This window comes from Ectothiorhodospira shaposhnikovii (assembly GCF_016584105.1).
GTDB lineage: Bacteria > Pseudomonadota > Gammaproteobacteria > Ectothiorhodospirales > Ectothiorhodospiraceae > Ectothiorhodospira > Ectothiorhodospira shaposhnikovii.
Map to the genome: position 1 here is coordinate 1 of NZ_NRSM01000014.1, position 56536 is coordinate 56536.

The window sequence follows — 56536 nt, forward strand, 5'->3', positions numbered from 1 at the left end:
CGCCTACGCGCGCGCCGCAAAGCGCCTCAACGCTGGATAAAAGACCCCGATTCCCCGTCTGATGACCCCATCGGCGGACCCACATAATCCTATTACGGAGGCAGTATGGCTGGTAAATCTCAACGCCCCAGCGCTCGGCGTAGAGGGATTTGAACAGATGGGCTGGATAGGTCTTTGTGTCAAGCAGGCTGGTCGCCAAGATCTCGATGTGTCCCTTGCCCAGGTCGATGCGGATCAGGCGCAGCGTCAGGGGTTGGTCACAGACCTCCAGGGCGGCGCAGTCACTGCGCATCGTGGCGCTGGGTGTCCACAGAATCACGGTCTCCGTCTCGCCGGAGGCAACGAATTGGGTGACCTGGGTAGTGAAATTCAGGGTCAGTCGGGCACAAAAAGCCACTTGGGCATGGCGATGGGCAGCGAACAGAGCAAATGAGGGGAAACCACGGTCATAGATGGCCAGATCGTCAGTTCGCAAACCACTGAGCAGGCGTTCGGCCAGGAAACGTTCTCCCATGTACACCGGTGAAAGCTCACAACTCAGCGGCACGCGGGTCAGGACATCCTGGTGGCTGACCAACAGGGCCATCGGTCGCCGGGTTTTGGTCTGGTTGCCCTGGGTGCCAAACTCATCGGCCAGGTCGTCGTTGAGTGGCAGTCGTATCTTGGTGCCATCCACGGCGACAAGCCGATAGCCCATCCAGCGGCGGGGTGCCTGCACCGCATGGAAGGTGTTCACGGCCTGCTGCTGCAGGCTGACCAGGGCTTCATAGGGAAACTTTTGGCAGGCTTTGGACACCGCTTGCTTGGTGACACTGGCCTCCTCTCCCAAGCCGCGAAACAGCTTGTCAATGCCGAACTGGAGAGAAGGGACCGCGCCGGAGAGGAAGAACAGCACCATGCGCTTGAAGGTCAGCGAGCGTTGCCGGGAGAAATCCCGGGGGTGGTAACAGTGCTCCCGGATGAACGTGGGATCACTCACCGAGGAGTCGATACGGTTAAGAATTATTCTCATAAAGGCAAGCGGGTTTCTGAAGTGCCGTCAACAAGTTCTTCATGATTTGAATGTCTCCAGCTTTGCCGTGAATTGATTTTATTTTAACAAAATCATACGGTTATTGTTGTTGTTTAAGTTGACGGCATTGGCCCTCCGGCACCTGCTCCACCACCTTGAACTAGAACAGGCAGATGTGGCCATTGAAATCCACCGTGATGTCCACCCGGCCGGCATTGCTAGCAGCTGCCACCATTGCTGGCACTCTCCTTAGTGCTGTCTTTGCTGGCTAAAAAGCTCTTTATGCGTTATTTGATTCTTTTTTGATATTATTTGGACACCCACTTTATTGATTACTTCTTCGTTAAACGCTACCATGCATCCATGGCTCAACCTCGACATGAACAGATCTCGCTCTCCGAGACCCCTTGGTACCACGTCGTAAGTCGCTGCGTGCGAAGGGCCTTTCTGTGCGGTATCGATCAATTCACCGGGATGAACTACGAGCATCGGCGAGGCTGGATCGAGGAGCGTATTCTTGCACTGTCCGGTATTTTCGCCATCGATATTGCGGCCTACGCGGTCATGTCCAACCACTACCATATCGTGCTGCGTGTCGATGCAGGACGAGGCATGGACTGGGGGGTGGATGAAGTACTCAAACGCTGGACACAGCTGTTCAATGGCCCGCCTTCCGTCCAGCGGTATCTTGCTCGTGCGGACGATCAGGAACAGATGTCAGCAGCGGAAATTGCCCAAGTGGAAGATTATGCAGAGCTTTATCGTGCCCGGCTGCACGATCTTTCCTGGTTTATGCGAGTTCTCAACGAGTCCATTGCCCGTCAGGCCAACCAGGAAGATGGCGTGAAAGGACGTTTCTGGGAAGGTCGCTTCCGAAGTCAGGCACTCCTGGATGAGCAGGCACTCCTGGCTGCCATGGCTTATGTGGACCTGAATCCTGTTCGCGCCGGGATCGCCCATGACCTTCAGGACTGCGAGTTCACCGGCATAGCCCGCAGGATCCGCAATGTTGCCAGCGATCAGCCTCCCCGAATAACCGCTGAAAGCACCCGATCTCAAGCCAAAGCCCGCCCCTCCCCTGTCTTGCAAAACAGCAGCAGTTCTGACCACGCAGCCGAAACAGGAAAACTGCGTTCGGAGCGGCATCTCAAGTCACTACAACCAGCGCCTTTGATGCCTTTTGATACTACGGCACGCTTTGAAACCTCCATTCCTTTTGCCTTCGAGGATTATCTGGAACTGGTTGATACCCTGGGACGCTGCGTTCACCCCAGAAATCCCGGTCATATTCCGAAAAGGACCCCCAGGTTACTGGTGCGGATGGGTATGAAAACGGAGAGCTTCGCTCAGCAGTCAAGCAACATGCTCAAGGCCTTTGGGCCTGTGATCGGGGTACCGAGTTCTCTCTACGAGCTGGCATCCAAGAAAAGGAAGCAGAGAATACGCGGCATCCGCATTGCCAGAGCCGTCTTTGGCCAGAGGGCGGCCTGAACCCCTTCGGGCCAGAAAGATATCCCGGCTTCCACCTTGGGAAGGAAACCAAGAAAAAACATAAGTGGTGTTTCACGTGACACTACACACTTGAAAAGTATTTTTCAGCTGCATGCCGTTGTTTCTAAAAGACTTTCCAAAAGCTTACAAAACACTTGAGAAAAAACCATTAACCCTATGTTTTTTTGTAGATAAACATCAAAAATAAATCATAAAACCGTGGCAACCATCTATTTATAAAAGAATTTCATCCTCGACATACTCAAAAATCCATCTGCCGGACACACCAACCCACGAACCGTCGCGGGACCGGGTCAGAAACCATCGCCGAGGCGGCTTTATCGAGGAGGTCTGTTACCCACGGTTCCTCCGGACAAGGCACGGAGCAGGATGGCGATGGTGCTGCCATTGTGGAGCAAAGAGGCGGCAACAGGGCTAAGCCAGCCGAAGGCTGCCGCGGAGAGAATGGCAGTGTTGAGTCCCACCGTCAGGCGGAAGTTACTGTCGATGAGGCCATGGGTCGACAGGGCCAAGGCACGGGCATCAGCGACTCGAGCGATGTCGTCTTCCAGCAGGGTGATGTCCGCCGCCAGCCGGGCAATCTCCGCCCCCTGGTGCATGGCAACCCCTACATGGGCACCGGACAGTGCCGGGGCATCATTGATGCCGTCTCCCACAAAGGCGATGCGTGCCCCTTGGGCAGAGAGTTCCTGCAGAATACGTGCCTTGTCCTCCGGAAGCAGATCGGCATGAAAGCCGTCCAGGCCCAGCAAGTCGGCCATCTCCCGGGCGCGGTCTTCGTGATCCCCGGTGAGCATGTAGATGCGCTCAATGCCCAGGGCGCGCAGGCGGGCCACGGTATCGGCGCTGTTGTGACGCAGGCGGTCCTTGAGACCCAACACCCCGAGCAGTTCGCCACCGAAACCGATGTAGAGCAGCGTCTTGCCCTGGCGCTTGAGCGCTTCGATCACATCGGCCTGGGGGGTAATATCGATATCCTCATGCTCCTCCAGAAAATGACGGGATCCCACGACAATACGCTTGTCATCAATGACGCTGGCCACCCCATGGGCAACGATGAACTCCACCTCCTTGTGATTGAAGTGCTGCTGATGGGGCAGGCGTTCCGCCGCTTCCACCACGGCGATGGCCAGGGGATGAAAGTAATGCTCCTCCACCGAGGCCGCAAGATTGATGAGATCCTCGGAGGTGAAGGCAGCATCGAAGGCGATGGAGTCGGTGACTTCCAGTTCCCCGCAGGTCAGGGTGCCGGTCTTGTCGAAGACCACCGTATCAGCCTCGGCCAACCGTTCCAGTGCCCCTGCCCCCTTCACCAACATGCCGGTCTTGCCAGCGCGGTACATGGATGACTTGAAGGCCACGGGGGTGGCCAGTTTCAGGGCACAGGAATAATCCGCCTGCAGCACGGCGGCAACCCGGTTCCAGTCCCGGGACACGGCCCAGGTGCCGGCGGACAGACCCAGCACCATGGGCACCAGCCGGTCGGCCAGTCGGGATGCCTCCAGCTGGGTATGGCTCTTCACGTTCAGGGACTGCTCCACGAAGTCCGCAATCCGGGCAGCCGCGGCATGATGACCCACCTTTTCCGCGTAAATGCGAATGCGCCCCTCCTCCACCATGGTGCCGGAGAGGGCCGAATCACCCCGACGACGAACCACCGGCACGCTTTCGCCGGTCATGGTGGCCTCGTTCACCAGCGCCTCTCCCCCCAGTACGGTCCCGTCCACCGGGATGACCGTGCCGGTGGCGGCAATCACCGTATCGCCCATCTGCACCTCGCGGGCGCTGATCAGGACCTCCACCCCGCCCCGCTCCACCCAGACCTCCGCATCTGCCGGATGCAGCAGATGCTTGAGCAGCTCATCGGAGCGACGTTCGATGGTGTGTTCCAGATACTCACCCAGGGCCAGCAGCAGGATGGTGGTATTGGCGGCAAAATAATCCCGACGGCCGATGGAGATGATGACAGCCAAGGCCTCCAGCACATGGGAGCTGATGCCCTTGCGGAACAGATCCTGGAAGGCCTCCCCCATTACCGGCAGGGCGGTCAGGATGGTGAGCGGCAATCGCAGCCACAGAGGCAGCCAGCGGGACAGCGCCATCACCGCACCGCTCAGACCTACCGCCGCCAGTCCGCTGCCGTGGCGTTCGGGCAGAGGCGTGGCCGGAGACACGGCCGGCGCCGTCAATGCCAGCAGGGCGCTCTCCAGACGCACGGCATCGGTGAGGCTGTCTTCATAATGGATCACCAGGCACTGAACACGGCGGTTGACCCTGACCTGGCAGACCCCCTGAAGGGATTCCACCGCCCGCTCAATGCGATGGGGTTCCAGGGGCATGCCCGGCCGACACCAGTATCGCAGGCGGATTCTGCCGACGACGGCGTGAACCGGCTCCAGCCGGGCAAACCAGGGTTCATCCATCAGCGATCTCCGTGCCTTTCCGCTTCCATCTCGGCCTTGATGTCCGCCATCTGCTCCTTGATCTCCTCCACGCCCCCGGCCACTCCCGCGTAAAGGTCCAGGCCCGCCTTCATGATCTTGCGACGCATCTCCTCATCGCTCAGAACCCAGGCGGCGCCAGCCCCCACCATCAGACCCAGCAGGAACTTGTCCCGATGGGGGGCATCCAGCATGTGAGTCAGGCGATGCAGCCAGCCTTCATCCTCGCCCCGGTAGCGCTGCCCGCCGCGGCGGTCCTGATAGTAGGGTTCGCCTTCCGGACCAGCATGGCGCGCTGCCCCGGGATCCCCTTCGGGCATATTTTCATCCGGATACCAGGGACAGGGTCCTCCGTAGCCCCGCCCCCGTCCCGCCCAGGGACCATGGCCATAGCCTGGCCCATAACCGTAACCCTGAAAGCCCTCCCATGGGTCCCTGGCCTTGTTCTTCTTGCGTTTCTTACCCATGTTCTTTCTCCTTCTCCTCCCGCGCCTGGGATGGGCGCAAGAGCCTTTCAATGATCATGACACCGGCAGCACCGGCGGCGGCCGCCGTCACTGCCGACAGATAATCCCCCCGTCTGACCGCATTGGCGGCTCGGGTACCGGCCATCAGGGCGGTCCCACCCTGCAGGCCATGCCGCACGACACGGCGCAGGGCGGGTCGGCTGGCCGGGGGTCCCACATCCTGAAAAGCCGAGATGCAGGCGGCCGTCACGAATCCCCGGGTGAAACAACCGTCATAGCAGTCCAGGGGGCTGGAACGGGCCGGGGGTACGAAACCATACCCCGGGTAGCCCCGGTACTTGCTCTTCTTCACTGTGAGGTCCCGTCATCGGTATCGTCCTTGACCGTCCGGGACTCGCTCTCCAACCGCTTGCGCGCCCGGGCCGAGGCATGTTCGATGCTGCTCAAGCTGGAGACGGTCGCCTCGCGCAGGGAGTCCTGGGCCTTTTCAAGACCCTGCCGGGTCTTGTCGGTACGCAGCAGTCTGACAGCCAGCGCACCCACCACGGCGCCGGCGGCAAAGGGAATCAGGTGATACATGGTGTGCTCCTTGAGATCCCATGGGATCTGGTCGGGATCATCCCGGCATAACGCCCCGGGATAGGGTTGAATGCGCACGCGGGGATCAGCCGGACAGCGCACCCGTCAATTCATGGCGAGCCTGTTGCAGGATACCGCGCAGGATCTCCGCGGGCCTGGTGTCATGTCCCTGAAGGAAGTCTTCCCAGGCCGACATGGGGATCACATCGGCATCGTATTCCACCACGCAGGAGCGGGCCAGAAGGTTGAGACGCACGCTGGAAACCCCGGGCAACTGGTCCAGCATCCTCTCGATCTCCGGGATATCCGCCTTACCCACCAAATCCTTGAGGTCGGCATCCAGTTTCAGTCGGATACGGCCACACAGATGGTGGGCAACACGCACTCGGGTCAGGAGTTGAATCAATACATCGGCATGAGTCATTACTGACCCTCACCAACAAGCACGCGGAATGGCGGGATGCAGGAAAGTTGTGTCACAGGCAGGCACGGCAGACTCCTGGCTTGGGGCACCTGGCTGGCGTTAAGGCTGGCTAACGTGACCGCGGGATCCAATGGTTTCATGGCAACGGGCAAAATCAGTATGGGCCGGTCCCCCCCGACGGGCATTGACTCGCATCAACCGCACCTCGGTATTGACTCTCCATACAGCTGCAGGTTCGAGCATACTGAAGTTGCACGCATTCGAACAGCATGCTGTATTGGCGACATACGTCACCGTAATGATACCTGCCGAGGAGTTCAGTGCCATGGGCACCCCCGTATCCATTGTTTCTTCCGTTCCTGGCCGGCTGCGACTGAAGGGCGAACTGCTGAGGCAGGAGACGCCCAGAACACGACTGGAACGGGATCTGCTCACCCTGGACGGCGTGACGGACCTGCGACCCAACCCCCGGGCCGGTAGCCTGATCGTGCACTATGACCGGGCCGGCTGCACGGTGCCCGAGATGGAAGCCCGGATCAGGCACCTCATCGGTTCGGCGGTCCCCTCCCCTGCCCGTTCAAGCAAAAAACCCGCACCAGACTCCGGCAACCGGCGCCGACCGGGACAACGATCCCTGCGCATGCGGGTGAATCGGGTCTCCAAGATCGGCATGCTCACCAGCCTGGCGGCATCTCTGGCGGTGACGCAAGTGCGTCCCCGGGGCTGGAAATACTGGCATGCCAGCACCGGCTGGATGTTCGTGGCCTGCCTGGGGATTCATCTGCTGGTCTATCGTCGCCATCTGCTGCGATAGGCCCTACAATCCCGTCCATGTTCGGATTCCTGCAAGGTTTTGCTTACGGGCTGTTTCTGTCCTGCCTGCCCTGGTTGATTGTCGGCATGATCAACCCCAGGCTGGTACTGCCCACCGATCCGCCCACCCGCTGGCAGGTGGCGCTGCGCTATTGGCTGATCTTCCCCTTTGTCGCCTTCATCCTCTGGGTCACTTCCCTCTGGGGCGGCTTTTCTCCCTCCCTGTGGGGCTGGCTGGCCGGTCTTGCGGCCATTCCCGTGGCCATCCCCGTGGAACGAGGCTGGCGGCGCTGGCAACAGGCCCGAGCCAAGCGGCGCCGCCAGGCCCGGCTCGCCGCAGAGGCGGCGCGAGAGCGGGCCGAACTGGAACGCAAGGCCCGGGAACAGGGGCTGACGGTACTGCGTCCGGATCAGCCACCGGCGGAAACCGATGACGTGATCCTGGGGTTCTGGCAGGCCAAGAAGGACCTGCTGGCACTGAACCGCCCGGACCTGGCCATTCAGGCGGATCGGCTCTACAGCCGTTATCTCCACGTGGATGACCTGCTGCGCGGCAAGTTCGACCCCCGGGAACTCACCTTCGAACGCTCCCGGAACATGGTGGCGGAAGTCTGCCGAAACTCGGTGGATACCCTCCAGGCCATGGCTTCGGTGGCCAGGGGAATTGCGGGCGTGGACGTGACCTATGCCAGACAGCGCCTGGACAAGGCGTCCTCAGGGATCACCGATGAAGAGCGGCGTGCCTTGAAGCGGCGCCTGGAACTGGTGGATGACACGGAACGACGCCTGCGGGAACTCGGGGCCCGTAACGAAGCCATCATGACCGCTCTGGATGATACCGCCGTGGCGGTCTCCGCCGTGGCCACCGACCGCCCTCAGGCGGCGATGGCCACGCAACAGGCCCTGAAGGATCTTCAGCAATTTGCCGAAAAGGCCCATCGGTACGGACGCGCCGATCCCTGAAAGATCATTGACGAAGCGTTCCTACTGCGTGCACCCCGGACAATAGGGGGTGCGATCCATGGCGTCGGGGATACCATCACCATCGATGTCATCGTCCAGTTCCAGGGCGGAGCTCATCCATTCATCGGACGTGTACTGAGGACTGAAAAAGTCCGGGCGACCATCGCCGTCGAAATCGAAGCGCGCCAGATCGGTTCCTGGGAAATCGTCCCATTGCGTGAGCGCCTCCGCGACCAGCGTAAGCCGACGCCAGCGCTCCGGATCCTGCGTGGCCATCTCCGCCCAGGCAACCGCCGGATCGAATTTTCCCGCCGCCGCCAGCAGCTTGACGCCTTCCCGCCTACGGTCATCCCGCTGGGTGGGATTGCTGAGTGTATCAACCAACGCCTGATGACCTTTCCAGCTCCATGCCGCATCGGAAGAGGCACCCGCCAGCAGACGATGCGCCCCTTCTCGCGCCCTGGCGACGAATGCCTGATTAAAGCCGTTGAGGTGACCTTCCCGATGCAGACGCATACGCTGGTCCGTTGCCACGGAGAGATAGGCTTTGGCCACGTTTTCCGCCTCGATCAGGGCATTCTGGAGCGCGGTTTGGTCGTCTCCGGCCAGGGAGGCCATGGACACCAGGGTTGCCATGGCCTCAAGGTCCAGGGTGTCCAGTGCCTGGGCAGGCATTCGAGCCCGACTTTGCAGATCAGCCACTCTCCTGAAGTGCAGGCTGCGGACATCATTGGCCGAAATCATCCGTGCCTGCTGCTGCAAGACGCTGATCACACCGGCAGGATCCATGCCCAGACTGATATGGCCATCCGCCAGCAGCCAGGCGGCTTCCGCCCGCAACAGGGTGGACGCCCCTGTACCATAAAGCGATTGGGCCAGCATCCAGCACGCTGCCATGCGTTCCTGCCCACGACCCGGCTCCCCCAGCTCCGCCGTCACCAGGGCCGCAGCATGACATCCCCTGCGCAACATCTGATTCACTTCGGTCTGGGCGGTGTTTACCGTTGCTCCGGGGGGTGGGACATAGCCGATGGCATCCAGCCAGGGGGCATCATCCCCACCCACCGCGTTCTCGATGAAGGCGCTGGAAATGGTGAGCGCCCAACCCGCGTCCGCCACTTCCCTGGCGGCCGAAAGTCGGTTCGCCGCCGCCAGGCGACGAGCCAGACTGCGTCCGTCGGTGGTCATGCCTTCACTGCCATGGACCATGTAAACGGCACGATCCCGAGGTGAGGCAATGCGTTCATTCATCACCGCCAGCGCCGCGGAGGCTCCGCCATCCCCGGCTGCGGCCAGGGCCATGAATACGGCAATTTCGTTTGCCGCCGTGCGTGCGGCCGAGGCATACACGGGGTGAGGTTCCACCTCATCTGCCAGCAACTGCAGGAAACGGTCGGTCTCACCCAGTGCGCCGTAGGCAGGGGCGATGATGTCCACGTAAAAACGGGAAAAGTCGTTGGTCTGACTGCCGCAGGTGGCGTTGAGCAATGCTTCAAAGCGATCAATGCCGGCCAAGGCCTGATCACGGACGCCCAGATGGGCGTACAGGGCCGCGTATCGGGCCGTGTACTGGCTCTGGATCAGCTTGCAGCTGGTAGGACCGGGCTGGGGCGAACCCATGCTATCCACCCATAGCCGCAACAGGTCGGTCGCAGCCAGGGCCTGCTCCCGAGGGATGCCGGTCATGCCGGTCTCCGCCGCCAGTCTGACCCGCTCTTCGGCCTGATTGAGAATGGCGGTGGTGATATTGAAATAATTGCCGGTCCAGGGCTTGCCGGGGCCACCGAAATCACTGACGAAATCCAGCAAGGGTTCTATGACCTCCCGAGCCCGATCCGGATGACCCGCGGCGAGAAAATCATCACTCAAGCTCTGGTGAAAGCGGGCATCGTTCCCCGTCAGATTGGCAATACCGCGTGCCTCAAGCTGGTCCATCTGAATCTGTAATGCCCGTGACCAGTAGTCAAGCGCCATGTCCTCATGGCCGTTGAAAAACACCTCCCGCCCCACCTGACGGAAAGCATTCGCCCGCTCGGCAGGCTGGAAGATGCGGGCCCGCAGGGTCAGGTCCGCCTCATCAAACAGCCCGGCGGCCGCCATGCCCCGGGCAATGCCGGCAAATACCGGGTCTAGAACACTGTCGTCGTAGACGCCGTCGAACAGTCTCTCAGCCCGGTAATAGGGTGACAGATCGGAGCGCAGGAAATATTCCAGCCGGGCCTGATTGTCCATGCCCAGCACCTCGGCCTCCGCCAGGGGCACCTGATGGTCCAGGACCCGGGAAGCGACCAGCTCGGCGATGGTCATGTCGTTTACCAGTCCGGCGGGCACCTGGAATCCGGGATCTTCCAGCTCAGCGATGCCGACCGGATAGGCTTGCAGGAGATAGCGGGCCACGTTGAAGATGCCGGGGCTGTCCGCCGGCATGCCTCGCCGGCCAGCGGCCTGCCAGACGGCATCTGCCAGGCGCTGGAGATTGGCCTGCTCGGCCTCAGTGACCGGCATGAAGCCCAGCTGCCCCTCGAAGAAGGAGGCCAGACCATCCCGCACATTCGATCTGGCCTGGGTATCGATCATGTCCTGGGCCGTTCCTCCCGTCCGTTCCTGCAGCCGACGGGCACGGGATTCCACGCCGACCAGGCGATCCCGAAGTGTCTGGGGCAAATCCAGCGCAGGATTTTCGCGCAATGCCCGGGCTGCCTCGGCAAAATCGCCATCGGCATCGTTCAGGGCCTGGACGACCAGCCCCATGGGGTCGCTGCTGCCCCGCAGGGCCAGCCACAAATCGGTCATCAGCAGGCTGGCCCGCTGGGCATCCCCATCTTCGGCGGGATCATTCATCACGCTCGCCGCGGACAGACCCAGCAGATCCGCCGTCTGATCCATCGCCGCCTGGGCGCTGCCCCCGCTTTCCTGATGGGTCTTATCCACCAGGGTGGTAAGCGGTGAAATCACCGGTGCGTCCTGACCCAGCCAGGGGGCGCTCATGCGCAGCCCCTGGAAGTCGTGACCGGTCATGGTGTCCACGCCGCCGCTGGCCAGCAGACGCGCCCCGGCCGGGATATCCGCCGGCGCGACGCCCAGCTGGAAACGCCCCTGGGCATCGGAGCGCTCCACCGCCGACAGGGCATCGCCACCGGCGTCCTGCAGCCACACAGCGGCTCCCGCGATGGGAGGATCGGTCACCAGGCCACTCAGGGTGGTGACCGCACCGGAGTCATCACTGCCCGATGACCCGCCGCCGCCACCGCAGCCGGACACCAGCAAAAGCGTCATCAGGGCCAAAAACCCTGCCGGCAGATACTTGCGTGATCGTGACATGGAAGTTCCCCTTGCCGATTCGGGCCGGTGATCACCGGTCGATGTCGTTTCAGAAGTCATATTTCAGGCTGACCCAATAGTAGCGACCGATCTCCACACCGCTCTGCCCCGAGGCGACGGTATGGGTGCGTTCGTTGAACAGGTTGTTGATCTGTAATTGGGCGGTAAGCAACGTGGAACGAGGCATTGGCTGGGCGTAGCTCAGACGCAGGTCGGTGATGAAGGTGACCGGCCTGCTTTCCCGCTCGTACACATCCAGGCTCTCGTACACCACCTCGCCGCTGGGCAGCTCAATGCGATCCCCCTCCACCACCAGACCGGTACTGGTGATGATGGAATGACGTCCCCGATAACGGGTGTTCAGATCCACCATGACCCGTTCCCCCATGGGACGGGACAGACTGAAGTTGGCCACCCAGGGACGGGAAAAATCCTCCCTCAGGATATCCAGTTCGCCGTAGCGGATACGCCTGCCCTGATAGGAGACGTACTCACCGGAACCGGTGGCATCCACCGGATCGTCATAGTCGGCATTGGAGGTCCTGGTTTCCGAGTAAGTCAGGTGCAGTCCCACCAGAGTTTGTCCGAACTCCCCGAACCAGGCCGTGGACAGGCCCCGGTAGCGGCTGCGTCCTTCGTTATTCATGATGTAGTAGCGGTAGCCATCGGGCTGGACAGCGGTGGTGGTGCGGGCAAATTCATCCCGGTTCTCCCGTTGCACCAACTGCAGATTGAACAGTCCACCCAGCAGGACCTGCTGCACGCCGACCATGACTTCATCGCTGTAGGGAGTATTCAGATCATGGAAGACATAACGGAAGGTGCCCTCCCCCGAGTCCAGTTCCCAGTCCCGGACGATGTTCTGGGTGGTCCCCCGATACTCCCGATAGAAAGGTGCCCGGGCTTCCCGCAGCTTGTAGGTGAGCAGCGCCGCGCCGTAATAGCGGTTCACCCCGGCCCGAACCACGGTACGACCGTCTCCAAAGACATCCAGACTGCCCCGGGTGCGGTAGGCCACATCGTGATTGCCGAGAAAGTCGTCATGGTCGTAGCGCAGTCCGAAGGTGCCCGACAGACGCTGCCAGCCCAGGGTGGTCTCCGCGAAGAGGCCGGTTTCGTTGAGAGACACCTCCACGTCATCGGCGGGATGCACGTTGCGGGTGGAGAAATACTGTTCCCGCTGCAGACAGTCGTAACTGTTGCCACGGCACTGGACCTCGCTGTTCACCACGGGATTCTGGAAAATGTAGAGATCCTCGTCCCGCTGAAAACGGTAGCGCTGATGATTGACCTCGGCCCCGAAACGATGACGGATCCGGACCTGGCCGACCTGTCCTCCCGGGGTCTGGGCCAGCCAACGCCCCGACAGGCTGGCCTGCTCCTTGTCGAGATCACCAAAGCCCCCCTGGCGGCTGTTGCCCACATCCGCCCGGCGCCCCCAGTCCACGCTACGGGTATTGGCCCAGTTGAAGAAATCCTTGGGAGCAGAGCGGCTGTTTTCGCTGTAGTTCAGACCCACCCGGAACTGCTGGTCCAGGCGATCTCCGGCGTATTCCAGATTGCCCGTCATGCTGTAGCCACCGCCTTCGATGGTGAAATCGCTGTCCTTCACATCCGTGATAAAGCGCTCGTTCCGGTAAGGGGCATAACCAAGACTGAAATCCAGCAATCCCCGATCCCCCGCGGGCGTGGTCAGTTTCATCAGCAGATTGGTGTTTTCCTGCTCCTGGGAACGGCTGCGTCCCAGGGTCACCTCCGGGGTAGTGGATCGGGACTGATTGATACCCAGCACCAGCCCGGATGCCTCTCCCACTGGCGTGGAATAATTCAGTGCCAGACGATCCCGGCTGAACTCAGGGGCACCCGGCGGTTCCGGCGGCAAGGTGCCGGAATCCGGGTCCCAGTCCCGGGTAAAGGTGCGATAGCTCACCCAGTTGCTGCGGGTGGCGCTGTAGGAGACGCTGCCTTCCGGTGTCGAACCCGCACGCCGGGTCTCCACCTCCACCACACCTCCGGTAAAGCGGCTGTATTCCGCCGGGACGTTACTGTCGAACACCCGGATTTCACCGATCAGCGCACTGTCGATGAACTGGGACTGTTCATGGCCGGGAATATCGTCGATGGCATTGGGTGTATTGGCCGCGGGATCCAGACGATTGCTGATGCTCACCCCATCCAGCAGAAACTGGTTTTCATAAAACCGCCCGCCGGAGATGGAAAAGGATTCCGGCCTCAGGTCAAACAGGGATTCCGGCGTCAGCGCCGCCTCACCGAACTGGAGACCCGGCACCAGCCGGAGCACGCCGTCCACGCTGCCGTCGGCGCCCACGAAACGCTCGATATAACGGGCGTCGAAGCGATAGCGGCCGGCGGCGGTCGTTTCACCGCCCAGGGGGGTCCGGTCGGTGGGGCGCACTTCAATGGTATCCAGTCGGGCATCGGCAGGCAGTGTCACCACCGTTGCCTCCTCCGCCTGTACCAGGGTGGGCAATCCGGAAACCACCAGGGTCAGCATCCAGACCGTGCCGGGCTTGAAGCCGGCACGGCACATCGGGCATGGATCACAGCGGTTCGTCATGCGTCACAACCGGCGCAATAGGGGGTACGATCCTGGGTATCGGGGATGCCATCCCCGTCGATGTCGTCATCCAGGGACAGGGGGGACGCGGCACGATCCGCCGCGCTGCTGCCGGGACTGAAGAAGTCCGGACGCCCGTCGCCGTCAAAGTCGAAGCGAGCCAGGGCCGTGCCCGGGAAGTCATCGGCGGTGCTGATGCCGTTGGCAATATTCAGCAACTGCCGGTGACGCTCCGGCGCCGTCTCAATGCCCATGGCCACCATCCTGGCCGTCTCATACTGGCGGGCGGAGGCCAGCCAATTGACCACCGAGTTGATCTGGGTGGTGCGGTCGTTGGCGGCAAACAGAACGTCGATCATTGCCAGCGATCCCTGCCAGGTACCCGGCAGGGCATCATCCCCCGACGCCAGCATGCGTGCCCGTTCCCGGGCCATGGCCACCTGATGGCGCTGGGTCTCATCGGCCCAACCGGTCCGGGTGATGGTCTGGCGAAGATCCCCGGCGACCCGGACGTAGCTCTCCATCAGCGAGTCACGTCTTTGTCCGGTGCGGATAAAGGCCACCAGGTCCAGCGCCTGATTGATGGCGGCCTGATCGCTGGAGGAAGTTGCCACCTGGGTGAGCATCTCCACCGCCTCGTCCAGCGCCGACAGGGCTGCTTCGGGATCGCCACCGCTGCTGCGCAGCAGGGCCACTTCCATGAGGTTACGGATGCGGGACACCGGATTGCTCAACACGCTGCCCAGGGCATGGAGGCGATCAATCAGCTCTGCATCTCCCGCCATCTCCAGTTGCTGATAAGCCGCGGCCAGGGACCCGGCCACCCACAGCAAATCATCCGTTGTCATGCCTGCATCGTGAAGGACTGAGTCCACATGCCGACGGCAAGACCGCATGCGATCAGAGGCCAGCGCCTGTTGATCCATGCGACCGAGGATCAACGCGGTCTTCCGGCACCCCTGGTCCAGAAAATTCCGCGCGGAGGTGAGTTGGCCGGTCAACTCATCCACAAACCGCTCGGACATGGCCAGTTCCCAGGCTGCGTCCATCACCTGCCTGGCTTCATCCAGAGCACCTTGACGCCAGAGCAGCACGGCCAGATGAGGCGTGCCGACATCACTGGCTCCCGTACCCACCTGGGTCAATTGCGTGATGGCGGCCTGTACGGTGTCGGCCTGCGCCACCACCTGGCTGATGGCCCCTTCAACATCACCGCCGAGCGCACGATCAAGGGCCTGATAAAGCACCGCATTGTCCCGGGCCGAGTCGGCGTTGGACTCGTTGAGAGGACGGACATGTTCCTCAATCCAGGCCAGATAGGTCTGGATGTCTCCCAACTCGCCATGAATCGGCGCCATCCGGGGGCTCATGGTGGCACCATAGGTCAGATTGCAATCCGTGGTGGCCAGGTTCCGAAAATCATCGTTGGCCTGCCGCATACCCGTGGTGCTACCCAGACGCCGATAGAAATCGGCGTAGGCCGTCACCATCAGGGTCTTCATGGCCTCGCAACGACCATCCTGCGGCTGACGACCGGCCCCCAGGGTAGCCTCCCGGAAAAAATCCACCGCGTTCAGCGCATCGTTGAATGCCCTACCCGACAGCCCCGTCGCTTCGGCCTCGTCCACGGCCGCCGAGGCACTATCTCTCAAGCTGACCATAATCCGGCCATAAGCGGTGGTATAGGGCTGACCCCGCTGGGATTCGATAAACTCCCGCACGGCCAACAGCGCCACATCGGCATCTTCCCTGAATCCGGCGGTGAGCAGGTCGCTGTTGAGGGACTGGAAAAACGCGGCGTCATCACCATCCAGATTGCTGATACCCTTGCCTTCCCTCAAGGCGGTTTCGTAGGTCTGGCGTGAGGCATTCCAGTACACGCGGGCCGTTTCAAGATCGTTGGCCCCACTCAACGCCTGAGCCACCTGCCGTTGAGCCATGGCCCGCTCGGTGGGCTGGAAGATGGCGGCCCGCAGGGTCAGTTCAGCCTCATCCAGCAGTCCCGCCGCGGCGAGGTTGTAGGCGTTGGCCCGGAACATGGGATCCAGCACGCCGTCATCCAGTACCCCGTCGAACAGGCGTTCGGACAGATAGGTGGGAGACAGATCGGAGCGGAAGAAGTAGGCGGCCCGGGCATCGTTGTCCATGCCCAGGGTCTCGCCACTGGCCAGGGGAATGGTATGGTCGATCACCCGCAGGGCGGCCAGATCCCGGAGGATGACATCATGGCGGATGTCATTCAGGGGCAGCTCAGCCGCCGGATCGCTCAGATCATCGGGCATCTCATGCACCTGGAACACATAGCGGATGATGTTGAGCAGGGCCGGCCCCTCGGCGGGGACGCCTCGCCCCCCCATGCCTTCCCAGAGAGCATCGGACAACCTGTTCAGGTGATCGCCATGAATGGGCTGCCCCGCAATATCGAAGAAACGGGTCAGGCCATGGCGCAGGTTCTGCAGCGCTAGCGCACGGATCATCTCCTGGGCGGATGTCGCGGGGTCCAGACTCAGTAGATGGTCGGCACGTTCGGCCACGGCCTCAAGCCTGTCACCCACCGGACCGGACAGATCCAGGGCAAGGCGTTGGGCCGCCTGGTCCAGGCGGCCCGGGGCCATGCCGTCCATGGCATCGTCCAGCAGCTGCCACGGATCGGCCTGCCCTTCCAGTGCCACCAGGATTTCGGTCATCAGCAGGCTGGCCCGCTGGGCGGAAGCATCACCAGCCGGATCGACCATGACCACCGCGGGATTCAGGGCCAGACGGGAGGCCACGGCGGACACGGCCTGGTCCCGACTCATGCCTCGCTCTCGCATGGACCGATCCACCAGCGTGGTCAATGGCGATACCAGCATGTCATCAACGGCACCCCCTTCAAGCGGCGCGCTCAACATCAAATTGCCAAGCACCTGGCCCGTCATCGTGTCGATCCCGCCCCGCGCCAGGATGCGACGCACCTCCCGGGCCAGATCTTCCGTCAGGGTCACACTGAAGCGGCCATCGCTGCTGGTGAGTTCCACGGTGGACAGGGCATCGCCCTGGGCATTCACCAGCCTTACCGCGGCCTCCTCGATCGGTGGGTCCGTCACCAGGCCGGACAGACGCAGAGAAGTGTCTCCCCCCGAAGAGGAGCCTCCCCCACCCGTGCAGGCGACGACAAAGGCAAGGGACAGTACGGCAGCGGACGCCCTCAGGGACGAAAAAACGACAGGAAAACCCATGATCTGTCTCATCAAAAAACCAGATCGGGAATTTACAACAAAACACCAATGATAACCAATATCGTTTCTACAGGTTTCCCAACCACCATCCATCCGTCAGGACGCGAGCGGATGACGACATACGGTATACACTAGGTCCAGGAGAGCATCGTCGCCTCTTCACGGCGACCTTCTCGGGCAATCGATGCGACGTTGGATCAAAGATCTGGAGGCAACATGAACCCCAATCACTCGGAGCCCCCCGCAAACCCGGCGTTCAACCTTTCCCTGCCGCCGGTGGCGGAGGTGGAAACGGAGATCAAACGGGAATCGGACCCTGAGCAGACCATCGACGATCCGGAACTCCTGCGCATTGCGGATACCTTCCTGGCGGAACTGCTGAAAGATCAGGGTCAGGCGGAGATTGACCCTCGCCAACGCCAGGCCGTGGACGAGATGGGGCTGGACATACAGCGTCAGGCGGCCCATCGCAGCAAGCTGCTGCAGACCCCCATCCGCAAACTGGCCCACCAGGGGGATGAGGGCGGGCCGGCGGCCCGTTCCCTCATCGAGCTGCGCACCCGGATGCAGGATCTGGATCCGCGGCATCACAATCTAAGCCGTGAAGGGCTCGGTCGCATCCTGGCCCTGATCCCCGGGGTCGGCACGCCCCTGCAGCGTTATTTCCACAAATTCGAGACCGCCCAGGAAGCCCTGGACGCGATCATCAAGGATCTGGAAGCGGGCAAGGACATGCTGCACCGGGACAATCTCACCCTGAGCGATGACCAGCAGTCCCTGCGGGAGAGCCTGGTTCAGCTCCAGCGACAGATTGCCCTGGGGCGGATCATCGACCGCAAGCTGGCAAGCGAGGCCACCGCCCTACCCCAGGATGCTTCAAAGCGCCGGTTCCTGGAGGAGGAACTGCTGTTCCCCCTGCGCCAGCGGCTCGTCGACCTGCAGCAGCAACTGGCCGTCAGTCAGCAGGGCATCCTCGCCCTGGAGGTGGTGATCCGCAATAACCGGGAACTGATGCGGGGTGTTGACCGGGCCATCAATGTGACCGTCTCGGCCCTGAATGTGGCGGTGACGGTGGCCCTGGCCCTGGCCAATCAGCGGCTGGTGCTGGATCGGGTCGAGGCCCTTAATACCACCACCTCCAACCTCATTGCCGGTACCGCCGAAGCCCTGCGAACCCAGGGGGTGGAGATCCAGAATCGGGCCGCCTCCACGGTACTGGACATGGAGCAGCTCGAATCCGCTTTTGCCAATGTCATCGGCGCCATCGACGAAGTCTCCCGTTATCGCCGCGAGGCCCTGCCCAGGCTGGATGCCCAGATTGATCGTCTGGAGGCGCTGGCGACCCAAGGGGATGCGGCAATCCGTCGCATGGACAGGGGCGATGGGATCGAGATGGACAAGGTGGTGGCCCGCCAGGGCGCAAATGATATCCCTTAGACTAAGTTTCCCTCCCTTCTGATCCGGAGTACCCATGCCACCCAACCCGACCTCCGACCTGCCTGTCCACCATGCGGTGATCGCCTACTTCTGGGCACCCTGGCATCTGCGCCGGATGCCGGGGACCACGCCGGAAGAGCGGATGGCTCGGGCAATCTGGTGCCGCGACCACTGCGCCACCCTGGCGGGACGCTGGCTCCTGCTGGGCTTTGCCCTATGGATGATCCAGATTTCCCCGCTGGGCTTTGTGTTCGTGATCGGAGGCTGGCCGGTGCTGGGCCTGCTGTTCCCGGTCACCTTCATGGTGGGCATCGCCCACCTGGTGGCCCACTTGGTGGCCCAGAAGAAGGCCGGACCGCCTAAGATCGATCCGCCGGTGGATCGGGACGAAGACTGAGCCGCCCAGCCCCGGGTCCGGCCGCGCCCTACCGGGTGCGCCAGCGCTGGAATGACGGATATTCCTCATAACCCCGGGTGAGCACGTATTCCAGCACCGCCTGCAGCCGATGCAGGCGGATCACCGAGTCCACCCGCAGGATCTCCTCTCCCAGTTCATCGAAGAACACCAGGGTGGGGGCGTAAAACAGATCCATCTCCTCGGCCCACTGCCGGGCCGTCAGGCGGCGGCCGTCCGGCGTCACCACCGGGGTGTCGGACCACATGTCCAGTTGCACCACATCGAACAGGGACAAAAGGTCCAGCACCTCGGGATCCCCCAGCGGCTCGGTATGCAGCACGTCGCAGGCATGGCACTCCCCCTGCTCGAAAAACACCACCAGGGGGCGCTCGGCCGCCACCTGAGAGCGGTCCAGCCCATGGGGAGGCGGACGGAAAAAGTCCCGATGATTGAGATCATCCGGGTCAAAGCGCGGCGGTGGATCGGCCCGGGCCAGGTAATCACGGAAGCTCTCGCGCTGGTAATGGGCATCGGCCACGTATTCCAGCGCGGCGCGGAAACGATAGGGAGAGTGGTAGCCCCGCAGGATGAAGACGGGCTCTCCTTCCAGGTCATGGAACAGGAAGGATGGGGTGAAGTTCAGGCGTTGCCGGATAGCGAATTCCCGTTCCGTGAGTGAGCGGCCTTCCAGGGTGGTCATGGTGCGACTGCCCAGCACGTCCAGGGCCACCACCAGAAAATGCCTGCGGGTGTATTCAACGATATCCGGCTGCTGGAAATTGACCTGGAACAGGGCCTCGCAGTAAGGACAGTCATCCATGCCCAGATAGACCACCAGCCCGCGCTTGCCCTCATCGCGGGCGGTCTGAAGGTCCTCGCCCAGATCCAGGAACGACAGGTGGAACCAGTCCGGTGCCTGCAGACCGATGAGCCTGGGGCGGTCATCGATCGGCGGCTGGTCATCGGCGCAGACGGAACCGGACAGGGCCAGAACCAGCCAGCCGAGAATCACTCGGACGAGGCGGGATGACAGTCTCGGCACGGTTCAACCTCCTGCGGGATCAGGCCCCGGGATCAAGCACCGTCATGCCGCCCATATAGGGCTGCAGGGCCGACGGGATGTGAATGCGGCCCTGGGCATCCTGACCATTCTCCACCAGGGCCACCAGGGTGCGGCCCACGGCCAGCCCCGAACCATTGAGGGTATGCAGCAGTTCCGGCTTGCCCGTCTCGGGGTTGCGGCAACGGGCCATCATGCGCCGGGCCTGGAAATCCTCGAAGTTGGAGCAGGAGGATATCTCCCGGTAGCAGTTCTGGGCCGGCAGCCACACCTCGATGTCATAGGTCTTGGCCGCCGCAAAGCCCATGTCCCCGGTGCACAGGGCCATGACCCGGTAAGGCAGCTCCAGCCGCTGCAGGATCGACTCCGCATGGCCGGTCAGCGCCTCCAGGGCATCCCAGGACTCGCCGGGACGCACCAGCTGCACCAGCTCCACCTTCTCGAACTGGTGCTGGCGGATCAGACCCCGGGTGTCCTTGCCGTAGGAGCCGGCCTCGGAACGGAAACAGGGGGTGTGACAGACAAACCGGGCCGGCAAGGCATCGGCCTCCAGAATGCTGTCCCGGGCCAGGTTGGTCACCGGCACTTCCGCCGTGGGGATCAGGTAGTAGCCGGGATCCCCCCCCATGCGGAACAGGTCGGCCTCGAACTTGGGCAACTGGCCGGTCCCCCGCAGGCTGTCGGCGTTCACCAGATAGGGCACGTAGACCTCCTGGTAGCCATGCTCCCGGGTATGCACGTCCAGCATGAACTGGATCAGGGCCCGGTGCAGACGGGCCATGGGACCGCGCAGTACCGCAAAGCGACTGCCGCTGAGCCTGGCGGCGGCCTCGAAATCCATCCAGCCGTGGGGAGCGCCCAGATCCACATGGTCCAGGGGCGTGAAGTCCAGGCTGCGGGGTTCGCCCCAACGGCGCACTTCCAGGTTCTGGGCCTCGTCCCGTCCCACCGGCACGGATTCATGGGGCAGGTTGGGAATCCCCATCATGAAGTCGGACAGGGACTGCTGCAGCTCGTCCAGCCGGGCCTCGCAGGCCTTGAGTTCGTCCCCCAATCGCCCCACCTCCGCCTTCAGGGGCTCGATATCCTCGCCCCGGGCCTTGGCCTGACCGATGGACTTGGAACGGGTGTTGCGCTCATTCTGCAGTTCCTGGGTCCGCACCTGCAGCACCTTGCGCTCGGACTCCATGCGGTTGAAGGCTTCCACCTCCAGGGCAAAGCCCCGGTCGGCCAGACGGGCGGCAACGGTGTCCAGGTCGGTACGAAGGATTTTGGGATCGAGCATGGGATCTTGGTCAGAAATTGAACATTGGATGATTTGATTGAATTCCGGCGATGGTAGCACAGGGCCACGACCGGTGATTGACCCGGACGCCCGCCAGGGAGACACTCGAACCTCAATGCCCGGCAAGCACAAGGAGTCCCCATGGCCGACCATGCCCCCAGTCGGGATCCGCTCTATCCCGACCCCCGTCGCCAGGTTTCCCCGCTGGAACGGGACGCCCTCATCGCGGCCCTGGATCAGGTGCTACCCACGGACGCCCTGCTCCACCACGAAGAGGATCTGCGGCCGTACGAGTGCGACGGCCTGTCCGCCTATCGGCGCCTGCCCCTGGCGGTCATCCTGCCCCATGATCTGGCGCAGGCCCGAGCCGCCCTCGGCATCTGCCGGGAGCGGGGCATCCCGGTGACGGCCCGGGGCGCCGGCACCGGCCTGTCCGGCGGCGCCCTGCCCTTTCCCGACGGCGTGCTGCTGAGCCTGGCCCGTTTCAACCGCATCCTGGAACTGGACCCGGTCCGACGCATGGCCCGGGTCCAGCCAGGGGTCCGTAATCTGGCCATTTCCGAGGCCGCCGCCCCCCATGGTCTCTACTACGCCCCCGACCCCTCTTCCCAGATCGCCTGCTCCATCGGCGGCAACGTGGCGGAGAACTCCGGCGGGGTGCACTGCCTGAAATACGGCCTGACGGTCCACAATGTGCTGGCCGTGCAGATGCTGACCATTGAGGGTGAACTGCTCACCCTGGGCGGCGAGGCCCTGGACAGCCCGGGCTATGACCTGCTGGCCCTGATCCACGGCTCCGAGGGCATGCTCGGCATCATCACCGAAGTCACGGTCAGGCTGCTGCCCAAGCCGGAACGGGCGCAGGTGCTGATGGCGGCATTCGACGACGCCCAGACCGCCGGCGAGGCGGTGGCCGGACTGATCGGGGCCGGCATCATCCCCGGCGGCCTGGAAATGATGGACAACGATGCCATCCGCGCGGCGGAGGATTTCGTGCATGCGGGCTATCCGGTGGACGCCGCCGCCATCCTGCTCTGTGAACTGGACGGCACCGAGGCGGAGGTCTCCGAGCAGGTGATGCAGGTGCGCGACCTGCTGCTGGACAGTGGCGCCACCGAGGTGCGCACGGCCCGGGATGAGCAGGAACGCATGCGCTTCTGGGCCGGTCGCAAGGCCGCCTTCCCGGCGGTGGGCAGGATCTCGCCGGATTACTATTGCATGGACGGCACCATCCCCCGGCGTCATCTGGGCCGGGTGCTGGGCGGCATCGCCGAGTTGTCCCGCGCCTACGGACTGCGGGTGGCCAACGTCTTTCATGCCGGTGACGGCAATCTGCATCCGCTGATCCTGTTCGATGCCAACGTGCCCGGCGAACTGGAAAAGGCCGAGGAGCTGGGTGGACAGATCCTGGAACTGTGCGTGGAGGTGGGCGGCACCATCACGGGAGAGCATGGCGTGGGCATCGAAAAGATCAATCAGATGTGCGTGCAGTTCCAGCCGGCGGAGCTGACCCAGTTTCATGGGGTCAAGGCGGCCTTCGACCCGGAAGGCCTGCTCAACCCCGGCAAGGCGGTGCCCACCCTGCATCGCTGCGCCGAATTCGGTGCCATGCACGTGCATCGCGGACAGCTTCCTTTTCCCGATCTTCCACGGTTCTAGGATACCGGCCGGGCGGCACAATGCCCGGCCACTCACTGAAAAACGTTACCAATCGCTCGACACACTGCAGGGGCGAGCGGTTTTCTTCGCTTTTGAATCCTGGAAAGAAAACACCGAACGAGGTTCTCTGCCGTCACTCCCGCGACAGCGGGAGTCGATGATTTTCAGCCTGTTACGGGATTCCCGCTGGTGCGGCAATGACGGGCTCAGCACATTCCGACCGGCTCGGAACATCCCAAAGGAATGACCTTAGTCCGGAATCCTCATCAGGATTGTTGACACTTTCCAAAAATCCTCTAAGGTCATGCCCTAATCGGATAACCACACGCACCCCGGTGGAGGGTGCGGACACCACAATGCCGCGTAGACGCGGGCAGCACCACCCCCGCCCGGGGCAATACACAAGCAGGAGCGAGTCATGGGTTATGCAGAGGTTTATGCACGTGCAGTAAACGATCCCGAAGGCTTCTGGGCCGAGGCCGCGCAGGCGCTCACCTGGTCAAAACCCTTCGAGAAGGTGCTGGACGACAGTGCCGCCCCCTTCTACCGCTGGTTCGCCGGCGGGGAACTCAACACCTGTTACAACGCCGTGGACCGGCACGTGGAAAACGGCCGCGGCGATCAGACGGCCATCATCTACGACAGCCCGGTCACGGACACCAAGCATCGCATCAGCTTCCGCGAACTGCAGGACCAGGTGGCCCGTTTCGCCGGCGCCCTGGCCGACATGGGCGTCACCAAAGGTGACCGGGTCATCATCTACATGCCCATGGTGCCCGAGGCCCTGGTGGCCATGCTGGGCTGCACCCGCCTGGGCGCGATCCACTCCGTGGTGTTCGGCGGCTTCTCCGCCCGCGAACTGGCCACCCGCATCGATGACGCCACACCCAAGGTGGTGGTCGCCGCTTCCTGCGGCATCGAGCCCTCCCGGGTGGTGAAGTACAAGCCCCTGCTGGACCAGGCCATCGAGATGGCCACCCACAAGCCCGAGCGTACCCTGATCCTGCAACGCCCCCAGTCTCCCTGCGATCTGGTCCCGGGACGGGATGTGGACTGGACCGCGGCCATGGCCGCCGCGGCACCCCATGACTGCGTCCCCGTGTCCGCCACCGACCCCGTCTACATCCTGTACACCTCCGGCACTACCGGCAAGCCCAAGGGCGTGGTGCGTCACAACGGCGGCCACGCGGTGGCCCTGAACTGGAGCATGAAGCACATCTACGGCATGGAACCCGGCGAGGTGTTCTGGGCCGCTTCCGACGTGGGCTGGGTGGTGGGACATTCCTACATCGTTTATGGCCCCCTGCTCTACGGCTGCACCACGGTGGTCTATGAAGGCAAGCCAGTGGGTACTCCGGACCCCGGCGCCTTCTGGCGGGTAATCGAGGAGTACAAGGTGTCGGTGATGTTCACCGCCCCCACCGCCTTCCGCGCCATCAAAAAGGAAGACCCGGCCGCCGAACACCTCAAGCGCTACAACCTGGACCACTTACGTGCCCTGTTCCTGGCTGGCGAGCGCTGCGATCCGGATACCCTGGAGTGGGCGCAGAAAATCCTGCAACGCCCGGCCATCGACCACTGGTGGCAGACCGAGACCGGCTGGGCCATTGCCGGCAACTTCCTGGGCATCGAACAGCTGCCCATCAAGCCCGGCACCGCCGGCAAGCCGACCCCGGGCTACAACGTGCAGATCCTGGATGACAGCGGCAACCCGGCGCCCGCCGGAGAAATGGGACGGATCATGATCAAGCTGCCCCTGCCCCCGGCCTGCCTGCCCACGCTCTGGAACAACGACGGGCGCTTCAAGGAGTCCTACCTGAGTGCCGAACCCGGCTACTATCTCACGGGGGATTCAGGTTACATGGACGAGGACGGCTTCCTGTACGTCATGGGCCGGATCGACGACACCATCAACGTGGCCGGGCATCGCCTGTCCACCGGCGCCATGGAAGAGGTACTGGCCTCCCACCCGGCGGTGGCGGAGTGCGCGGTCATCGCCGTGGCCGATGAACTCAAGGGCTCCCTGCCCATGGGACTGGTGGTGATGAAATCAGGCGTGAACATGGATGCAGCCGCCCTGAGCAAGGAACTGGTGAGCCTGGTACGGGACAGGATCGGCCCGGTGGCCGCCTTCAAGCTGGTGGCGGTGGTCAGTCGCCTGCCCAAGACCCGTTCCGGCAAGATCCTGCGAGCCATCATGCGCAAGATCGCCGACAACGAAACCTACCAGGCCCCGGCCACCATCGATGATCCGGCGATCCTGGACGAGATCCGGGACAGCCTGAACCGGATAGGGTACGCAGAGGCCCGGGAGACGGCCTGAGGCCGAATGACACCCTTCTCCCCGACCGGGGAGAAGGGTTCCTGGCTCCGGTAAACAGGGAAACCCAGGGATTGTCACCAGAAATACCACTTTATCTCCAGGAAAAGGCCTGATACCCTAATATTGTCAACAATCGGACGACATATGCCAGATCTCAACGACCAACTCGGGCAACAGGGCGTCACCTTGGCGGATCGGGTCTTCGCGCGCCTGCGCCAGGCCATCGTCGAAGGCGAGATCCCTTCGGGCACCAAAATCAGCGAACCGGAACTGGCCAGTGAATACGGCATCAGTCGCGGCCCCCTCAGGGACGCCATCGGCCGCCTGGAGGCCTGTCACCTGGTGGAACGTCGCCCCAACGTGGGCGCCCGGGTGGTTTCCCTCACCCAGGAAGACCTGCTGGAACTCTATCTGCTGCGTGAGGCCCTGGAGGGCATGGCCGCCCGTCTGGCCGCGGAACGCATGTCCGGCCGCGACATCGACGAGCTGCGCAAGCTGCTCAGGCAACATCAGGAGCGGGCGGAACTGCAGGAAGGCATTGCCTATTTCCAGACCGAAGGCGATCTGGACTTTCATTACCGCATCATCAAGGCCAGCGGCAATGTCCGTTTGATCAAGCTGCTGTGCGACGACCTCTATCACCTGATGCGCATGTACCGCTTCCAGTTCGGCATGGCCAGTTCCCGGGCACTGATCGCCTTCCGGGAACACGGTCACATCGTCGAGGCCATTGCCGACCGGGACCCGGAAATGGCGGAACTCATCATGCGCCGCCATATCCGCAGTTCACGGATCAACGTGGAACTGCTGTTCGACGAGAAGGCACCCAAGGGAGCCAGGGCCACCCCGGCCATCCGTTCCGCCAGTGCCGATAGCAGCGCCGGCGCGGCCCCTCCGCTCTGATCACCACGCATCATCCCCTCAATATAAGGAGATCCAATGACCGAGCCATCCACGCCAGGCGCGCGTCTGCGTCGCGCCGTTGAAGAAGAGCACCCGCTGCAGGTGATGGGCACCATCAATGCCTATCACGCGATGATGGCCGAACACGTGGGCTACCGGGCAATTTACCTGTCCGGTGGAGGTGTCGCCGCGGGATCCCTGGCCCTGCCGGACCTGGGCATCAGCACCCTGCACGACGTGCTGGAAGATGTGCGCCGCATCACCTACGTGACTGATGTTCCCCTGCTGGTGGATGCGGATACCGGCTTTGGCCCCAGTGCCTTCAATATCGGCCGCACGGTCAGGGAACTGATCCGCGCCGGTGCCGCTGGCTGCCATATCGAGGACCAGGTACAGGCCAAGCGCTGCGGCCATCGTCCCGGCAAGGCCACTGTCACCAAGGACGAAATGGTGGACCGCATCAAGGCCGCCACCGATGCCCGTGACCGGGATTTCGTCATCATGGCCCGCACCGACGCCCTGGCCGTGGAAGGCATGGATTCCGCCATCGAACGTGCCGTGGCCTGCGTTGAGGCCGGTGCCGACATGATCTTCCCCGAGGCCATCAATACCCTGGAGCAGTACCAGCAGTTCGTGGACGCCGTCGGCGTCCCGGTGCTGGCCAACATCACCGAGTTCGGCAGCACCCCCCTGTTCACCACGGAGCAGCTCAAGGGTGTGGGCGTGAGTCTGGTGCTCTACCCGCTGTCCGCGTTCCGCGCCATGAACAAGGCCGCCCTGAACGTGTTCGAGGCCATCCGCCGCGATGGCACCCAGCAGGGAGTCGTCGATACCATGCAGACCCGCATGGAACTCTACGAGCACCTGGGCTACCACGCCTACGAAGAAAAACTGGACCAGTTATACCGCAAAGGCGGCAAAGACGGAGAATGATGAAAATGAGTGAGACCGAAATCACCAAGCCCAAGCCGAAGAAATCGGTTGCCCTGTCGGGCACGGCCGCCGGCAATACCGCCATCTGCACCGTGGGCCGCACCGGCAACGACCTGCACTACCGGGGCTATGACATCCTGGACTTTGCCGATGAGGCGGAATTCGAGGAAATCGCCCACCTGCTGATCCACGGCACCCTGCCCAACGCCGCCGAGCTGGCCCGCTACAAGGCCCGCCTGAAGTCCATGCGCGGCCTGCCCGCCGCCCTTCAGGCCGCCCTGGAGCAGATTCCGCCCTCCGCCCACCCCATGGACGTGATGCGCACCGCCGTGTCCATGCTGGGCACCCTGGAGCCGGAAAAGGAAGACATGAACGTGGCCGGCGCTCGCCTGATCGCCGATCGTCTGGTGGCCTGCCTGGGTTCCGCCCTGCTCTACTGGTACCACTTTGCCCATAACGGCCGCTGCATCGACGTGGAAACCGACGATGACAGCGTGGGTGGTCACTTCCTGCACCTGATGCACGGCAGCACCCCGTCGGAAGCCTGGGTGCGGGCCATGCACACATCCTTGAACCTGTACGCCGAACACGAGTTCAACGCCTCCACCTTCGCTGCCCGCGTGGTGGCCGGCACCAACTCCGACATCTACTCCGCCATCACCGGTGCCATCGGCGCCCTGCGGGGACCCAAGCACGGCGGCGCCAACGAAGCGGCCTGCGACATCCAGCAGCGCTACCACAGCGCCGACGAGGCCGAGGCGGACATCCGCGAGCGCGTCGCCCGCAAGGAGATCGTGATCGGCTTCGGCCATCCGGTCTACACCCTCAGCGACCCCCGCAACAAGGTCATCAAGGATGTGGCCCGACGCCTGTCCGAACAGGAAGGCTCGATGCGCATGTTCGATGTGGCCGACCGCCTGGAGGCGGTGATGTGGGATCTGAAGAAGATGTTCCCCAACCTGGACTGGTTCTCCGCCGTGTCCTACCACATGATGGGCATCCCCACCGCCCTGTTCACGCCGATCTTCGTCATCGCCCGCACCACCGGCTGGGCGGCTCACGTGATCGAGCAGCGTCAGGACGGCAAGATCATCCGCCCCAGCGCCAATTACGTGGGTCCGGAAAACCAGTCCTGGGTGCCGATGGACAAGCGGACCTGAAACTGATGGTCTGACGGTTTGGAAGGCCCCTCTTTCCCGCGTGGAAAGAGGGGCCTTTTTGTCATGAGCCCTGTTTTTTGTACTCTGGGAACATCATCTCAATCACCCGAGGAGTCCCTTGATGAATCAACCCCATTTCCAGGACCTGGACCACGGCATCACCCTCATCGATGCCCAGGTGGTACGTCACAGCCTGGCCGCCAGCTATCTGATCATTGAAAACGGCCGTGCCGCCTTCGTGGAGACGGGGACATCCCACTCCGTGCCGGCGCTGCTCAAGGTGCTGGAACACAAGGGTCTGTCCCGGGAACAGGTGGACTACGTCATCCCCACGCACGTCCACCTGGACCATGCAGGCGGTGCCGGGACCCTGATGGAACAGCTCCCCAACGCCAGGCTGGTGGTCCATCCCCGGGGGGCCCGGCACATGATCGATCCCTCCAGGCTCATTGCCGGTGCCACGGCGGTGTACGGTGAAGAGATCATGGCACGGGATTTCGGTACCATCCTGCCAATCCCCGAGGACCGGGTGATGCAGGCCGATGACGGTGACAGCGTCTCCCTCAATGGCCGGGAGCTGGTATTCCTGGACACCCCGGGACATGCCCGGCATCACTTTTGCGTGGTGGACGAAAAGGGCCGGGGCATCTACACCGGAGACACCTTCGGCATCGCCTATCGGGAACTGGATACCGAGCGGGGGGCCTTTTTATACCCCACCACCACGCCGGTGCAATTCGAACCCGAGGCCCTGCATGCCTCGGTGGACCGGCTGGTGGCCCAGGGGCTGGATTACATGTACCTGACTCATTTCGGACGGGTGGGCGGCGGGGAACTAGGCCGGCTGCAGAGCGAGCAGCATGAGATGATCGAAGAATTTCTGACCCTGGGGCGTGCCCACAGGCGGGACGGCGAAGGCCGGCATCAGGCCCTGTGCGACGGCATGATGGCCCTGTTCGTGAAACGACTGGCCGCCCATGGCTGCCAGCTGCCGGAATCCAGGATTCGGGAACTGCTGACGATGGACGTGGAACTGAACGTGCAGGGGCTGGAGGTCTGGCTGGACAAGCAGCCGGCAGGGTAGGACCGACACTTCGGGCGCCTATCCCCTCTCCCCTTGGGGGAGAGGGGTTGGGGTGAGGGGAATCAGGGCTGCGACTACTGCGGCCTCTTCCCCTTGGCCTCGATGCGACGGCGGTGCAGGACCGGCTCGGTATAGCCATTGGGCTGTTCCCGGCCACGGAACACCAGGTCGCAGGCGGCCTGGAAGGCCACGGAAGCCTCGAAGTCCGGAGCCATGGGATGATAGGCCGGATCGCCGGCATTCTGCTCGTCCACCACGCCGGCCATGCGTTTCATGGTCTCCATCACCTGGGCTTCGGAACAGATGCCGTGATGCAGCCAGTTGGCGATGTGCTGACTGGAAATACGCAGCGTCGCCCGGTCTTCCATCAGTCCCACATTATTGATGTCCGGCACCTTGGAACAGCCGATGCCCTGATCGATCCAGCGCACCACATACCCCAGGATGCCCTGGGCATTGTTGTCCAGCTCCTGCTGGATCTCCTCGGTCGTCCAGGCCGGACTGGCCTCCACCGGAATGGCGAGGATGTCGTCCAGGACGGCACGGCGCTGGCCCACCAGGGATGCCTGCACCTCGGCCACGTTCACCAGGTGATAATGCAGGGCGTGCAGGGTGGCCGCCGTGGGTGACGGAACCCAGGCGGTATTGGCACCGGCCTTGGGATGGGCTGCCTTCTGCTGCAGCATCTGCGCCATCAGGTCCGGCATGGCCCACATGCCCTTGCCGATCTGGGCACGGCCCTTGAGGCCGCAGGCCAGGCCCACGTCCACATTCCAGTCCTCGTAGGCGGACAGCCAGCGAGCCGCCTTCATGGCTCCCTTGCGCATCATGGGGCCGGCCTCCATGGAGGTGTGCATCTCGTCACCGGTACGGTCCAGGAACCCGGTATTGATGAAGACGATCCGCTCCTTCACGGCGCGGATGCAGGCCTTGAGGTTCACCGTGGTGCGGCGCTCCTCGTCCATCACGCCCATCTTCAGGGTGTTGCGCTTCATGCCCAGGGCATCTTCCACCCGGGCAAAGAGCTGATCGGCAAACGCCACTTCCTCCGGGCCGTGCATCTTGGGCTTGACGATGTAGACCGATCCGCAGCGGGAGTTGTGCAGGCCGTCGCCGCGCTTGAGATCGTGCAGGGCGATCAGGCTGGTGATCATGCCGTCCAGGATGCCCTCGGGCACCGGATTGCCGTCCTGATCCAGCACGGCATCGATGGTCATCAGGTGGCCCACGTTGCGCACGAACATCAGGGACCGCCCCGGCAGGGTCAGGGTACCGCCCTGGGGACGGACATATTCCCGATCCGGATTCATGCGACGGATCACTTCCCGGCCGGCCTTGTGGAAGCCGGCGGTCAGGTCACCCTTCATCAGGCCCAGCCAGTTGCGATAGACCACCACCTTGTCCTCGGCATCCACCGCGGCCACGGAATCCTCGCAGTCCATGATGGTGGTGAGGGCCGACTCCATGAGCAGGTCCTTGATGCCGGCGCTGTCGGTCTTGCCGACGGTGCTGGAGGGGTCAAACTGGATCTCGAAGTGCAGACCGTTGTGGGCCAGCAGGATGGCCTTGGGGGCACTGGCATCGCCCTGATACCCCTTGAACTGTTCCGGATCCTTGAGTTCACTCAGGCTGCCGTCGGCCAGGGTGACCTGCAGTGCACCCTGCACCACCGCATATCCCCGGGATCCCGCATGACTGCCGCGGGCCAGAGGGGCCGCCTGATCGAGGAATTCGCGGGCAAAGGCGATGACCTTCTCGCCCCGCCGAGGGTTGTAACTACCGCCGCGCTCGCAGCCGTCCTCTTCACTCAGGGCGTCGGTGCCGTAAAGGGCGTCATAGAGGCTGCCCCAGCGGGCATTGGCGGCGTTCAGGGCGTAACGGGCATTCATCACCGGCACCACCAGCTGAGGTCCGGCCTGGCGGGCGATCTCCGGGTCCACCTGTTCGGTGCCGACCTGGAAATCCTCCCCTTCCGGCCGCAGGTAGCCGATCTGGCTCAGGAAGGCCTTGTAGGCGGCCATGTCAATGGCGCCCGGATGCCCGCGATGCCATGCGTCGATACGGGCCTGGAGATCATCCCGCTTGGCCAGCAGCTTCCGGTTTTCGGGCGCCAGATCGTGAATGATGACGTCCAGACCGTTCCAGAAGGCATCAGCGGACACACCCGTGCCGGGCAGCGCCTCGTTGTTGATGAAGTCGTGCAGCTCCCGGGCGACCCGCAGGCGTCCCGCCGCGACGTAATCATTCATTGATGAAATTCCTCTGCTCGAAAATCAGGAGGGTGAGTCGTCAACATGCCATGCAACCCGTCTACTGGATGACCACCAGCGAGCCGTAGGGCATCAGATCATACAGTTCTATCACATCCCGGTTGGTCATGCGCACGCAACCCTCGGAAGCCGGCCGCCCGATCAGGCCTTCCTCATCGGTACCGTGGATATAGATGAAGCGCGAGAAGGAATCGATCCCCTCCCCCCGGTTGATGCCGTACTCCAGCCCCTCCAGCCACAGAATGCGGGTGGTGATGTTGTCCTCCGGGGTGCGCCGGGGATCGGTGACGATATCGGCAATCCGGCCGGTATCCACCCGGGCACGGAACACGGTGCCCATGGGGGCCTCGTCACCGATCTTCTGGCTGATCCGGTGCACACCCAGAGGGGTCTGGTAACTCCCGGCCTGGTTGCCGATGCCATAACGGGAGGTGGACACCGGGAATTCCCGCTTCACCCGTCCCTCCCTGACCACGTAGAGCCGCTGGGCATCCACTCGCACGATGGCCACGGGATCCGCCACGAAATACTGGGGAAAATCCGACTCCAGCCGCTCCATGACCGGCTGGTACCAAGGCAACTCGATCTTCTCCTCGTCATACACCGGATCAGTCTCCTCCAGCACCCAGGCTCCCACCGAACTCAGGGGCAACAGGCACACGCAGACCCAGCACGCCAGGGCCAGACACAGACGCCTCGTGTCAGGCGTTGTTGTGCAGGTCCAGATTGGCGTATTCGCGGTCCTTTTTATGTTTGGCCAGATCATTGCGGCGTTGTTCCAGATGTGTCAGGTAGTCGGGGCTGACCTGAGTGACATATTCACCAGTGAATACGGAGCAGTCAAACCGCTCCAGACGCGGGTTACCCTTGCGCACGGCACCCATCAGGTCTTCCAGATCCTGATAGATCAGGCGATCGGCGGCAATGGCCGCGCAGACCTCCTCCTCGGTACGCCCATGGGCAATCAGTTCCTGGGCGGCGGGCATGTCGATGCCGTAGACGTTGGGATAACGCACCGGCGGGGCCGCGGAAGCGAAATAGACCTTCCGCGCACCAGCCTCCCGGGCCATCATGACAATCTCCCGCGAGGTGGTGCCGCGCACGATGGAGTCATCCACCAGCAGCACGTTCTTGCCCTTGAACTCCAGACCGATGGCGTTGAGCTTCTGGCGCACCGACTTTCTGCGCTGGGTCTGGCCCGGCATGATGAAGGTGCGACCGATGTAACGATTCTTGATGAAGCCCTCCCGGTATTTCACGTTCAGCTCATGGGCCATCTCGATGGCCACGGTGCGGCCGGTATCCGGGATGGGGATGATCACGTCGATGTCGTGATCCGGCCATTCCCGCAGGATCTTCTTGCCCAGGCGCGTGCCCATGCGCATGCGGGCGCGATGCACCACCACATCGTCCATCACCGAGTCTGGACGGGCAAAATAGACATACTCGAAGATGCAGGGAGAAAGACCGGGGTTGTCGGCGCACTGCTGCAGATGCACCGTGCCGTCCATCTCGATATAGATGGCCTCCCCCGGCGCCAGATCCCGCACCAGCTCGAAGCCCAGGGTATCCAGGGCCACGCTCTCGGAGGCCACCATGTATTCCGTGCCTTCCTCCGTCTCCCGCCGTCCGTAGACCACCGGGCGAATGCCGTGGGGATCACGAAAGCCCAGGATGCCGCGACCGCAGAACATGGCCACCACCCCGTAGGCCCCCTGACAGCGCCGATGCACCCCGCTCACCGCCCGGAACAGGGCCTCGGGGGTGAGGGACAGCCCATCCTGACGGATCAGTTCCTGGGCCAGGATATTGAGCAGGATCTCGGAATCGGATTCCGTGTTGATATGGCGCCGGTCCTGCAGAAACAGCTCACGCTTGAGTCCCGCGGCATTGGTGAGGTTGCCGTTATGTCCCAGGGTGATGCCATGGGGGGAGTTCACATAAAAAGGCTGGGCTTCCGCCGAGGAGGAACTGCCGGCGGTGGGATAGCGCACATGGCCGATACCCATGTTGCCGGTGAGACTTCGCATGTGCTGCTGGGTGAACACGTCCCTTACCAGGCCGTTGTCCTTGCGCAGATGAAGATGACCATCCTCGTCACAGGTCACGATACCGGCGGCATCCTGACCGCGATGCTGCAATACCAGGAGAGCGTCGTACAGCGCCTGGTTGACGGGGCTGCGACCGACTATTCCGACTATCCCGCACATGGGGTGTGCCTCTTTGGTGATTCTGGGAAGACTTAGGGCCCGATCAGGCCCCGAAAGAAAAGTGAGACGCCAGATCCGGTGGCAGATAATCGCGCAGCCAAAGGGCGATGCGCTCAAAGTGGGGAACCAGGAGACTCTCCTGCCACCAGGGCTCTTCCGGAATCACCGTCAGGCCCATGAGCAGGATCACCACGGCCACGATCAGGCCACCACGGGCCAGACCGAATACCGCACCGATGCTGCGATCCGTTCCCGACAGCCCCGTCTTCTTGACCAGTTGTCCGGCCAGAACATTGACGATGCCCCCCATCAGCAAGGTGAGGATGAACAGGATGGCAAAGGCAATACCCAATCTCAGGGTGGGATCTTCCAGACCGAAGGGCAGATGGGCGGCCGCCACACCGGAATAGGCCAGGGAGATCCAGAAGGCCAGGATCCAGGTAGCCAGGGAGATGGCTTCCTTGACGAAGCCACGGAACAGGCTGATCACGGTGGAAACCGCCACAATGCCCAGGATGACGAAATCGATCCAGATCATATCCATGCAGATGAAAGTCTCGTGACGCGGAGTGTAACAGAGATTGGGGCGTTCATCGGCAACCGGATGGCCAGATCAGGGGTGGCTGACCACAATGCCTCTGAGCGACTGCTCATCCTGCAGCCGGGTCTGCAGGGACTGGGCGGCATGACGCTCCAATTCCGGGCCCACCTTGACCCGATAGAGGACCCGACCGTCGGCGCTGGTGCGCTCCACGAAGGCCGGAAACCCGGCGCGACGCAGCCGGTCGGCCTCTCCCCGTGCATTGGCCTCCTGCCCGAAACTACCCACCTGGACCACCCAGCCACCGGCGACCGGGGTGCCCGGCTCGGGTGAACGCGCCGCAGCCGGACTGCGGGGTTCCGCGGGCGGTGGCGGCGTCGGCACCGACTCGGGTACGGAGCGGGCCTGCGGACGGGGCTGAGGCGGCGGCGTGGAAGGCATAGGGGACTCGCGCACGACCGGGGGCGCCTGCGGCGCGGCCGCCAGGCGTTGTTCCTGGATCGGTGCCGGAACGGGACGTTCAAAGACCGGTTCCGGAGGCACCGGTTCGGACAGACTCAGGCGAGCCTCCCGTCCAGCGCCATCCAGCAGCATGGGAAGGAAGATGACGGCCAGGGCCACCAGCACGGCTGCCCCGACAAGGCGTTGTTTCAATGGTGTTTCCACGGCTTGGGCGTCCTCGGGCGGCAAGTATAAACCATTCCTCGCCCCAAGACCCGCCCCCGCTTCAATCCCCTTCATCGAATTCCCGCCTGCCCAGCCTCAGATGCATGAGCACGCCGGCGCGACCCCGGGCGTCCTCATGACGGTCCATGCCATAGGGCATGAAGCCTTTTTCGTAGCACATGAGCAGGGCCGGGGCATCCTCCGTGGCCACCTGCACGTGCATCTCCCGGCAACGCGCCTCCCGAAAGGCGCGCCCCATGAGGTGATCCAGCAGATGGGAACCGATCCCCCGTCCCCGCAGATCAGAGCGCACCACCAGATGACTTACGAACCCTGCCCCACCCGGCTCCAGGGAGTGCAGGACACCAAAGGCCACCACCTCCCCCCGGTATTCCACCACTTCGGCATGGGCACTGCCGGCAACCGCCGTCCGCAGCCATTCCGGTGATACCGGATGGGCCGCACCAGGAAAGACCCAGTCGGCCTCACGGGCATCCAGCGGCAGTTGACAGACGATTGCCAGATCCGCCTCTCCGACGGGGCGGATGACAAGACGCGTTGGATCATACTTCACGTTCCATGAAACCTCTTTTGATCACACCGACAGCCTCATGAATCCCGATCCGGAACCGCCACCGGCGGCACGGATCCTTCGGACAGCATGGTAGACTGCCTCATTCATTCATTGCCTGCGACACGACGCAATGCACGCCGTTTCAGTCAACACCCGGGAAGCCTATCGCGAATGCCTGCGGCAGGCCCATGATCATTATGAAAACTTCCCGGTGGCCTCCCGGCTGGTGCCGCCCCGCCTGCGCGGCCCCATCGCCGCAATCTACAGCTTTGCCCGCCGCGGCGACGATCTTGCCGACGAGGGTGACCGGCCCGCCGACGAGCGCCTGACCGCCCTGGACGATCTGGCGGCCCGTCTGGATGCGGCGGCAGCCGGAACACCGGACACCGATCCGACCTTCATCGCCCTGGCCCACGCCATCTCCGCCCATGGCCTGCCCACCGCCCTGTTCCATGACCTGTTGAACGCATTTCGCCAGGATGTCACCAAGAGCCGCTACCAGGACTTCGGCGAGGTGGTCCAGTATTGTCGCTGTTCCGCCAACCCGGTGGGGCGGCTGCTGCTGCACCTGAGCGGCGAGGCCGATGAACGGCGCCTGGCTCTGTCCGACGCCGTCTGCACCAGCCTGCAGCTGATCAACTTCTACCAGGATCTGGCCCAGGATTATCACGAAATGGGACGGATTTACATCCCCATGGATGACATGGCACGCTTTGGTGTCACCGAGGCCCATTTCCGTGATCGTGTGACCGATACCCCCTTTCGCCACCTGATGCAACACCAGTACCGGCGCGCCGACCAGCTGATGCGCAGCGGCGCCCCCCTGGGCGGCCTGCTCCGGGGGCGCATCGGCCTGGAGATCCGCCTGATCATCGTGGCCGGCGCCCGGGTCCTGTGGCACCTGCAGCGGCAGCAGGGTGATCTGTTCTCCCGGCCAAGACTGCAGGCCCGCGATTACCTGGTGATTCTGCGCGACGCCCTCATTCCCCGTCACCGCTGACCCACCGACCTGTGATAGTTTAAGGCCCTGGCGACAACCAGAATCAAGGCCCCATGACCCCCGACCAGTACTGTCAGGAAAAGGCCGCAGGCAGCGGCTCCAGCTTTTATTACAGCTTCCTGTTCCTGCCCCCGGAACGGCGCCGGGCCATCACGGCCCTCTATGCCTTCTGCCGGGAGGTGGATGATGTGGTGGACGAATGCCATGACCCGGCCGTGGCCCGTGCCAAGCTGGACTGGTGGCGGGAAGAAGTCAGTCGAACCTTCCAGGGCAGCCCCACCCACCCGGTCTGCCAGGCCCTGCAGCCCTTTCTGGAACGCTTCAACCTGCCGGAGGAACACTTCCGGGAAATCATCGACGGCATGCAGATGGACCTGGACTATGATGCCTATCCCAGCTTCACGGAACTCTCCCTCTACTGTTATCGGGTGGCTTCCGTGGTGGGTCTGATGTCGGCGGAGATTTTCGGCTACGAGGACCGCCGGACCGCCCGCTACGCCCACGACCTGGGCATGGCCTTTCAGCTCACCAACATACTGCGGGATGTACTGGAAGACGCCCGACGAGGCCGCATCTATATCCCCCTGGATGAACTCAAGCGGTTCGATGTGCAGCCGGTGGACCTGCAAAGACCCCAGACCTCGGAACACCTCCAGGCCCTGTTCGCCTTTCAGGCGGACCGCGCCAGGGAATATTACCGACGGGCCTTCGAGCATCTGGCGGAATCCGACCGCTACGCCCAGCGCCCGGGCATCATCATGGCGGCCATCTATCGCACCCTGCTGGACGAGATCGCCGCCGATGGCTACCGGGTGCTGGAACAGCGGGTCCGGCTCACCCCCCTGAGAAAATTCTGGATCGCGTGGCGGATCGCCCGCCAGGAAAAACGCCGTCACCGGAAGGTTGCACAACAATGACCCCCCCTGATACCGACGTCTGCATCGTGGGTGCCGGCTGGGCCGGGCTGAGCGCGGCGGTACGACTGGCCCAGGCGGGCAGACAGGTCACGGTACTGGAAGCCGCCCGGGCCCTGGGGGGCCGGGCCCGTCAGGTGGACCTGGACGATGTCCCGCTGGATAACGGCCAGCATCTGCTGCTGGGTGCCTATACCCATGTCCTGCGGATGATCGAGACCATGGGGCTGCCGGAATCCCGTATCTTCCTGCGCCTGCCCCTGGATCTGAACATGCGGGAATCGGGCGTACCGGATCTGTCCATCTCCAGCCTGTTCCTGCCGGCCCCCTTCCATCTGCTGGCCGGACTGCTCACTGCCCGCGGCATGCCCGGCAGGGACCGCCTGCAGGCCCTGCCGGGCCTCGCGCGACTGATGCGCTGGAACGGCGCGGAAGACATCCCGGTATCCCGACTGCTGCATGAACACCGGCAGCCCGACACCCTGATCCGGCAGCTCTGGATCCCCCTGTGCCTGGCCACCCTCAACACCCATCCCGCCGAGGCCTCGGCCCGACTGTTCACCGCCGTGCTCAGGGGAGCATTCTCCGGTCACCGCAGCCATGCGGACCTGCTGATCCCCAGGGTCAGCCTGGGCGAGGCCCTGCCGGAACCGGCCCGCCATTACGTGGAATCCCTGGGGGGATCGGTGATCACCGGTGCCCGGGTCCAGTCCGTGGACCGCGACGGCGACGGTTTCCGCCTGCAACTGCGGGAAGGGGATGAATACCGGGCCCGACAGGTGATCCTGGCCACACCCCATGGCATCACCGCCCGGCTGCTGGCCGGTTTTCCCGCCCTGACGGAAACGGCCGCCAATCTTGACGCCCTGGCCTGCGAACCCATTTGCACCGTCTACCTGCGCTATCCGGAGGAAACCCGCCTGAGCACACCATTCCACGGCATGCTGGGCACCACCGGGCAATGGGTCTTTGATCGGCGCTTCACCGGTCAGCCCGGGGTCATGGCGGTGGTCATCTCGGCCTCCGGCCCGCACATGGACCTGGACAACCAGGCCCTGGCAACCCAGATTCAGGCGGAACTGCACATGCTCTTCCCTGCCTGGCCAGCCCCACTGCAGAGCTGGGTGATCCGGGAAAAGCAGGCCACCTTCAAGGCCGAGGTGGGCTGCGACCGGCTGCGCCCGGGCAACCGCACCGCCGAAGCCGGCCTCTGGCTGGCGGGCGACTACACGGCCAACGGTCTGCCGGCCACCCTCGAAGGCGCGGTCATCAGTGGGCTAGAATGCGCCGAATCACTGCTTCATTCGAACGATCCAACCACGGAATGCTCATGATCCCGCAACAACTGCTCACCTATGCTCCAGCCCCGGACCTGCTCAAGGACCGGGTCATCCTGGTGACCGGATCCACGGGCAGCATCGGCCGCGTCCTGTCCCTGGCCTGTGCCGCCCATGGCGCCACCGTGATCCTGCTGGACAAGGTGATCAAATCACTGGAAAAGGTCTACGACGAGATCGAGACCGCCGGCGGCCCCCAGCCGGCCATCTACCCCATGAACCTGGAAGGCGCCACCGCCAAGGATTACCAGGATCTGGCGGAGAACGTGGGCAACGAATTCGGCCGCCTGGACGGCCTGGTCCATAATGCCGCCTTCGTGGGATATCTGACGCCGCTCAAGCACTATGACCTGGAACTGTGGGCCAGGGTCATGACAGTGAACCTGCATGCCCCCTTCCTGCTCACCCATGCGGTGCTGCCGCTGCTGGAGCAGTCCCCCGATCCGTCCGTGGTGTTCTCCACCCACGACTGCCAGAAGGCCTACTGGGGGGGATTCGGGGTGGCCAAGGCGGGCCTGAAGGGCCTGATGGACATCCTGTCCAAGGAATATCAGGGAGATCGCAAGATGCGGGTCAACGGCGTGGACACCGGCCCAATCCGCAGCCAGTTGCGGGCGGAGCAGTATCCGGGGGAAGACCCCACCACACTGGCCACCCCTGAAGAGGTCATCGGGCCGTATCTCTATCTGCTGGGGCCGGATGCCGGTCAGACCACCGGGCAGAACCTCAAGCTGGCCTGACACATCGACTGCAAGGGACAGCCTTCGCAGCGGGGCCGGGGGCGGCAGAGGGTCTTGCCGTGGGCGACGATCAGGGCATGGAACTCGTTCAGGGCCGGGACATCCTCCCCCAGCACCGCCTCGACCCCGGTCCTGAGCACCTCATAGGGCTCATCTCCCCCGGCCAGTTCCAGGCGGGCAAACAGACGCCGGGTATAGGCATCCACCACGAACACCGGCCGCTCGAAGGCATACAGCAGGATGTCGTCCGCCGTCTCCGGCCCCACCCCCTTCACCGACAGCAATCCCCGGCGCAGGGCCTCGGTGGACCAGCCCCGCAAGGCGGTCTCCCCGCCCTGCTCCAGATACCAGTGGCAAAAGGCCTGCAGCCGCCCCGCCTTGACGTTGAAATATCCGGAAGGCCGGATCAGACCGGCAAGATCATTGCGCGGCAGGGCCGCCAGGCTTTCCGGATCCAGCACTTCGGCTGCCTTCAGGTTGACGATGGCCCGCTCCACGTTGGTCCAGGCGGTATTCTGGGTCAGGATGGCCCCCACCATCACCTCGAAGGGCGTCTCCCCTGGCCACCAGTGCATCGGCCCGTGATGGGCCGACAGGCGTTCCAGGGTGAGACGAAGACGCGCCGGGTTCACCGCCGGGGGGCACGCCGGGTCTTGGGGGGGCGGATGACGCGTGCCTTGCGGGGCGGCTTCCAGGACAGGCCCGCCTGCTGGTACAGCGCCTTCATCTCCTGGGACTCCAGCTCCCGCCAGCGGCCCAGACGCAGTCCGGTCCCCAGCTGGATGCAGCCGTAGCGCACCCGGATCAGGCGACTGACGGTGATGCCCTGGGATTCCCACAGGCGCCTCACCTCCCGGTTGCGGCCCTCCTTGAGGGTCACGTGGTACCAGTGATTGGCACCGGTGCCCCCCGCCTCCCGAATATCGTCAAAACGGGCCGGACCGTCCTCCAGTTCCACGCCGGCCAGCAGCCGCTGGATCACCGCCGGTTCCACCGCGCCCAGCACCCGCACGGCGTATTCCCGCTCCACCTCGGTGGAAGGATGCATGAGCCGGTTGGCCAGCTCGCCGTCGGTGGTGAACAGCAACAATCCGGAAGTGTTGAGATCCAGCCGGCCGATGCTCACCCAGCGGCCCTGGCGCAGCCGGGGCAGATGTTCGAACACGGTGGGTCGGCCTTCGGGGTCGGAGCGGGTGGTCACTTCCCCTTCCGGCTTGTGATAGACCACCACGCGCTGTGCCGGGACCTCCACGGAGACGGGGCGTCCGCGCACGGCGATCTGGTCTTCCGGGCTGGCCTGATCCCCCAGCTGGGCCACCTTGCCGTTGACGGTCACCAGGCCCTGGGCGATCCAGCGCTCCACCTCTCGACGTGAACCCAGACCCGCCTGGGCCAGCAATTTGTGGAGACGTTCGGTCATGATGTGTTATCCATCGCTGTCAAACCGGTAGTGTACTGATCCGCCCCCCCTTTCCGCCACAGGACGATTCCCCATGAGCGACACCCGCCACTTCATTCCACTGGACATCGCCGTACTGACGGTCTCCGATTCACGCACCCTGGCGGAGGATACCTCCGGGCAGGCACTGGTGGACGGGCTGACCCAGGCAGGGCATCGGGCGGCCGACCGGCAACGGGTGGCGGACGACATCTACCAGATCAGGGCCGTGGTCTCGGCCTGGATTGCCGACCCGGAGATTCAGGTGGTTCTCACCACCGGTGGCACCGGCATCACCGGTCGGGACGGCACACCGGAGGCGGTGGCACCCCTGCTGGACAAGGAAATCGAGGGGTTCGGCGAGCTGTTCCGGATGCTCTCCCACGAGGAAATCGGCACCTCCGCCCTGCAGTCCCGGGCGCTGGCGGGGGTGGCCAACGGCACCTATGTGTTCTGCCTGCCCGGCTCTTCCGGGGCCTGCCGCACCGCCTGGACCCGGCTGATCCAGTCCCAGCTTGACCACCGGACCCGGCCCTGCAATCTGGTGATGCTGATGCCCCGACTCAAGGAGCAATAGTCCCCAGATTACCGGTTCGTTTCCGCCCGGGACCGCACCGGCTCGGGATCCATCCCCAGATCCTTCAACTCCATCAGGCTGGGCAGATCATCCAGGGACGACAGATTGAAATAGTCCAGGAACCGGGGCGTGGTCCCGTACAGGGCCGGACGCCCCGGCACCTCCTTGTGTCCCACCACCCGCACCCACTCCCGCTCCGTCAGGGTCTTGATGATCTGGGTACTCACGGTCACCCCACGCACCGCCTCGATCTCCGCCCGGGTGATGGGTTGTCGGTAGGCAATCAGGGCCAGGGTCTCCAGCAGGGCGCGGGAATAGCGCGGCGGCCGTTCCTCCCACAGGCGGGAAATCCAGGGCGAGAGGGCCTCGCGCACCTGGAAACGGTAGCCGCTGCCCACCTGGCGCAACTCGTAGCCCCGGTCGTCACAGGCCTGGGCCAGGGCATCCAGGGCCTTGCGCAGTTCGGCCCGGGAAGGCCGCTCGGCGTCCTCGAACAGCCGTTCCATCTGTTCCAGGGAAAGGGGGCGATCAGCGGCCAGAAGGGCGCCTTCCAGAATGCGACAGAGCAGTTCAGGTGTCATGGGCAACATCGGCGCGTCTTGCCGCGCTCAGGTAGATGGGGGCAAACAGTTCCGCCTGCGCCAGCTCCACCAGATGGGCCTTGAGCAGCTCCAGCACCGCCAGGAAGGTGACCACCACCCCCCGTCGGCCCTCCTCCAGGGTGAACAGGGCCGCAAACGGCACCGGCCCTTGCCCCAGGGCCTCCAGTACCCGGGACATGCGCTCGCGCACCGACAGGGGCTCCCGCTGGATCTGATGGTGGGTGAACATGTCCGCTCGCTGCAGCACCTCCCGCAGGGCCAGCAACAACTCATCCAGCCCCACCTCCGGCAGTGGTCGCTCACCCGTGAGCGGCGGCGGCTCCAGGGTGGCCGGGAAGATATCCCGCTCCAGCCTGGGCAGGTCATCCAGGTCCTGCGCCGCCTGCCTGAACTGTTCGTATTCCTGCAGCCGCCGCACCAGTTCGGCCCGGGGATCGTCCTCGTCCTCCACCGCCGCGGACCGGGGTAGCAGCATGCGGGACTTGATCTCCGCCAGCATGGCCGCCATCACCAGATACTCCGCCGCCAGTTCCAGACGCATCTCCTGCATCAGCTCGATATACCCCATGTACTGACGGGTGATCTCGGCGATAGGGATGTCCAGAATATCCAGGTTCTGGCGCTTGATCAGGTAAAGGAGCAGATCCAGCGGCCCCTCGAAGGTCTCCAGAAAGACCTCCAGGGCATCCGGCGGGATGTAGAGATCCCTGGGCACCAGGGTCAGCGGTTCTCCGCGGACGATGGCCAGCGGCGCCCCCCCGGCCCGCCCGGCACCGTCCGGCGCCGGTGACAGGGCCGCGGGTTCGGTGCTCATCGGTAGGCCAGTCCCATACTGCGCCGGACCTCGTCCAGGGTGTCCCGGGCGATGTCGCGGGCGGCCTCGCAGCCTTCCGCCACCACGGACCGGACCAGATTCGGATCGGACTCGTATTCCCGAGCACGGGCCTGCATGGGCCGCAGCTCATCAAGTACCCCATCCACCACCGGCTGCTTGCATTCCACACAGCCGATACCGGCGCTACGACAGCCCTCCTGCACCCACTGATGGACATCCTCGCCGGTGTAGATCTGGTGCAGGGACCAGACCGGGCACTTGTCCGGATTGCCCGGATCGGTACGACGCACCCGGGCCGGGTCCGTGGGCATGGTGCGGATCTTCTTTTCCACCTCCGCCGGCTCATCCCGCAGGGAGACGGTGTTGCCGTAGGACTTGGACATCTTCTGGCCGTCCAGGCCCGGCATCTTGGAGGCCTTGGTGAGCATGGGGTGGGGTTCGGGCAGGATGATGCGGCCGCTGCCTTCCAGATAGCCGAACAGACGCTCCCGGTCCCCCAGAGAGATGTTCTGCTGGCTTTCCAGCAGGGCACGGGCCACATTCAGGGCCTCGTCCTCACCCTGTTCCTGGTAGCGGCGGCGCAGATCCCGGTACATGCGGGCGTTCTTCTTGCCCATCTTGTCGGCGGCCGCCTCGGCCTTTTCCTCGAATCCGGGTTCACGCCCGTAGAGATGATTGAAGCGGCGAGCCACCTCGCGGGTGATTTCCAGGTGGGCCACCTGGTCCTCGCCCACCGGCACCAGCCCCGCCTTGTAGATGAGGATGTCCGCGCTCTGCAGCAGCGGGTAGCCCAAAAAGCCGTAGGTGGCCAGATCCCTTTCCTTGAGCCTCTCCTGCTGGTCCTTGTAGGTGGGCACCCGCTCCAGCCAGCCCAGGGGCGTGATCATGGACAGCAAAAGATGCAGCTCGGCATGTTCCGGCACCCGTGACTGGATGAAGATGCGCGCCGAACCCGGGCTCACGCCCGCCGCCAGCCAGTCCACCACCATGTCCCATACGCTCTCGCCGAGGATGCCGGGATCTTCATAATGGGTGGTGAGGGCGTGCCAGTCGGCCACGAAGAACAGGCATTCATAGGAATGCTGCAATTCGACCCAGTTCTTGAGGACGCCGTGATAATGACCCAGATGCAGTCGGCCCGTCGGACGCATGCCGGACAGGACGCGCTGGTTTTGTGCAGGCAGGGAACTCAAGTGGACTCCTTGGGTGTGTACTCGATGGAATGAGAAAAGTGATGACTTAAGGTGGTTACATGCGCCAGGACGGCAGTGCAAACAGGGTCTGGATCAGACCCACGATGAACCCGAAGACAGGAAGGAGGATCGCCCACAGCACGCCCGTGAGCAACAGACCCAGAACGATCACCAGGCCGTACGGCTCCAGACGCTCGTAGCGGGCGGCGATCCGGGCCGGCAGGAAACCGGCCACCACCCGCCCCCCATCCAGGGGTGGGATGGGCAGCAGATTCAGTACCATCAGCAGGATGTTGATGGTGATTCCCGCCATGCCCATGTAGATCAGGGGCACCGCCGCCCAGTCGAAGGTCCCCTGCAGCATCAGGCCGATCTTGATCATCAGCGCCCAGAACAGGGCCATGAGCAGGTTGGCGGTGGGACCGGCGGCAGCCACGATGGCCATGTCCCGCTGGGGATTGCGCAGATTCCGGGTATTCACCGGCACCGGCTTGGCCCAGCCGAATACGAAGGGGGGTGCCGGCGTCAGGGCGGTGAAAATCAGAAGGCCGATGGGCACGGCGATGGTCCCCACCGGATCGATGTGCTTGATGGGGTTGGCGGTAAGACGACCCAGCATCTTGGCGGTGGGATCTCCCAGCTGCTTGGCCATCCAGCCGTGGGAAGCTTCATGCAGGGTGATGGCAAACAGCACCGGCAAGGCCCAGATGGCGATGATCTGCAGAATGCCTTCCATCAGCCCGTCCTCCGCACCTGAACCGGCGTCACTCCTCCACCCCTTGGGGTACTTCACCCTTGCCCCGACGCACAAGCCGGGGGACATCGCTTTCCATATCGATCACGGTGGTGGGTTCCAGGCCGCAGGGACCGCCATCGATGATCAGGTCCACCTGACTGCCCAGGCGATCCTGGATGTCATAGATATCGGTCAACGGCAGATCATCACCGGGCATCTCCAGACTGCTGCTCATGAGTGGCTGGCCCAGGGACTTGAGCATGGCCTGGGTGATGGGATGGTCCGGCACCCGCAGGCCGACGCTCTTGCGCTTGGGGTGCTGCAGACGCCGGGGCACCTCATGGGTGGCCTTGAGCAGGAAGGCGTAGGGACCGGGGGTGAGGCTCTTGAGCAGGCGGTAGGAAGTGTTGCCCACTTTGGCATAGGTGGCGATCTCGGACAGGTCGCGACACACCAGGGTGAGGTGGTACTGCTCGTCCAGCTGGCGGATGCGGCGAATGCGTTCCATGCCGGACTTGTTGCCGATGGCGCAGCCCAGGGCGTAGCAGGAGTCCGTGGGGTAGACGATGACCCCGCCGTCCTGCACCACCTCCGCCACCTGCTGGATCAGGCGGGGCTGAGGGTCCACCGGATGGATCTCGATCACACGGCTCATGGCAGTTCCCGGTTATTCGGTATCAGGAGGGTGATTTTATCAGACCTGCGGGCTTGTGCCCGAATCATCTTGGAAGTTCTGAAACAGCCGCCCTTTGCTGCCCCTCCTCACCACCGCTATCCCCTCTCACCGCCCACCGTCATTCCCGCTAAAGCAACACCACAACCGAATTTGGTGACCCAGACGCTGTGCCGTCCCCCCTGCCATGCGCTACCCTAAGCGCCATTACCCATCAACCAGGGAGTCCCATTGATGCTCTACGCCATCATCAGCCAGGATGTGGAAGACAGCCTGGACAAGCGCCGCGGCGCCCGCCCCGCCCACCTGGAACGCCTGCAGGCCCTGCAGGATGCGGGACGCCTGGTGCTGGCCGGGCCACACCCGGCCCTGGATACGGAAGACCCCGGCCCGGCCGGATTCACCGGCAGCCTGGTGGTTGCCGAGTTCGATTCCCTGGATGCCGCCAAGGCCTGGGCCGATACGGATCCCTATGTGGCGGCCGGCGTCTACGCCCAGGTGATCGTCAAACCGTTCAAGCAAGTGTTCCCCTGATCCCCTGCCTCGAAACCCGATCATTTCAACAAGGACTTCACGCCCGATGCACCCTTTCAAGCTGATCCCCCTGGCGGCCGCCCTTTCCTTCACGATGCTCGCCTGCTCCAGCGAACCTCAGTCAGAAGTGGACGCCGGACGTGGCGAACCGGTAGCCATGGTCAATGACACTCCCATCCATGACAGTGACCTGGCAGATTTCATGTCCCTGAGCCGCATGTCCGGCCATCATGGCGGCATGCAACCCCCGGAAATGGCCCTGAATGAACTGATCAACATGGAGTTGCTGCGACAGGCGGCGGTAAAGGCCGGCCTGGACAGGGAGCCCGAGGTCATGCGCCAGATGGAACGCATGCGGACCAATCTGCTGATCAACGCCCAGGTGGAACGGTATCTGCAGAACCTGCGCTTCACCGAGGCGGATCTGCGCGCCGAATATGACCGTCAGGTGGAGGACATGGACATCCGTGAGTTCAGGGCGCGCCACATCCTGGTGTCTACGGAAGAAGAAGCCGTCGCCCTGATCCAGCGCATCGAGGCAGGGGAAGAGTTTGCGGCCCTGGCCCGGGAGCATTCGGGGGACGGTTCCGCCGCTGCCGGCGGAGACCTGGGCTGGTTCAGCCAGGACATGATGGTTCCGGATTTCTCTGATGCGGTTCTGGCCCTGGAAGATGGTCAGTTCACCCATGAACCGGTGGAAACGGAATTCGGCTGGCACGTCATCCTGCGGGAAGGCTCCCGGGAAAACGAGCCACCGGCCTTTGAAGACGTGCAGGATCAGCTGGAACAGATCCTGACCCGCAAGTCATTGCAGGATTACGTGGACGGTCTGTGGCAGGATGCCCAGGTGAAGGTGTTCGAGGAACGACTGATGCGCTAACCCTCACCCATCCCGATGGCGATGCACCCTCTCCAGTCAGGCCTGCGCGGAGAGATGGATATCAAAGCGGGTGCTGCTTCCCGGCAGGCTATGGCTGGGCGCCCGTCCTCCCAGGTGCTCGCCCCGCGACGGTCGCTTGACCACCACCCGCTCCCGGGCCGCCCCCAGGGCGGCCTCCAGCAGCGCGGCGGCGTCCCCGTCATCCCCTACCAGGGTTCGAAACACCCGCATCTCCTTTTTGACCAGGGCCTGCTTGTCCCGATGGGGGTACATGGGGTCCAGACAGACCACGTCGGTCCGATGCCTGCTCAGCCATTGAACGGCATCCCCGGGAATCAGGGTCATGCGTTCGACGATCGGTGCCAGCGCGGCCACGCCGGCGGCACGGGCCAGACCATCGGCCAGGAGAGCGGCGATGACGGGGTGACGTTCCAGCAGGATGACCCGACAGCCCAGGCCGGCCAGGATGAAGGCATCCCGGCCCAGGCCGGCGGTGGCATCCACCACCTCGGGACGATGTCCCTTCTTGAGTCCGGCGGCACGGGCCAGCGGCTCGTTACGGGGGCTGGACTGGCGACCGCGATACCCCAGGCGCCCACCGGCAAAATCCACATAGACCGGTCCCGGCGCACCCGGTCCGGTCTGGCGCAATTCCAGGCGTTCAGGGGTGACCACCAGGACCTGCGTGTCCTGGTGGTGCTCCGATTCCCTCAGGGGCAAGCCCAACTGCCGGGCCAGGTGTTCGGCCCGCTCCCGGGTGTCCGGGGTGTCGTGGGCGATGGAAAGACCGTTCACAGAATCCGCCCCGTCCGCCAAAGTCAAAAGCCTTCCTCTGCAGTCATTTCAGGTGCTTCGCCCAGGATCACCCGGCCGTCCGGGTGCAGTCGATAATCCGGCACTTCCAGGTTGCGCCGGGCAGTCTGGCCGTCATGGACCCGCCCGGCGAAGTCGTAACGCCCTCCCCTGCAGCGGTCGACGAAACCACCTCCCCATCCCTGCTCCGCCGCTGTCTCCGGCGGCACACCATCCAGACGGCAACCCAGATCCGTGCCGATGGCAAAGGCCACGAAAACGTCCGGCGCCGCGGAACGGTGGGCGTTGCGATAGGCACGGGGCTGCTGACTGAACCGGGAACCCGGATCATAAAGACCTTCAGCAAACGCCGCATCCGCCGCCGCCATGGCCTCGCTGCGACGAAGCACCACCACCGGGCGCCCGCTCCATTCCACCTCCAGCATCTCACCCGGTGCCAGCGACGTGATGTCAACGGACTTGGTCAGGACATGACGGGTGCGCGGCTCGCTTAAAAAACCGGAGATCATGGCAGAGAACAACGCCAGTATCCCCAGCAGGGCCATGACCTTGAGAATGACCCGGTAGTAGACGCGAACATCCGATTCTTCAGTGGTCATGAACGATCCATCCGGGAATAATGGGGAATCTCACAATCATCCGGAAACATGCAATGAACGCCCCTTCCAGACAAGCCTATGTCGGCATCCACAACGACCTTCACGGCGGCATGACACCCATCGGCGGCATCATCAAGGATGCCTGGGTGTTCGGCCTGATCCCCGAAACGGAAACCTGCCAGGGATGGACGCCGGCCCGGATCCAGATGCTTCATGACGAGGTGGCCGCCGCCTGGGATCAACACGGTCTGCTGGTCAGCCGCCTGCCGCCGGACCTGCGGGAACGGCATACCCGCATCCATGACGAGGCCATTGCCCGCGCCAAGGCCCAGGGCTGGGTTCCCGGCATGGATGTGGACGGCAGCATGGAACAGCAGCTTTAGTCCCTGAAATTGTTGTACTGCAGGGGCAGATCCAGTTCGGCCTTGCGCAACAGGGCAATGGCCTCCTGCAGATCATCCCGCTTCTTGCCGGTGATGCGGACCTTGTCACCCTGGATCGAGGCCTGCACCTTGAGCTTGCTGTCCTTGACCAGACGGATGATCTTCCTGGCCAGATCCTGGTCGATGCCCTGCCGGATGGTGACCACGCGGCGAGCCTTGCCGCCCCCCTCTTCCAGCTTGCCGGACTCCAGGCAACCCACGTCGATGCCCCGCTTGGCCAGCTTCTGGGTAAGGATGTCCATCACCTGGTCCACCTGGAATTCGGAAGCGCCAAACAGGGTGAGTTCGGCCTCGCTCTGCTCCACATCGGCGGGGCTGCCCTTGAAGTCGTAGCGGTTCTCCACTTCGCGCTTGGTCTGGTCGACGGCGTTGCGCAGTTCCTGCATGTCCACTTCGGACACCACGTCGAATGAAGGCATGATCTTCTCCGTATTGCTGAATCAGCGCGCAAGTCTATCAAAATGCGCGCAGGACGCCTGCATCGGGATCAGGCTCACAGGCACGAAGGGAGCATCATTACCGTCATTCCCGCGAAAGCGGGAATCCAATCAGGACCACGGGCGCGAAGGGAGCATGCCCTGCCCGGCGGTTCCGGAGGATTTGCTATTGGCCCGACAATCCAATACCGTCCGGGCTTTCCATCTCTTCCGAGGAATCTTGCCATGAACCCAGTCTCCTTTGCCGTGCAGGCGGAACAGGCCCTGGAGTCCCTGATGGAGCGCATGAGTGAAGTGGACGCGCTGGCGGATCTGGACATGGATCTGGTGGACGGGGTACTGAAGATGGAGTTTAATGACGGCAGCAAGCTGATCATCAACCGGCAGGAGCCGGTGCGCCAGCTATGGCTGGCCTCACCGGAAGGCCCGGCCCATTTCAACCAGGACACCGGCGGTACAGGCTGGGTGAATGACCGCACCGGAGAAGGGCTGCTGGACACCCTGAACCGGGTCCTGAGCCAAAAGCTCGGCGAGGCGATCAGGATTCCGGACTAGAGGGCGTCTCTTCCTGCTTTTTCAGCAGAGACTCCAGCTGCCCCACCACCACGGCGGGCTTGTGATCTTCCAGCATCCTGTCCACCAGCAGCAGCATGGGATGATAACGGGGCTGCATGGTGTACTGGATGCGGGCCATGTTCAGGGACAGACGCCGGAACTGGCGGAAGAACAGATAGGACAGGGTGGCCACGATCAGTGCCGTCCAGGTGGCACCCTGGAACCAGACCCAGGCGGCCGCCCCGTAGCCGATGAAACTGACGATGAACAGCAGGGTGGCAAAGCGATGGATCGTGGCCACGAAGGCGGCGAAATCTTCTTGGTGAGCGACGAATTCTTCCTTGGAGATCATGAATCACGGATTCCGGTTGGGTTGGCGGCGATAGTGTAACAACGGAAACAGGGCTACTGTCCGGCCAGCGCCTCCAGCAGTCGTTCATGCAGCCCGCCGAACCCCCCGTTGCTCATGACCAGCACATGATCGCCGGGCCGGGCACTGGCCATCAGACGCGCCAGCAGGCCATCCAGGGTCGGCGCGGACTCTCCCCGCCCCGCCAGTTCACCGGTCACCGCCGCCACGTCCCAGCCCAGATCCGGCGGCGCGAACAGGAACACCTGATCCGCCCCGGCCAGCGAGCTCGCCAGGGTCTGCCGATGGACACCCATGCGCATGGTGTTGGAGCGGGGTTCCAGCACCGCCAGGATACGGGCCTCCCCCACCCGGCCGCGCAGGGCCTCAAGGGTGGCGGCGATGGCGGTGGGATGGTGGGCGAAATCGTCATGGACCGTCACCCCGCCCGCCGTGCCCCGCACCTGCAGCCGCCGCTTGACCCCGGCAAAGCGGGACAGCGCCGACAGACCGGCCTCGACCGGCACCCCCACATGCCTGGCCGCCGCCAGGGCCGCCACCGCATTGCTCATGTTGTGATGCCCGGGCATGGACCAGCGGGCCTCGCCCACCGGAGTATCCCGGTGATGGAGACGAAAATGGCTGCCGTCGGGGCTCAGGGCCTCTCCCCGCCAGTCCATCCCGCCATCGGTTCCGAAGCACTCCACCGGCGTCCAGCATCCCATGGCCAATACCCTTGAGAGCGCGGCATCATGCCCCTGGCACACAATGCGCCCCTCCCCCGGCACCGTGCGCACCAGATGATGGAACTGCCGCTCGATGGCGGCCAGATCCGGAAAGATGTCGGCGTGATCGTATTCCAGATTGTTCAGGATCAGGGTTCTGGGATGGTAATGGACAAACTTGGAACGCTTGTCGAAGAAGGCAGTGTCATACTCGTCGGCCTCCACCACGAAGAAGGGCGTCTCCCCCAGTCGGGCCGACACCTGGAAATTATCCGGCACACCGCCGATGAGAAACCCCGGGGACAGTCCCGCATCCTCCAGTATCCAGGCCAGCAGGCTGGCGGTGGTGGTCTTGCCGTGGGTCCCGGCCACCGCCAGCACCCAGCGATCCTTGAGCACGTGCTCCGCCAGCCACTGGGGGCCGGAGGCATAGGGAATGCCGCGATTGAGCACATACTCCACCGCCGGATTGCCCCGAGTCATCACGTTACCGACCACCACCACGTCCGGCACCGGATCCAGGTGAGCGGGATCGTAACCCTCGCTGACCGGGATGCCCTGGGCCGCCAGCAGCGTGCTCATGGGCGGGTAGACCTGCTGGTCAGAACCGGTCACACGATGTCCGGCGGCCCTGGCCAGCAGGGCCACACCGGCCATGAAGGTGCCGCAGATACCCAGGATATGCACGTGGCTCATGGCATGATCGCCGTATAGAGCATTTCACCGGCAATGGCCGCCACCATCAGGTACAACACTGCCAACCCCACACCACCGGCCACGGTCCGCAGGCCCAGGGCGCTGCGCAGGATATTGCCGTAGGTGGTCAGCAACCAGCCCAGAAGTACCAGATAGCCCACGGTGATGTAGACCGGGATCTCGGTGGGGGTATCGGCCCCGCGCAGGTTGTAGACCAGAGGCAGCATCAAAAGCCCAAGGATCACCCCGACGCCCAGCAAGGCGCTCAAGGTCTGGGTGAACCGGGACCGCACCCCTCGCCAGGACAACAGCAGGGCGGTGTAACCCGCCAGCAGGGCCAGCTCCATGCCGGTCTGCAGAATGGCCAGCTGGAAGGGATAGAACGGCAGGGCCACGATCAGGCCCACCAGCAGATAGGCGATGACGCACAGCCAAAGCAGCAGGGCCGAGGCCGGCAGGTCCTCTGGTCCTTTCTGCATCAAGGTCAACTGGATAAAGGGTTTGATCAACGCGTACATGCACGGCCCTTGTATGACGTCACGATGATTCGCTGACGGTCGCGTGAAATTCGTGCAAGGATATCATGTCCCTCCCGGCACACAGCAGAACCCGACATGGACAGGCCGTTCAAGACACGTCGCTCGCCCCCGGCCCGGGGGCCTCACCGCTATCGGCTCAGGGTCGATGGCGATGATTTCTTCCCCGCCATGGTGGACGCCATCGAATCGGCCCGGAAACGGGTGCTGCTGGAGATGTACCTGTGCAGCTCCGGGGCGCTGACCACCCGATTCATCGACGCCCTGTGCCTGGCCGCGACCCGCGGGGTGGAGGTTTACGTGCTGCTGGACGATTTCGGCAGCCTGGCCCTCTCCGGCGGCGATCGGGGGCGTCTGCTGGCCCATGGCGTGAAGGTCGGCATGTATAACCCGCTGGGCCTGAAGCGGCTCCACCTGTCCCTGTTCCGGAACCATCGCAAACTGCTGGTGGTGGATGGCCGGGTGGCCTTCGTGGGGGGTGCCGGGCTGACCGATGATTTTGATCCGCGTTTTGCCGGCGATCATGCCTGGCACGAGGTCATGCTGGAGATCCGGGGACCCTGCGTGTGGGATTGGGAGCAGCTGTTCGCCAGGACCTGGGCCCGCTGGCATGCCACCCCCCTGACATTGCCTGCCGCACCGGCCAGTGATCGCGGCCCGGCCGATGGCCGGATGGTGGGCAACAGCATTCTAGGGGGGCGCGCGGTGATGGGCTCGGTGCTCGCCGCCATCAAGAAATCACGGCGGCGGGTGTGGATCACCACGGCCTATTTCGTGCCCACCCTGAGGCTGCGTCGATTGCTGGCCCGGGCCGCCCGCAACGGGGTGGACGTCCGGCTGCTGCTGCCGGGGCCGAAGACGGACCAGCCGGCGGTCAGGCATGCGGGACGGCGCTTCTACGGACGGCTGCTGCGGGCGGGGGTCCGGATCTTCGAATACCAGCCCCGCTGCCTGCACGCCAAGTATGTGATCTGTGACGACTGGGGCAGCGTGGGCTCCAGCAACCTGGATCACTGGACCCTGCACTGGAACCTGGAGGCCAATCAGGTGGTGACCGCCCCTTACACCGTGGCGGAGCTGGCCGGGCTGTTTGCGGAGGATCTGACCCAGGCCCGGGAATGGACCCTGCGGGAGTGGCGGGCACGTGGTCGCTGGCATCGGCTGATGGAGCGACTTTTCGGCGGTCTGGACGAATGGCTGGTGCAACTCAGTTACATGCGGGATATACGGGAGGCGGACAAGGCCCTGCGCCGGGGCATCCATGCACTGCCGGCCTCGGATCATGCCTCCAGGGCAAGATGACGTATCAGAAGTCGTCGTCCCAGTCTTCCAGTTCCCGCAGCAGGTCGTACTGATCTTCGCCGGGGGCACCATCGCGTACCAGATATTCCCGCCGCTGCAGAAAGGCATTACGCAAGGCCATGTAGCGATCAGTGGCAACCTCTTCCAGGGCACGCTCCGTGGGCAGGAAACCTGCCCGGATGTCGATGATGTCCACCACCAGCAGGGTATTGCGGATAGCGGTTTCATCATAGTAGTACAGCGGGTGCGTCATCCCGTCCACCACCCGGGCCGGGGCATCCCTCAGGGTGCTCGGCCCCAGGAGGGGCAGCACCAGATAGGGGCCTGAAGACACCCCCCAGCGACCCAGGGTCTGCCCGAAGTCCTCATTGCTCTTTTCCAGCCCCATGGGACTGGCCACGTCAAACAGCCCGAACACGCCAAAACTGGTGTTCATGATGATGCGCGTCAGATCCGAGGCCGCATCATGGAACTTGAACTGCAGGGTGTTGTTGGCCATGTTGACCACATCCCGCAGGTTGGAAAAGAAGTTGGTGACACCGGTCTGCACCGGCTGCGGGACATGACGCTCATACCCCTCGGCCACGGGCTTGATGACGGCGGAGTCCACCGCGTCATTGAACTGGAACATGGCCCGGTTGTAGCCCTCCCAGGGGTCCCGGGGATCACGGGATTCCGGGGGGACGGTGGCACAGGCGGGCAGAAGCAGGACAATCAGCAGCAACCAGAGCGGGGGAAGGGGCTTGGACGGCTTCATGGGAGATACCTGTGTCAACGGTGAATATGTGGGGGTATTTCTCCCCTCACCCCACCCCCTCCCCCCGAGGGGAGAGGGGCACTTCCTTTCCCCTACCGTCCGCGCTGGGCGGCGATGCGCATGCGCAGGGCGTTGAGCTTGATGAAGCCTTCCGCATCCTTTTGATTATAGGCGCCGGCATCGTCCTCGAAGGTGGCGATGTGGGCATCGAACAGGCTGTCGGACTCGGACTTGCGGCCGGCGACAATCACATTGCCCTTGTAGAGCTTGATCCGCACCACGCCGTTCACATGCACCTGGGAGGCGTCGATCAGGGACTGCATCATCCGTCGCTCCGGACTCCACCAGTAGCCGTTGTAGATCAGGCTGGCGTACCGGGGCATCAGTTCATCCTTCAGGTGAGCGGCTTCCCGGTCCATGGTGATGGACTCGATGGCGCGGTGGGCTCTGAGCAGGATGGTGCCGCCGGGGGTTTCATAGCAGCCGCGGGACTTCATGCCCACGTAACGGTTTTCCACCAGGTCCAGGCGACCGATGCCATGGGCACCGCCGATCCGGTTGAGGGTGGCCAGCAGGGTGGCGGGACTCATGGACTCGCCGTTGAGGGCCACCGGATCACCCTTCTCATAGGTGATCTCCACGTATTCCGGCTTGTCCGGGGCGGCCTCGGGGGAGACGCTCCAGCGCCACATGTCTTCCTCGGCCTCGAACCAGGGATCTTCCAGGGGACCGCCTTCGTAGGAGATGTGCAGCAGGTTGGCATCCATGGAGTACGGGGATTTCTTGCCCCGCTTCATCTCCACCGGAATGCCGTGCTGCTCCGCATAGGCCAGCAGCTTTTCCCGGGAGTTCAGATCCCATTCCCGCCAGGGGGCGATGACGCGGATACCGGGCTTGAGGGCATAGGCGCCCAGCTCGAAACGCACCTGGTCATTACCCTTGCCGGTGGCGCCGTGGGAGACAGCATCGGCGCCGGTCTCGTTGGCGATCTCCACCAGGCGCTTGGCGATCAGGGGGCGGGCGATGGAAGTACCCAGCAGGTATTCCCCCTCGTAGAGGGCATTGGCGCGGAACATGGGGAAGACGAAATCACGCACGAACTCCTCGCGCAGGTCGTCAATGTAGATCTCCTTCACGCCCATGGCCTGGGCCTTGGCCCGGGCCGGTTCCAGCTCTTCGCCCTGGCCGATGTCGGCGGTAAAGGTCACCACCTCGCAGCCATAGGTATCCTCAAGCCACTTGAGGATGACCGACGTATCCAGCCCGCCCGAATAGGCGAGGACGACCTTTTTCACATCATTGGCCATGTAAGGCAACCCCTGGGAAAGACGTAAGTGGTACAGGGGCGCAAGTATAGCGAAACTGGAGCCGGGTAAGGAATGGACGACGCCACCGATGGTCAGATCCGGCGCTTGAGCTCCTGTTCCAGCTCCGCCATCAGATTGCTGATGTTGCCGGCAAACAGCCCGGTCTGATCCGCCAGACGGTTCACCTCCTTGGCCACCACCGCAAAACCGCGCCCGTGCTCCCCCGCCCGCGCGGCCTCGATACTGGCATTGAGGCTGAGCATGCGCAGGGCCTTTAGCACGATCAGGATCTGGTTGGACTCGGTGATGATGGAATTGCTCAAGCGGCTCACGGCGGCAATCTGTTCATGCCGCGCGGATTCCACATCCTTGCGCCGGCGAATGTCGGTCACCACCCCTTCCAGATACTGCAGCTTGCCTTCCTGATCGAGCACAGGGCCGCCGTTTTCATTGACCCAGCGGACACCACCGTCACGGTGGCGAATGCGATAATCCACATCCCACTGGCCGCCGGCGGCCACTGCCTTGTCGATGGCCTCATCGACGGCAGCCGAATCTTCAGGGTGAATCAAAGAAGCGTAGGACACCACCTTGTTGTACCGCAACTCATCCTGGCCATAGCCGGTGAGTTCCCTGGCACGCCCGGAAACTACCAGCATGGTGTACTGGTCATCGTTACGGCAGCGATAGAGGAATCCGTTCATGTGACTGGCGATGCTGTTCAGGGC

54 protein-coding genes (1 of these 54 cut by a window edge) are annotated in these 56536 nt (G+C 63.5%); 21 read left to right on the plus strand and 33 right to left on the minus strand.

From position 1 onward, the window contains the following. On the minus strand, positions 1-1012 hold a 1012-nt coding region (locus CKO35_RS09360), incomplete at its 3' end, for an IS4 family transposase (protein ID WP_200175087.1). A 363-nt stretch (positions 1013-1375) separates the two neighbouring features. Here CKO35_RS09360 and CKO35_RS09365 point away from each other — a divergent pair. Beyond that, entirely contained in the window at positions 1376-2503 is a 1128-nt protein-coding gene (locus CKO35_RS09365; RefSeq protein WP_200175326.1) for a transposase, read from the plus strand. Between the two features lie 338 nt (positions 2504-2841). Here the strand turns inward: CKO35_RS09365 and CKO35_RS09370 are convergent, their stop codons facing one another. From CKO35_RS09370 to CKO35_RS09390, 5 genes are read right to left on the minus strand one after another with little or no spacing between them, the layout of a single operon-like run. Then, complete coding sequence (locus CKO35_RS09370; protein WP_242467119.1) at positions 2842-4947, minus strand: heavy metal translocating P-type ATPase; 2106 nt, start codon at positions 4945-4947, stop codon at positions 2842-2844. Beyond that, positions 4947-5432, minus strand: a complete 486-nt coding sequence (locus tag CKO35_RS09375) for a YtxH domain-containing protein (RefSeq protein WP_200175089.1) — start codon at positions 5430-5432, stop codon at positions 4947-4949. The genes CKO35_RS09370 and CKO35_RS09375 overlap by 1 nt, the downstream gene beginning before the upstream one ends. After that, positions 5425-5784 carry a hypothetical protein gene (locus CKO35_RS09380; RefSeq protein WP_200175091.1) on the minus strand — a complete coding sequence of 120 codons (360 nt, stop codon included), beginning with the start codon at positions 5782-5784 and terminating at the stop codon, positions 5425-5427. Before CKO35_RS09380 ends, CKO35_RS09375 begins: the two co-directional genes overlap by 8 nt. Next, positions 5781-6089, minus strand: a complete 309-nt coding sequence (locus CKO35_RS09385; protein WP_200175093.1) for a hypothetical protein — start codon at positions 6087-6089, stop codon at positions 5781-5783. Before CKO35_RS09385 ends, CKO35_RS09380 begins: the two co-directional genes overlap by 4 nt. Positions 6090-6096: 7 nt before the next feature. Beyond that, positions 6097-6435, minus strand: a complete 339-nt coding sequence (locus tag CKO35_RS09390) for a cation transporter (RefSeq protein WP_200175095.1) — start codon at positions 6433-6435, stop codon at positions 6097-6099. A gap of 325 nt (positions 6436-6760) precedes the next feature. Between CKO35_RS09390 and CKO35_RS09395 the strand changes: the two genes are divergently transcribed. Both CKO35_RS09395 and CKO35_RS09400 read left to right on the plus strand, forming a co-directional pair. Beyond that, a complete protein-coding gene (locus tag CKO35_RS09395) occupies positions 6761-7249 on the plus strand; it encodes a hypothetical protein (RefSeq protein WP_200175097.1) in 489 nt (162 codons plus the stop codon). A 17-nt stretch (positions 7250-7266) separates the two neighbouring features. After that, positions 7267-8211 carry a cobyrinic acid a,c-diamide synthase gene (locus tag CKO35_RS09400; protein ID WP_200175099.1) on the plus strand — a complete coding sequence of 315 codons (945 nt, stop codon included), beginning with the start codon at positions 7267-7269 and terminating at the stop codon, positions 8209-8211. 21 nt (positions 8212-8232) lie between these two features. On the opposite strand, the gene CKO35_RS09405 is transcribed toward CKO35_RS09400, so the two are convergent. The 3 genes from CKO35_RS09405 to CKO35_RS09415 are packed head-to-tail and all read right to left on the minus strand — an operon-like array spanning position 8233 to position 17328. Next, entirely contained in the window at positions 8233-11532 is a 3300-nt protein-coding gene (locus CKO35_RS09405) for a carboxypeptidase-like regulatory domain-containing protein (RefSeq protein WP_200175106.1), read from the minus strand. 49 nt (positions 11533-11581) lie between these two features. Continuing rightward, a complete protein-coding gene (locus tag CKO35_RS09410; RefSeq protein WP_200175108.1) occupies positions 11582-14110 on the minus strand; it encodes a TonB-dependent receptor plug domain-containing protein in 2529 nt (842 codons plus the stop codon). Beyond that, on the minus strand, positions 14107-17328 hold the full coding sequence (locus tag CKO35_RS09415) for a carboxypeptidase-like regulatory domain-containing protein (protein WP_200175110.1): 3222 nt from the start codon (positions 17326-17328) through the stop codon (positions 14107-14109). The genes CKO35_RS09410 and CKO35_RS09415 overlap by 4 nt, the downstream gene beginning before the upstream one ends. 216 nt (positions 17329-17544) lie before the next feature. On the opposite strand from CKO35_RS09415, the gene CKO35_RS09420 reads away from it, so the two are divergent. Together CKO35_RS09420 and CKO35_RS09425 are read left to right on the plus strand one after the other, a co-directional pair. Beyond that, complete coding sequence (locus tag CKO35_RS09420; protein ID WP_200175112.1) at positions 17545-18765, plus strand: toxic anion resistance protein; 1221 nt, start codon at positions 17545-17547, stop codon at positions 18763-18765. A gap of 34 nt (positions 18766-18799) precedes the next feature. Continuing rightward, positions 18800-19162, plus strand: a complete 363-nt coding sequence (locus tag CKO35_RS09425) for a hypothetical protein (RefSeq protein WP_200175114.1) — start codon at positions 18800-18802, stop codon at positions 19160-19162. A 28-nt stretch (positions 19163-19190) separates the two neighbouring features. Here the strand turns inward: CKO35_RS09425 and CKO35_RS09430 are convergent, their stop codons facing one another. Continuing rightward, positions 19191-20153 (minus strand): thioredoxin family protein, encoded by a 963-nt coding sequence (locus CKO35_RS09430; RefSeq protein WP_200175328.1) that lies wholly within the window; start codon positions 20151-20153, stop codon positions 19191-19193. Positions 20154-20223: 70 nt separating this feature from the next. After that, a complete protein-coding gene (gene serS / locus CKO35_RS09435; protein ID WP_200175120.1) occupies positions 20224-21507 on the minus strand; it encodes a serine--tRNA ligase in 1284 nt (427 codons plus the stop codon). A gap of 141 nt (positions 21508-21648) precedes the next feature. Here serS and CKO35_RS09440 point away from each other — a divergent pair, with 141 nt between their 5' ends. The 6 genes from CKO35_RS09440 to CKO35_RS09465 all read left to right on the plus strand — a co-directional run bounded on the left by CKO35_RS09440 (position 21649) and on the right by CKO35_RS09465 (position 29569). After that, complete coding sequence (locus CKO35_RS09440; protein ID WP_200175127.1) at positions 21649-23166, plus strand: FAD-linked oxidase C-terminal domain-containing protein; 1518 nt, start codon at positions 21649-21651, stop codon at positions 23164-23166. Positions 23167-23563: 397 nt separating this feature from the next. Further along, positions 23564-25489, plus strand: coding sequence for a propionyl-CoA synthetase (locus CKO35_RS09445; RefSeq protein WP_338031780.1), 1926 nt, complete (start codon positions 23564-23566; stop codon positions 25487-25489). A gap of 144 nt (positions 25490-25633) precedes the next feature. Continuing rightward, a complete protein-coding gene (locus CKO35_RS09450; RefSeq protein WP_200175132.1) occupies positions 25634-26392 on the plus strand; it encodes a GntR family transcriptional regulator in 759 nt (252 codons plus the stop codon). A 36-nt stretch (positions 26393-26428) separates the two neighbouring features. After that, positions 26429-27325, plus strand: a complete 897-nt coding sequence (gene prpB, locus CKO35_RS09455; RefSeq protein WP_200175133.1) for a methylisocitrate lyase — start codon at positions 26429-26431, stop codon at positions 27323-27325. A 5-nt stretch (positions 27326-27330) separates the two neighbouring features. Next, positions 27331-28485, plus strand: coding sequence for a bifunctional 2-methylcitrate synthase/citrate synthase (gene prpC, locus CKO35_RS09460; protein WP_200175135.1), 1155 nt, complete (start codon positions 27331-27333; stop codon positions 28483-28485). 121 nt (positions 28486-28606) lie between these two features. After that, on the plus strand, positions 28607-29569 hold the full coding sequence (locus CKO35_RS09465) for an MBL fold metallo-hydrolase (protein ID WP_200175137.1): 963 nt from the start codon (positions 28607-28609) through the stop codon (positions 29567-29569). 74 nt (positions 29570-29643) lie between these two features. Here CKO35_RS09465 and CKO35_RS09470 read toward each other — a convergent pair whose 3' ends face one another. The 6 genes from CKO35_RS09470 to CKO35_RS17940 form a co-directional block, all read right to left on the minus strand. Continuing rightward, positions 29644-31818 carry a malate synthase G gene (locus CKO35_RS09470; RefSeq protein WP_200175139.1) on the minus strand — a complete coding sequence of 725 codons (2175 nt, stop codon included), beginning with the start codon at positions 31816-31818 and terminating at the stop codon, positions 29644-29646. Positions 31819-31879: 61 nt separating this feature from the next. Further along, on the minus strand, positions 31880-32398 hold the full coding sequence (locus CKO35_RS09475) for a L,D-transpeptidase (RefSeq protein ID WP_200175330.1): 519 nt from the start codon (positions 32396-32398) through the stop codon (positions 31880-31882). Positions 32399-32540: 142 nt separating this feature from the next. Further along, positions 32541-34049 (minus strand): amidophosphoribosyltransferase, encoded by a 1509-nt coding sequence (gene purF, locus CKO35_RS09480; protein ID WP_200175141.1) that lies wholly within the window; start codon positions 34047-34049, stop codon positions 32541-32543. Positions 34050-34092: 43 nt separating this feature from the next. Then, positions 34093-34587, minus strand: coding sequence for a CvpA family protein (locus CKO35_RS09485; protein WP_200175332.1), 495 nt, complete (start codon positions 34585-34587; stop codon positions 34093-34095). Between the two features lie 75 nt (positions 34588-34662). Beyond that, positions 34663-35280: an SPOR domain-containing protein gene (locus CKO35_RS09490; RefSeq protein ID WP_242467120.1), complete on the minus strand. Its 618-nt coding sequence runs from the start codon at positions 35278-35280 to the stop codon at positions 34663-34665. A 37-nt stretch (positions 35281-35317) separates the two neighbouring features. Then, a complete protein-coding gene (locus CKO35_RS17940; protein WP_200175145.1) occupies positions 35318-35830 on the minus strand; it encodes a GNAT family N-acetyltransferase in 513 nt (170 codons plus the stop codon). Between the two features lie 130 nt (positions 35831-35960). Between CKO35_RS17940 and hpnC the strand changes: the two genes are divergently transcribed. From hpnC to CKO35_RS09515, 4 genes are read left to right on the plus strand one after another with little or no spacing between them, the layout of a single operon-like run. Then, positions 35961-36830, plus strand: a complete 870-nt coding sequence (gene hpnC / locus CKO35_RS09500; protein WP_200175151.1) for a squalene synthase HpnC — start codon at positions 35961-35963, stop codon at positions 36828-36830. 53 nt (positions 36831-36883) lie between these two features. After that, positions 36884-37747: a presqualene diphosphate synthase HpnD gene (gene hpnD / locus CKO35_RS09505; protein WP_200175159.1), complete on the plus strand. Its 864-nt coding sequence runs from the start codon at positions 36884-36886 to the stop codon at positions 37745-37747. Then, positions 37744-39078, plus strand: coding sequence for a hydroxysqualene dehydroxylase HpnE (gene hpnE, locus CKO35_RS09510; RefSeq protein WP_200175165.1), 1335 nt, complete (start codon positions 37744-37746; stop codon positions 39076-39078). Before hpnD ends, hpnE begins: the two co-directional genes overlap by 4 nt. Then, on the plus strand, positions 39075-39821 hold the full coding sequence (locus CKO35_RS09515) for an SDR family oxidoreductase (RefSeq protein ID WP_200175167.1): 747 nt from the start codon (positions 39075-39077) through the stop codon (positions 39819-39821). Before hpnE ends, CKO35_RS09515 begins: the two co-directional genes overlap by 4 nt. Here CKO35_RS09515 and CKO35_RS09520 read toward each other — a convergent pair. Then, positions 39788-40396: an endonuclease III domain-containing protein gene (locus CKO35_RS09520; protein ID WP_200175334.1), complete on the minus strand. Its 609-nt coding sequence runs from the start codon at positions 40394-40396 to the stop codon at positions 39788-39790. The genes CKO35_RS09515 and CKO35_RS09520 overlap by 34 nt on opposite strands. A gap of 53 nt (positions 40397-40449) precedes the next feature. Beyond that, entirely contained in the window at positions 40450-41241 is a 792-nt protein-coding gene (gene rluB / locus CKO35_RS09525) for a 23S rRNA pseudouridine(2605) synthase RluB (RefSeq protein WP_200175169.1), read from the minus strand. Between the two features lie 73 nt (positions 41242-41314). Here rluB and moaB point away from each other — a divergent pair, with 73 nt between their 5' ends. Beyond that, a complete protein-coding gene (moaB, locus tag CKO35_RS09530) occupies positions 41315-41836 on the plus strand; it encodes a molybdenum cofactor biosynthesis protein B (RefSeq protein WP_200175177.1) in 522 nt (173 codons plus the stop codon). A gap of 8 nt (positions 41837-41844) precedes the next feature. On the opposite strand, the gene scpB is transcribed toward moaB, so the two are convergent. The 5 genes from scpB to CKO35_RS09555 are packed head-to-tail and all read right to left on the minus strand — an operon-like array spanning position 41845 to position 45857. Continuing rightward, entirely contained in the window at positions 41845-42417 is a 573-nt protein-coding gene (gene scpB / locus CKO35_RS09535) for an SMC-Scp complex subunit ScpB (RefSeq protein ID WP_242467121.1), read from the minus strand. Then, positions 42407-43252: a segregation and condensation protein A gene (locus CKO35_RS09540; RefSeq protein WP_200175186.1), complete on the minus strand. Its 846-nt coding sequence runs from the start codon at positions 43250-43252 to the stop codon at positions 42407-42409. Before CKO35_RS09540 ends, scpB begins: the two co-directional genes overlap by 11 nt. After that, positions 43249-44466 (minus strand): tryptophan--tRNA ligase, encoded by a 1218-nt coding sequence (locus tag CKO35_RS09545; protein ID WP_200175188.1) that lies wholly within the window; start codon positions 44464-44466, stop codon positions 43249-43251. The genes CKO35_RS09540 and CKO35_RS09545 overlap by 4 nt, the downstream gene beginning before the upstream one ends. 55 nt (positions 44467-44521) lie before the next feature. Next, positions 44522-45202 carry a site-2 protease family protein gene (locus CKO35_RS09550; protein ID WP_200175190.1) on the minus strand — a complete coding sequence of 227 codons (681 nt, stop codon included), beginning with the start codon at positions 45200-45202 and terminating at the stop codon, positions 44522-44524. A 28-nt stretch (positions 45203-45230) separates the two neighbouring features. Further along, a complete protein-coding gene (locus CKO35_RS09555) occupies positions 45231-45857 on the minus strand; it encodes an L-threonylcarbamoyladenylate synthase (protein WP_200175198.1) in 627 nt (208 codons plus the stop codon). Positions 45858-46109: 252 nt separating this feature from the next. On the opposite strand from CKO35_RS09555, the gene CKO35_RS09560 reads away from it, so the two are divergent. Beyond that, positions 46110-46409: a YciI family protein gene (locus CKO35_RS09560; protein ID WP_200175204.1), complete on the plus strand. Its 300-nt coding sequence runs from the start codon at positions 46110-46112 to the stop codon at positions 46407-46409. Positions 46410-46455: 46 nt separating this feature from the next. Continuing rightward, a complete protein-coding gene (locus CKO35_RS09565) occupies positions 46456-47289 on the plus strand; it encodes a peptidylprolyl isomerase (RefSeq protein ID WP_200175206.1) in 834 nt (277 codons plus the stop codon). A gap of 36 nt (positions 47290-47325) precedes the next feature. Here CKO35_RS09565 and CKO35_RS09570 read toward each other — a convergent pair whose 3' ends face one another. Further along, positions 47326-48084 carry a class I SAM-dependent methyltransferase gene (locus tag CKO35_RS09570; protein ID WP_200175208.1) on the minus strand — a complete coding sequence of 253 codons (759 nt, stop codon included), beginning with the start codon at positions 48082-48084 and terminating at the stop codon, positions 47326-47328. Between the two features lie 23 nt (positions 48085-48107). Further along, positions 48108-48701 (minus strand): Rieske (2Fe-2S) protein, encoded by a 594-nt coding sequence (locus tag CKO35_RS09575; RefSeq protein WP_200175210.1) that lies wholly within the window; start codon positions 48699-48701, stop codon positions 48108-48110. A gap of 53 nt (positions 48702-48754) precedes the next feature. On the opposite strand from CKO35_RS09575, the gene CKO35_RS09580 reads away from it, so the two are divergent. After that, on the plus strand, positions 48755-49084 hold the full coding sequence (locus tag CKO35_RS09580; RefSeq protein WP_200175212.1) for a hypothetical protein: 330 nt from the start codon (positions 48755-48757) through the stop codon (positions 49082-49084). Here CKO35_RS09580 and CKO35_RS09585 read toward each other — a convergent pair. Next, the gene (locus tag CKO35_RS09585; protein WP_200175214.1) at positions 49081-49563 is read right to left on the minus strand and encodes a YajQ family cyclic di-GMP-binding protein; all 483 of its coding nucleotides are present in this window, start codon (positions 49561-49563) and stop codon (positions 49081-49083) included. The genes CKO35_RS09580 and CKO35_RS09585 overlap by 4 nt on opposite strands. A gap of 243 nt (positions 49564-49806) precedes the next feature. Between CKO35_RS09585 and cyaY the strand changes: the two genes are divergently transcribed. After that, positions 49807-50136 carry an iron donor protein CyaY gene (cyaY, locus tag CKO35_RS09590; RefSeq protein ID WP_200175222.1) on the plus strand — a complete coding sequence of 110 codons (330 nt, stop codon included), beginning with the start codon at positions 49807-49809 and terminating at the stop codon, positions 50134-50136. Here cyaY and CKO35_RS09595 read toward each other — a convergent pair. Genes CKO35_RS09595 through CKO35_RS09605 form a run of 3 tightly spaced genes read right to left on the minus strand, consistent with a single transcriptional unit; the run spans position 50120 to position 52385 of the window. After that, positions 50120-50488, minus strand: coding sequence for a hypothetical protein (locus CKO35_RS09595; RefSeq protein WP_200175224.1), 369 nt, complete (start codon positions 50486-50488; stop codon positions 50120-50122). The two genes, cyaY and CKO35_RS09595, sit on opposite strands and share 17 nt — an antisense overlap. 53 nt (positions 50489-50541) lie before the next feature. Then, complete coding sequence (gene mpl / locus CKO35_RS09600; RefSeq protein WP_200175226.1) at positions 50542-51906, minus strand: UDP-N-acetylmuramate:L-alanyl-gamma-D-glutamyl-meso-diaminopimelate ligase; 1365 nt, start codon at positions 51904-51906, stop codon at positions 50542-50544. Continuing rightward, positions 51903-52385, minus strand: a complete 483-nt coding sequence (locus tag CKO35_RS09605; protein ID WP_242467122.1) for a hypothetical protein — start codon at positions 52383-52385, stop codon at positions 51903-51905. The genes mpl and CKO35_RS09605 overlap by 4 nt, the downstream gene beginning before the upstream one ends. Positions 52386-52520: 135 nt before the next feature. Here CKO35_RS09605 and CKO35_RS09610 point away from each other — a divergent pair, with 135 nt between their 5' ends. Then, on the plus strand, positions 52521-53744 hold the full coding sequence (locus tag CKO35_RS09610; RefSeq protein WP_200175230.1) for a phospholipase D-like domain-containing protein: 1224 nt from the start codon (positions 52521-52523) through the stop codon (positions 53742-53744). Between the two features lie 4 nt (positions 53745-53748). On the opposite strand, the gene CKO35_RS09615 is transcribed toward CKO35_RS09610, so the two are convergent. The 3 genes from CKO35_RS09615 to CKO35_RS18210 form a co-directional block, all read right to left on the minus strand. Further along, entirely contained in the window at positions 53749-54501 is a 753-nt protein-coding gene (locus CKO35_RS09615; RefSeq protein ID WP_200175231.1) for an MlaA family lipoprotein, read from the minus strand. 92 nt (positions 54502-54593) lie between these two features. Further along, the gene (locus CKO35_RS09620) at positions 54594-55808 is read right to left on the minus strand and encodes an argininosuccinate synthase (protein ID WP_200175233.1); all 1215 of its coding nucleotides are present in this window, start codon (positions 55806-55808) and stop codon (positions 54594-54596) included. Positions 55809-55900: 92 nt separating this feature from the next. Beyond that, positions 55901-56536 carry the 3' portion of a methyl-accepting chemotaxis protein gene (locus CKO35_RS18210; RefSeq protein ID WP_200175240.1) on the minus strand. It continues 39 nt past the right edge of the window, so 636 of the gene's 675 nt are visible here — the last part of the coding sequence; its start codon lies off the right edge, out of view; it ends in the stop codon at positions 55901-55903.

Bases quoted from the DNA above. Each gene is read 5' to 3' on its own strand.
- CKO35_RS09440 (WP_200175127.1), top strand. From the start codon at position 21,649: ATGGCCGACCATGCCCCCAGTCGGGATCCGCTCTATCCCGACCCCCGT.
- CKO35_RS09550 (WP_200175190.1), bottom strand. From the start codon at position 45,202: ATGGAAGGCATTCTGCAGATCATCGCCATCTGGGCCTTGCCGGTGCTG.
- CKO35_RS09415 (WP_200175110.1), bottom strand. From the start codon at position 17,328: ATGGGTTTTCCTGTCGTTTTTTCGTCCCTGAGGGCGTCCGCTGCCGTA.
- CKO35_RS09615 (WP_200175231.1), bottom strand. From the start codon at position 54,501: ATGAAGCCGTCCAAGCCCCTTCCCCCGCTCTGGTTGCTGCTGATTGTC.
- CKO35_RS09405 (WP_200175106.1), bottom strand. From the start codon at position 11,532: ATGTCACGATCACGCAAGTATCTGCCGGCAGGGTTTTTGGCCCTGATG.
- scpB (WP_242467121.1), bottom strand. From the start codon at position 42,417: ATGACACCTGAACTGCTCTGTCGCATTCTGGAAGGCGCCCTTCTGGCC.
- mpl (WP_200175226.1), bottom strand. From the start codon at position 51,906: ATGAGCCACGTGCATATCCTGGGTATCTGCGGCACCTTCATGGCCGGT.
- CKO35_RS09585 (WP_200175214.1), bottom strand. From the start codon at position 49,563: ATGCCTTCATTCGACGTGGTGTCCGAAGTGGACATGCAGGAACTGCGC.
- CKO35_RS09425 (WP_200175114.1), top strand. From the start codon at position 18,800: ATGCCACCCAACCCGACCTCCGACCTGCCTGTCCACCATGCGGTGATC.
- CKO35_RS09450 (WP_200175132.1), top strand. From the start codon at position 25,634: ATGCCAGATCTCAACGACCAACTCGGGCAACAGGGCGTCACCTTGGCG.
- serS (WP_200175120.1), bottom strand. From the start codon at position 21,507: ATGCTCGATCCCAAAATCCTTCGTACCGACCTGGACACCGTTGCCGCC.
- rluB (WP_200175169.1), bottom strand. From the start codon at position 41,241: ATGACCGAACGTCTCCACAAATTGCTGGCCCAGGCGGGTCTGGGTTCA.
- CKO35_RS09580 (WP_200175212.1), top strand. From the start codon at position 48,755: ATGAACGCCCCTTCCAGACAAGCCTATGTCGGCATCCACAACGACCTT.
- CKO35_RS09395 (WP_200175097.1), top strand. From the start codon at position 6,761: ATGGGCACCCCCGTATCCATTGTTTCTTCCGTTCCTGGCCGGCTGCGA.
- CKO35_RS09485 (WP_200175332.1), bottom strand. From the start codon at position 34,587: ATGATCTGGATCGATTTCGTCATCCTGGGCATTGTGGCGGTTTCCACC.
- CKO35_RS09470 (WP_200175139.1), bottom strand. From the start codon at position 31,818: ATGAATGATTACGTCGCGGCGGGACGCCTGCGGGTCGCCCGGGAGCTG.
- CKO35_RS09410 (WP_200175108.1), bottom strand. From the start codon at position 14,110: ATGACGAACCGCTGTGATCCATGCCCGATGTGCCGTGCCGGCTTCAAG.
- CKO35_RS09540 (WP_200175186.1), bottom strand. From the start codon at position 43,252: ATGAGCACCGAACCCGCGGCCCTGTCACCGGCGCCGGACGGTGCCGGG.
- CKO35_RS09605 (WP_242467122.1), bottom strand. From the start codon at position 52,385: ATGCAGAAAGGACCAGAGGACCTGCCGGCCTCGGCCCTGCTGCTTTGG.
- prpC (WP_200175135.1), top strand. From the start codon at position 27,331: ATGAGTGAGACCGAAATCACCAAGCCCAAGCCGAAGAAATCGGTTGCC.
- CKO35_RS09520 (WP_200175334.1), bottom strand. From the start codon at position 40,396: ATGCACTGGTGGCCAGGGGAGACGCCCTTCGAGGTGATGGTGGGGGCC.
- CKO35_RS09620 (WP_200175233.1), bottom strand. From the start codon at position 55,808: ATGGCCAATGATGTGAAAAAGGTCGTCCTCGCCTATTCGGGCGGGCTG.
- purF (WP_200175141.1), bottom strand. From the start codon at position 34,049: ATGTGCGGGATAGTCGGAATAGTCGGTCGCAGCCCCGTCAACCAGGCG.
- CKO35_RS09390 (WP_200175095.1), bottom strand. From the start codon at position 6,435: ATGACTCATGCCGATGTATTGATTCAACTCCTGACCCGAGTGCGTGTT.
- prpB (WP_200175133.1), top strand. From the start codon at position 26,429: ATGACCGAGCCATCCACGCCAGGCGCGCGTCTGCGTCGCGCCGTTGAA.
- CKO35_RS09375 (WP_200175089.1), bottom strand. From the start codon at position 5,432: ATGGGTAAGAAACGCAAGAAGAACAAGGCCAGGGACCCATGGGAGGGC.
- moaB (WP_200175177.1), top strand. From the start codon at position 41,315: ATGAGCGACACCCGCCACTTCATTCCACTGGACATCGCCGTACTGACG.
- CKO35_RS09370 (WP_242467119.1), bottom strand. From the start codon at position 4,947: ATGGATGAACCCTGGTTTGCCCGGCTGGAGCCGGTTCACGCCGTCGTC.
- CKO35_RS09515 (WP_200175167.1), top strand. From the start codon at position 39,075: ATGATCCCGCAACAACTGCTCACCTATGCTCCAGCCCCGGACCTGCTC.
- hpnD (WP_200175159.1), top strand. From the start codon at position 36,884: ATGACCCCCGACCAGTACTGTCAGGAAAAGGCCGCAGGCAGCGGCTCC.
- CKO35_RS09610 (WP_200175230.1), top strand. From the start codon at position 52,521: ATGGACAGGCCGTTCAAGACACGTCGCTCGCCCCCGGCCCGGGGGCCT.
- CKO35_RS09420 (WP_200175112.1), top strand. From the start codon at position 17,545: ATGAACCCCAATCACTCGGAGCCCCCCGCAAACCCGGCGTTCAACCTT.
- CKO35_RS09475 (WP_200175330.1), bottom strand. From the start codon at position 32,398: ATGGAGCGGCTGGAGTCGGATTTTCCCCAGTATTTCGTGGCGGATCCC.
- hpnC (WP_200175151.1), top strand. From the start codon at position 35,961: ATGCACGCCGTTTCAGTCAACACCCGGGAAGCCTATCGCGAATGCCTG.
- CKO35_RS09560 (WP_200175204.1), top strand. From the start codon at position 46,110: ATGCTCTACGCCATCATCAGCCAGGATGTGGAAGACAGCCTGGACAAG.
- hpnE (WP_200175165.1), top strand. From the start codon at position 37,744: ATGACCCCCCCTGATACCGACGTCTGCATCGTGGGTGCCGGCTGGGCC.
- cyaY (WP_200175222.1), top strand. From the start codon at position 49,807: ATGAACCCAGTCTCCTTTGCCGTGCAGGCGGAACAGGCCCTGGAGTCC.
- CKO35_RS09555 (WP_200175198.1), bottom strand. From the start codon at position 45,857: ATGAGCCGTGTGATCGAGATCCATCCGGTGGACCCTCAGCCCCGCCTG.
- CKO35_RS09365 (WP_200175326.1), top strand. From the start codon at position 1,376: ATGGCTCAACCTCGACATGAACAGATCTCGCTCTCCGAGACCCCTTGG.
- CKO35_RS09595 (WP_200175224.1), bottom strand. From the start codon at position 50,488: ATGATCTCCAAGGAAGAATTCGTCGCTCACCAAGAAGATTTCGCCGCC.
- CKO35_RS09565 (WP_200175206.1), top strand. From the start codon at position 46,456: ATGCACCCTTTCAAGCTGATCCCCCTGGCGGCCGCCCTTTCCTTCACG.
- CKO35_RS09400 (WP_200175099.1), top strand. From the start codon at position 7,267: ATGTTCGGATTCCTGCAAGGTTTTGCTTACGGGCTGTTTCTGTCCTGC.
- CKO35_RS09465 (WP_200175137.1), top strand. From the start codon at position 28,607: ATGAATCAACCCCATTTCCAGGACCTGGACCACGGCATCACCCTCATC.
- CKO35_RS09575 (WP_200175210.1), bottom strand. From the start codon at position 48,701: ATGACCACTGAAGAATCGGATGTTCGCGTCTACTACCGGGTCATTCTC.